Raw genomic sequence first — 55,224 nt, 5'->3', positions numbered from 1 at the left:
GCTGGACGTCGCATGGGTGGGCCAGGGCTACCGCCAAGCGCTCACAGGCTGCGAGGCAGCACACGGCGGTATTGAGCAATACTCCAACGCACGTGGCACCTCACTGATGGTGGAAGGCTGGGCGGGGTCCCAGCGCTGCGGCATGCAGTGGACGGGTGACCACTCAGGAAACCTCGACGCCGTCCGCTGGCAGGTCTCGGCCCTCACCGGCGCCGGCAACTCAGGTTTGGCATTCACCACGGGGGATGTTGACGGCATCTTTGGTGGCTCTGCTGAGTCCTATGTCCGCGACCTCCAGTGGAAGGCCTTCGCTCCGGCGCTCTACTCCATGTCCGGCTGGGCTGCTACTGACAAGCGCCCATGGCTCTACGGTGACGAGGCCACGGCCATCAACCGCCAGTACCTGCAGCTCCGCCAGCAACTCATGCCGTTCATCTACACGTTGGCCCAGGAATCCTCCACCACCGGCGTTTCGATGATGCGCTCCATGGCCCTCGAATTCCCCGACCAGCAGTGGTCTTACGGAGCTGAGGCGAACAACCAGTTCATGCTCGGCTCTGATTTCCTGGTGGCTCCGGTGTTTACCCAAACCGACGTCCGCAACGGAATCTTCCTGCCTGCAGGCCAACAGTGGGTGGACTACTGGACGGGCAAGCTCTACCAGGGCGGCCAGATCCTCAACGGTTACAACGCCCCGCTGGACAAGCTTCCGGTGTTCGTCCGCGCCGGCGCTGTCATCCCGCAGGGCCTCGTGGCCCGAAATGCCTCCTTGGTCCCCGAAGACTCCATGATCACTTTGGATGTCTACGCCCAGGGCCAGGACACCTTCACCCTCTATGAGGACGACAAAGTCACCCGTGAGTTCAAGGACGGAAAATCCTCCAGTCAGGTCTTCGCAGTGGATGCTCCGGGCAAGGGCAACAGCAGTGTGAAGGTCTCCATCGGTGAGCGGAAGGGCGATTACACCGGCAAGGCCGCAGCCCGCCCCTACGAACTGAAGGTCCACGCGGGAGCAGCCCCCAAGGATGTGAAAATCGGAGGGACCAAGCTCGCCCAACACACCACCCAGGCCGCCTACGCAGCAGCAACCACCGGCTGGTTCTTCGATGAAGCCAACAACGGCACCATCTGGGTAAAGACCGGCTCCATCGCCTCCAACCAATCGGCCACGGTGCAGCTTCAACAGGCCGGCCCGCTGGGAGGCAAGAGCCAGGAGGACACCGCAGCCGAGGTCCGGGTGACCACGGGCGGGCAAGTCTTCCAGGACCAGGAAACCACGGTCACCGCGGCATTCGTGAACACCGGTACCAAGGCCAAGACCAACGTGGTCCTTACCCCTGTTCTTCCCGAGGGATGGACAGTGGTTTCTTCCTCCGGAGCCACAGCGGCCAAGGTTGAAGGCGGCGCGGACACCACAGCCACGTTTGTCATCAAACCTGGCTCCAGCGCGAAGGCGGGTCAACAGACCGTGCGGGTTTCGGCGTCGTACTCTGCTTCCGGAAGCACGCAGACGGTGACCGGCGGAAACCAGATCTACGTCGCCTACGGTTCCCTGGCGGCGGCTTACAACACGGTTTCGGTCACCACCGTGGCGGGCAAGGCGCTTGGAAACTTCGACGGCGGAGGGGCCACCTTCGCTGCAGAGCAGCTGGCTGCCGCTACGGTTCCGGCCGGTGGTGTCCGCCCGGGTGGCACGGTCACAGTGGATGCAGGGAAACCGACGCAGGTTGATTACACGTGGCCGTCCGTGGGACCGGACGTGCCCAACTCGGTGGCTCTCTCAGCCCAGACCATTGCCGTCAAGGGCAAGGGCACCCACCTGGCCGTCCTCGGATCCGCTGCGGTAGGAAATGGCACCAGTCCTACTCTTACCCTGACATATGCCGATGGAAGCATAGAAAATCAGTCCATCTTCTTCCCCAACTGGTTGCAGCCCTCGGTGTTGAACGGGGCAGTCCTGGCCGTATCCGAGCAAGGCCGCAACAACGCCAACGGGCCGTCGCCGGAGTACACGCAGTACAAGTACCAGGCGTTCTCCAACACCGTCCGTTTGAACCCCACCAAGGAACTGGCGTCCGTCACCCTGCCGACTGACACCCGGGTAAAGTTCTTCGACTGGAAGGTGACCTCGCAGCCCTTGCCGGCCGTTCCGGTTGGCTCTGTGTATGCCTCCGAAACCCCATGGGTCCAGGCTCTGAACGGCTACGGAGTGATCGGAAAGAACGTGGCCAACAAAGACTCTGCATCGTCCCCGGACGTGCCGCTTGCCATCAATTACACGGACACGGCCACAGGGAAACAGCCCGTATTCACCAAGGGCCTGGGGGTCCACGCTGCCTCGAAGATCACGTACTACCTGGGCGGAAAGTGTTCGTCCTTCACCTCACAGGTGGGTCTCGAGAGCGGTTTTGGCGGCAACATCGTCTTCAAGGTCAATGCCGACGGTGTGAACAGGTACCAGTCGCGCACGTACACCCCCGGGTTCGCGCCGGAGTCAGTATCTGTTGACCTGACAGGTGCGGCTTATGTGGAACTGGTGGTTGACCCGTCCGGCTCCATCAACGGCGCACACGGCGTGTGGGGTGATGCCAAGTTCACCTGCGCTCCTTAGTTCGGTTTTCCAGGCAGCCGCCGCGTGCCCGACCCTTTCCGGGGATGGCAGGCGGCGGCTGTCCGCTTCCCGGGCACAACAAGAAACTGTCAGGGGAACGGGGCATAATGTCGCAAATGGGGAAACTGAAGATGCAGCAAGGTTTTGTTCTTGGTCTCGTGGCGTTGGTGATGGGTGGTTCACTGACCGCGTGCGATGACGGGCGATCGGGTGCGGAGGGCGCTGCCAAGCAGCTCGCTTCCTCCCTGGCAGCGCTCGACGTCGGTTCGCTCGCCGTAGACGGCAAGGACGCTGCCGCGGCCAACGATGAGCTGAAAGCCGTTTTCGCCGGCTTGGACGCCAACCCCTCGGTTGTCTCCGGGGAGGTAAAGCTCGACGGCGACACCGCCACCTTCCCGCTTAATTACAGCTGGAACATCGGCTCGGCCAAGTGGGAATACAGCTCCGAGGCCACCCTGAAGAAATCGGGTGACAAGTGGGCGGTCCAGTGGACTCCGTCCCTGCTGGCGCCGGAACTCTCCGATGGTGAGACTTTGTCCGTCACGACTGTTCCTGCCCAGCGCGGCCAGATCCTTGGAGCCGGCGACGCCCCGATTGTCCAGGACCGGCCCGTCTTCCGGGTGGGCATCGACAAAACCAAGGTAGCCGCCGAGCAGGCCGATGCCGCTGCCCGCGCCATGGCGGCGCTGCTGGGCTTGGATGCCGAAGAGTACGCCAAACAGGTTGCCGCCTCCGGACCGCAGGCCTTCGTGGAGGGACTGGTCCTCCGTGCCTACACCGCCGAGGTCACCGAGGCCAAGATCAAGGCCATCCCCGGTGGCGTGAGCATCCTGGACTCCATGGCCCTGGCCCCCACACGCACCTTCGCCCGGGCCCTGCTGGGCAGCGTGGGCCAGGCCAGCGCAGAACAGATCGAGAAATCCAACGGGGCCCTGCGTGCGGGAGACACCACAGGCACAGGTGGCCTGCAGCAGAAGTACGACTCCCTCCTGCGCGGCAAGGACGGCGTGGAAGTGGTGGCCACCCCCGCTGAAAAGGCCGAGGGCGAAACCCCAGGTCCCAAGGTGTTCTTCTCATCCCTTCCCGCTCCGGGAACCACCCTCAAAACCACCCTGGATTTGAAACTGCAGCAGCTGGCCGAGGAAACCTTGGCCGGGATAGAGCCGGCTTCCGCCATCGTGGCGCTCAGGCCGTCCACCGGTGCCGTGCTGGCCGCAGCATCCGGGCCTGGGAGCAACGGCTACAACACTGCCCTCCTGGGCCAGTACGCCCCCGGTTCCACCTTCAAGATTGTTGATTCCCTTGCCATGTTCCGCAACGGCGCCACCCCGGACTCAAAAGTGGAGTGCCCGTCAACGTTGACCGTGGACGGACGCACGTTCAAGAACGCCGAAGGCTACCCCGAGAGTTCGTTGGGCACTGTTGCCTTGCGGGATGCCTTTGCGCACTCCTGCAACACAGCTTTCATCAACGCCCGGGAAACGGTCAGCCAGGATCAACTTGAGTCCGCCGCCCAGGCTTTGGGGGTTGCGGTCGAAGCCCCCAAGCTCGGCGCAGACGCCTTCCTGGGTTCGGTTCCCGGGGCCGCTGAAGGAACTGAGCACGCCGCATCCATGATTGGTCAGGGCAAAGTCCTCTTCTCGCCGCTCTCGGCCGCTGTCATGGCGGCTTCCGTCGCCAACGGGGCTCCGGTTTCACCGCAGCTCGTGCTCAACGCCGATGCTGCCCAGGATCCCAGCGCCGCTTCGGACCCCGGCGCTACCGGCGCTACGACGGAAAGCGGCTCCGCCCCGCCGTCGTCCGACGCAGCAACATCCAGCGCAGCAGCATCCGGTGCAGCCTCCGCTGCGGCCTCGTCCGCTGCGGCAACCGCCGCGCCGGCGTCCACCAAGCCGATTACCAAGGAAGAAGCCGCCTCCCTGGCGGACATGATGCGTGCCGTGGTCACCTCCGGACATGCGGGCTTCCTGGCCCAGGTGCCCGGCGCACCCGTGGGCGCAAAGACGGGCACCGCAGAGTTCGGAAACGACAACCCGCCCAAGACCCACGCCTGGATTGTGGCGACCCACGGGGACCTGGCGGTCGCAGTGTTTGTTGAAGACGGCGGGCTGGGTGCCACCACCAGCGGCCCGTTGTTGAAATCGTTCCTGACCGCGGCGGGCTGAATCGGAGGCTGAACATGGCAGCGAATACCCAGTGTGTAGTGGCGGGCGGAGGGCCGGCCGGGATCGTACTGGGATTGCTGCTTGCCCGCGCCGGCGTGGAAGTCACCGTGCTGGAGAAACACGCTGACTTCCTGCGTGATTTCAGGGGCGATACTGTTCACGCCTCCACCGTCAGGCTCCTTGACGAGTTGGGTCTGGGCGAGGGCTTCCGTGCCCTTCCCCAAAGCAAGCTGGGCAATTTCCGCCTACCCGTCGGATCGGATGATTCGGTAGTCCTGGCTGATTTTGGGCGGCTCAAAGCCCCGTACAACTACGTCGCCATGGTGCCGCAATGGGACCTGTTGAACTTCCTGGTCGAAGCGGCACAGCAGGAACCCAACTTCACGTTGCTGATGAATACCGAGGTGACGGAACCGCTGACGGACACGGCAGGAGCGGTTGTTGGAGTTGCGTACGGAACACGCGATCCGCAGACGGGGGCGCTGACGGGACACGGTGAGCTGCGGGCGCCACTGACCGTTGCCTGCGATGGACGTGGTTCAGTCCTCCGCAGGAAGGCCGGCCTGGTTCCACAGGAGTTTCCCGTGCCCTTTGATACCTGGTGGTTCAGGATCCCCCGCACTCCCGGCGAGGACGAACCACTGGCTTCCATTGCCCCGCGTTTTGGCAGCTCAGACGTCCTGTTGAGCTTGACCCGCAAGGATTACCACCAGATCGCGTACTTGGCGGCCAAAGGCTCGGACCCCCAACTGCGGGCTGCAGGAATTGAGGCGTTCCGTGGCAAGGTAGCCGCTTTACGGCCGGACCTGGCCGACCGTGTGGAAGCCATCGAATCGCTGGACGATCTGCACCTGTTGGACGTGAAACTCAACCGGCTGTCCCGGTGGCACAAGCCCGGGCTGCTGCTCATAGGGGATGCAGCCCATGCGATGTCCCCTGCCGGTGGGGTGGGAATCAACCTTGCGGTGCAGGATGCAGTGGCGGCGGCGCGCCTGCTCGCAGGGCCGCTGCTGACCCAAACACTCGACGACGGCCACCTCGCCGCGGTCCAAAGGCGGCGCTGGCTTCCCACCGTCCTGATCCAATTCTTCCAGCGCGTGCTGCACCGTGTGGTGTTTGCACAGGTCATGGCCGGGAAACAACCCAAACCTCCCAGGCCGCTGGTCTTTGTTGTGCGGAAATTCCCCTGGTTCGGGAAGCTTCCTGCGCGAATGATCGCTTTCGGTCCACGGCCCGAACACGCGCCCGAGTTCGCCCGGAGGAAGCCCTAGCCGGACTGCCCGTTCCTCTCCTTGACCGAGGTCCGGCCCTGTTGCTCTCGCCGACAGCGGTCCGGCCCTGTTGCTCTCCGACCGAGGTCCGGCACCCCGTTATTTCCCCCGACAGCGGACGCCGTCGGGCGGTGCCGGCTGCCGCCGTCGAGCGTTAATACCTTGCCGTGGGAGGATTGAAACGTGGCCCATATTGACGTTTCCGGCATCGACTACTTCCTCTCCGACGGCACCCAGCTGCTCAACGGTGTGACCTTCAAGGTCCCCGACGGCACCAAGACCGCCTTGATCGGACCGAATGGAACCGGCAAGACCACCCTGTTCAAGATCATCTCCGGCGACCTCACTCCGGACGAGGGCGCAGTGGGCCGCTCCGGCAACATGGGGATCATGCGCCAGTTCGTAGGCCAGGTCCGTGACGAATCCACCGTGCGCGACCTCCTGGTTTCCACAGCCCAGGCCGGGCTGGCAGCTGCCGCCAAGGCGGTTGAAGACGCAGAGCTGGCCATGATGGAGCATGACGACGAGCCCACCCAGATGAAGTACGCCCAGGCGATCGTGGACTGGGGCGATGCCGGTGGGTACGACGTCGAGACCGTGTGGGACGAAGTTTGCATGGCCGCCCTGGGGATCTCCTTCGACAAAGCGCAATTCCGCCGCGCCTCCACGTTGTCCGGCGGCGAGCAGAAGCGCCTGGTGCTCGAAGCCCTGTTTGCCGGCCCGGACGAACTCCTGCTCCTGGACGAGCCGGACAACTACCTTGACGTTCCCGGTAAGCGGTGGCTTGAGGGCAAGCTCAACGAGTCCAAGAAGACTGTGCTGTTCATCAGCCACGACCGCGAATTGCTCAACAATGCCGCCGGTCGCATTGTCACCCTCGAACCCGGAATCAATGGTGCCGGTGCCTGGATCCATGGTGGCGGCTTCGGCTCGTACGTTGAGGCGCGCGCTGATCGGAACGCCCGGTTCGAGGAACTGCGCAAGCGTTGGGACGAGGAGCACGTAAAGCTCAAGGAACTCGTCAACATGTACAAGAACAAGGCTGCTTTCCGCTCCGACATGGCCAACCGGTACCAGGCTGCGCAGACGCGCCTGGCCAAGTTCCTTGAAGCGGGACCGCCCGAGGCCCTGCCCATCGAGCAGAACGTCAAGATGCGACTGAAGGGTGGGCGCACCGCGAAGCGGGCCGTCGTGGCCGAGAAGCTCGAATTGACCGGGCTCATGAAGCCGTTCTCCACGGAAATCTGGTTCGGGGACCGCGTGGGCGTGCTCGGCTCCAACGGTTCGGGCAAGAGCCACTTCCTGCGGCTGCTCGCTACCGGAGGCACGGATCCGGAGCGCGAGCACCTGCCGGTGTCCGACGTCGTCATCGCTGAAGTTCCGCACCAAGGCACCGTGAAACTGGGTGCACGTATCAGGCCCGGATTCTTCGCGCAGACCCATGTACGGCCGGACCTTCTGGGCCGAACGTTGCTGGAGATCCTGCACAGGGGCGACGAGCACCGTTCGGGCCTTCCCCGTGAGTCGGCTGCTGGTGCCCTGGATGGGTATGGGCTGGCCGGCCAGTCGGAGCAGAAGTACGAGTCCCTGTCCGGTGGTCAGCAGGCGCGGTTCCAGATCCTCCTGCTGCAGCTCTCCGGTGCCACTTTGTTGCTGTTGGATGAGCCTACGGACAACCTGGACCTGCACTCGGGAGAAGCCCTGGAACGGGCCATCGATGCTTTCGAGGGCACTGTCCTGGCCGTGACCCACGACCGCTGGTTCGCCAAGTCCTTTGACCGTTTCATGATCTTCGGGTCCGATGGCAAGGTCTACGAGTCCGAGGAACCTGTGTGGGACGAGAAGCGGGTGGAGCGCGCCCGCTGACGCTCTCGCACATCCCCTTGGTTTCCCGCGGACGCTCTTGCACTTGCTGCAAGAGCGTTTCGCTTTGAGCCCGGGGATGTGAGAGAGGATCGAATGCGCAAATGATCACTAGTGATGATTAAATGCGCAAAGCTTGCTACGGTTGAATAATGGGAACTGCTGACCGACACCGGCTCATTGGCGAGCTGCTGCGCACCCGCGAACAAGCCACCGTGGACGAACTGGTGGACGCCACGGGAGCCTCGGGAGCCACCATCCGCCGCGACCTTGAGATACTCGCAGCCAATGGAGTCCTCAAGCGCATCCACGGTGGTGCACGCAGCCTGGTGGCACGTGGAGACAACCCCGGTTACGGCCAGCGGGAACTGGAAGACCACGAAGCTAAAACCCGCATTGCCACCGCAGTTGACGGGCTCCTCAAAGACCGCGAACACGTGTGGCTGGACAGCGGATCCACCGCCACCGAGATTGCACGCGGGCTGGGCACGCGGGAACTCACCGTGATGCCCATGTCACTCCACGGTGTTGAAGCCCTCACGCACGCCAAGGACGGACGGGCGCCCCGGCTCATCCTTCCCGGCGGCAGCCTCATCCCCGGCGAGCAGTCTTTCCGGGGACCCATGACTGAAGCCAACATCCGCTCGCTCAGGTTCGACACCGCCGTCGTAACTCCCTGCGCACTCAACCTCAAGGACGGACTGCTGGCCCACGACCTCGATGATGCGGCGGTGAAACGCGCAGGGCTGGAATCCGCGGCCCGTGTCATCGTGGCGTCGGCAGGCAGCAAGTGGAATGCCAGCGCGGTGGCTTTGGTTGCAGCCATGGACGCCGTGGATGTCATTGTCACTGACCAAAAGCCGTCCCCCGAAGATCTTGTCCGGCTCAACAAACTCTCCGTGGAAGTTGTGATTGCATGACCACCAACACCAGAAGCACCACCAACGTCAATGCCGCTGCGGTGGCGACGTTCCTGATCTTCGGCATGAACGGGTTGGTCTTTGCCAGCTGGGCCGCGCGCATTCCTGCAGTGACGGAAGCGTTGAGCCTGACCTCCGGCCAGATGGGCACCCTGCTGCTGTGCACAGCGGTGGGGTCGCTGCTGGCGTTGCCTTCGGCGGGCTGGGTTGTGGGCAGGATCGGCACTGCGAATACCGTCCGTGTGGCCGGGATCGTTGCAGGAGCTGCAGGCGCAGCCATCGCTTTCTCCCTGATGGCCGCCTCTGTGCCCGCCACGGCTATCGCCTTGTTCTTCTTCGGCATCGGAATCGGGCTGTGGGACGTTGCGCAGAACATCGAAGGCGCCGACGTCGAGCACCGGCTCAAGCGAACCATCATGCCGCAGTTCCACGCGGCGTTCTCCGGGGGAGCCTTCCTCGGCGCCTTGATCGGCGCCGGCCTTTCACAGCTGGGCGTGGGCCTCCCTGAGCATTTGCTGGTCATCGCCGCCATCGCTGTCGCCCTTGCGCTGACGGTCCCCCGCTTCTTCCTGCCCCACGAGGCCGCAGAAGTACACGACGACGGCGCTCCGGTTGCGAAGGGACCCTCCGCTTGGCGCGATGGCAGGACCCTGTTGATCGGCGTCGTAGTACTTGGTGCCACCCTGACCGAAGGTGCGGGCAACGACTGGATCGCGAAGGCTGCGGTGGACGGACTGGGTGCTTCGGAATCTACCGGTGCGCTGTTGTTCGCCCTCTTCGTCCTGGCCATGACGATCATGCGGTTCCTTGGGGGCAAGGCGATTGACAGGTTCGGCCGCGTCACCGTCCTGCGGGCCAGCATGGCAGCGGCCGCAGCTGGCCTGGCGCTGTTTGTCTTCGCAGGAAACGTGGTTCTTGCCGGTATTGGTGCGGCTTTGTGGGGAGTCGGTGCCGCACTGGCCTTCCCCATGGGCATGTCGGCCGCTGCGGATGACCCCAAGCACGCCGCTGCGCGGGTGTCCGTGGTTTCCACCATCGGCTACATAGCTTTCCTGGCCGGCCCGCCTTTGTTGGGATACTTGGGCGACCACACAGGCATCCACCTGGCTCTCCTGGCCATCGGTGCGCCTATTCTGCTCGCTCTCCTGCTTGCAGGCGTCGCGAAGCCCCTGCCGCCCAAATAGTCCGGGGACCTCCCGTTTCATTCTCTTTGACGCATACGTTCCGGAAGCGCCACCAGAGGATCAGCACTACTCCACCGGCAAGACAGGCACCGCCGAGGACATCGCTGAGCCAATGTGCTGAGAGGTAGGTGCGGCTGATCATCATGGCTATGACTCCCAGGGCAGCCAGCAGCGTCATCCACCAGCGGCTGACCAGGATGGCCAGCACCATGAGGAGAGCCGTGGTGGCAGATACATGCCCGGAGGGGTATGAACCGGTATCCGTCAGGACTTTGGCACCCACTGGCCGTTCCCTGCCCACCACCACCTTGCCCAGCTGCGTGAGCGCCAGGGCCGTCACGCCTGAGACCAGGACGAAGGTGGCCGTAAGGGGTCGGCGCCAAACGAACAGTACTGCGGCCAACACCCCGTGGAGCACCAGCATGCCCGCGTACCCTACGCCGTTCAGGACTGCGTTCACGCCATCCCAGAAGGGTGAATGCAGAGTGAACGCAAAGGCCTGCCACGTGGTGTCAACGCTGTTGAACGCGGGCTCGCCCTGCCCCACCAGGAGCATGATGCCCGGGACTATGAAGGCGCACAGCAGGAGTACGCCGGGAACCACCAGTTGCCACCCGGGTTGTTGACGTGGACGCAGGACGCGGATCATCCATTCATCGTAGCCACGGCCAGGTGAAGTCGAGGGCAGCCCACCGCAGGGGTGCGCAGGCGTTACTGTGAAGTAATGCGAGGCTTCGTGGCCAAGGGCCCCAAACGAGTTGTGAAATTCGATCACTTCCTGGTCCGGGTTGTCTCCCGGCAACCCCAGGGTGACCATGACGTCTTTTTCCGGCGGCTCTCGGCAGCCGCCACCAAAGGAAAACTCTGGTTCGGTATTGCGGGGGTCATGGCCGCGTTCCCCGGTAAACCGCGCAGGGCAGCCCTTCACGGCGTGTTGGCCTTGGGTGTTGCTTCAGGGGTCACCAACGTCATCTTCAAGCGCGCACTCCCCCGACGGCGCCCGCTTCCTGAGCACCTGCCGCTGTTTCGTTTCGTGAACCCGCAGCCAACCAGCTCATCGATGCCCTCCGGGCACTCTGCTTCCGCGGTCGCCTTCGCTGTGGGGGCCGGCATCGTCTCCCCCGTCATCGGAGTTGCCCTGGCGCCCATTGCCGCCGGCGTGGCTTACTCGCGCGTGCATACGGGCGCACATTGGCCCTCGGATGTGGTGCTGGGTTCCGCCCTTGGGGCCGGCGCTGCTTGGGCAACCCGCAAGTGGTGGCCGGCGCGGCCCCCGGAACCGACTCCCCGGCGCACGCCGGTTGAGGCGCCGGCAATCCACGACGGCGAGGGGCTGAGTATCGGGGTCAACGTCATGGGTGGCTCCTACACGCCCGAGACCGGAGAACTGCTGAACGAAATATTCCCGAAAGCTTATATAAGGGAAATTTCTGAAGGCGAAGACATAGCTGCAGAGATGGAAGCCGCAGCCACGCGGCCCGGAACCGTCGCATTGGGCGTGTGGGGCGGCGACGGAACCGTTGGCACCGCGGCGGCTGCCGCCGTCGAGCATTCACTGCCGCTCCTGGTGCTGCCAGGCGGGACGCTCAACCACTTTGCCCGCGATATTGGCACCGGCTCGATCGATGACGCCATCGAGGCACTGACCAAGGGGAAGGCGGCCTCCGTTGACCTGGGGCATGTAGTGGTGCAGCGTGGCCTGCCTGAAACCCCCGAAACCACGGAGCTGGCAATGCTGAACACCGCCAGCGTGGGCGTGTATCCGAACCTGGTCAGGCGTCGGGAACGGCTCCAGCCGGCAATGGGCAAGCCGATGGCCAGTGTGGTGGCATCCTTGCGGACTTTCGGGGTGAATTCGCCCACCACGCTCATGGTGGATGGGGTAAAGCACAAGCTGTGGATCCTCTACATGGGCCGCGGAAGGTTCTACCCCAGCGACCACGCGCCGCTCCGCAGGCCTGTGCTGGATGACGGCGTCTTTGACCTGCGCATGATCACGGCGGATGAGCCCTTCGCCCGGGCACGGCTGTTGTGGGCTGTGGTGACAGGGACTGTGGCGGCGTCGCGGGTCACCCACCTGACGGAGGCCACCACCATCACCGTGGAAGCAATCGGGCAGCCCCTGGTCCTGGCGGTGGATGGCGAACCGAAGCCCGGAGTCCGCAGCGCCACGTTCACTGTGAAACCCCGTGAACTCCGCGTGTACTCGCCCCTTCCCGCCGGCTGAAGTCCTGCGGGTCATCCGCGAGGACTACCCTGACTGAACCCTGAATCATCCCTGAGACCGGCGATTTACGTCCTCCCGGTGAGTAGCGTGGTGAGTACATTCGAAACTCATCCGCACACTCATTGTGCTCCGAGGAGGGAACGCTTCCATGATCGAAGCAAAAGGCCTGACCAAGGTCTACGGCGAGAAGACCGCCGTCGGCGGTGTCAGTTTCACTGTCCAGGCCGGACGGGTGACGGGCTTCCTGGGTCCGAACGGTGCCGGTAAGTCCACCACCATGCGCATGATCATGGGGCTGGACACTCCGTCGTCGGGCTCTGTGACTGTGAACGGTGAACCGTTCGCCCAGCACAGGGCACCGCTGCGGGAGATCGGTGCCCTCCTGGACGCCAAGGCTGTCCACACGAGCCGCACCGCCTACAACCACCTGCTCGCCATGGCAGCGACGCACAGCATCCCCAAGAGCCGGGTACGCGAAGTCATCGAAATGACCGGCCTGGGGGACGTCGCCAAAAAGAAGGTCAAGGGCTTCTCGCTCGGAATGGGTCAGCGCCTCGGCATTGCCGCCGCACTGTTGGGCGATCCGCAGACCATCATCCTGGACGAGCCGGTCAACGGCTTGGATCCTGAAGGCGTGGTGTGGGTCCGCAACCTGGTGAAGTACCTGGCATCCGAAGGCCGCACGGTCTTCCTGTCCAGCCACCTCATGAGCGAGATGGCGCTCACTGCAGACCACCTGATCGTGATTGGCCGGGGCAAGATCATTGCAGACGCCCCGATCGCCGAAATCATCACCGGCAAAGGCCAGGCACGCACCCGTGTCCGTACCGACCAGCCGGAACGCCTCATGCAACTCCTGGCGGGAACCGGCGTTTCCGTGGAGGTCCATGAGCGCGAACTCCTTGAGGTGTCCGGACTGGATCCCCGCGGGATCGCCAGGACTGCCCTGGAGAACCAGGTCATGGTGTACGAGCTGACCCCGCTTCAGGCAAGCCTGGAAGAGGCGTACATGGAACTGACCAAGGACGAGGTGGAATACCACTCGCACATCACCACCGGGGCCTCGGTTCCCGCCCAGGCCGGAGGGAAATAGACATGAGCACCACAACCTTGGACCGCAGGTCCACCCGCAACGCCGTCGGTCCCGGACCGGCCTTCCACCGTGTGCTGAACTCGGAGTTCATCAAGTTCCGCACCCTGATGTCCACGCTGATCCTCCTGGCCTCGACTGCCTTGGTGATGGTGGGGTTCGCCGCGCTTTCGGCGTGGGGAACCGGACAGTTTGCCGAGCAGGTTGCCAGCGATCCCGAAGCAGCAGCCGCCATGGCCGCACAAGGCGGGGACCTCGCAGTCAGCATTCCCACCTCCGGCATCTCGTTTGCCCAGCTCATCCTCGGCTCTCTGGGCGTCCTGCTCATGAGCTCCGAATTCACCACCGGCATGGCACGCTCCACTTTTGCCGCCGTCCCGAAGCGGCTCTCCCCGTTCCTGGCCAAGCTCATTGTGGTGATGGTCAGCGCCTTCGCGCTGACAGCCGTGTCCATCTACATTGCGGGCCTGGTGTCCCTGCCGATCGTGGACAACTACAACCTCAAGCTGGACCTTGGCAGCTCGCAGTCCGTCAAGCTCCTCTTGGTCAACAGCCTCTATGTCGCAGCAGTGGCAGCAATCGGTATGGCGCTGGGAACCATCGTCCGGAACTCGGCCGGCGGCATCATGAGCCTGGTGGGACTGCTGTTCGTGGCCCCGATTGCCTTCCAGCTCATTCCCGGCGACTTCTTCAAGGAAGCCAACAAGTTCCTTCCCACCAGCACCATCAGTCCCATGACCGCCGTCGAACATGTTCCTGAGACGCTGGAAGCGTGGCAGGCCGCGCTGGTCCTGGGTGCCTGGGTTGTTGTACCGGTAGCCCTGGCCATGATCCTGCTGAAGAAGCGGGACGTCTAGGACGGGTTGCCGTCTAGGCTCGATCCATGACTGAAGCACCACAAGTGAAGGACGCGGCCACCGCTACGGTGGACGCGTCCTTCGCTGAAATCACCCAGCGCCGCAGGGGCCGCATCCGGCGCTACTTCTTTGAGCGGCCGCGCGCCATGGACGCCGTAGTGGTCCTCAGCTACGTGCTCCTGGCCCTGCCAACCATCATTACCTCCATCATTGAGGGCAAGTGGCTGGTAGTGGTGCTGCTGCTGATGATCGCGGCTGCGTTGACGTTCAGGCGACGATACCCACTGCAGGTGGTTGCCGCCGTCGTACTTCTCGAAGTTGCCGCCACCATCCTCAACCCGTGGGGTTCCAACGTCTCGGCCGGCTTGTGGTTCGCGTTGTATGCCGTGGCTTCCCTCCGGAAACGCAGCCTTGCTTTGGTGCTGTTTGTTGCCGCCAGCCTGCCGTTGAGCCTGCTGTACCTGTTTATGTGGACCAGTCCCAGCGGCATGGACAACCTGCAGGACGTCCCCGAGAACTTCCACCTGATCAACAACATCGCAACCGCGGTGACCATCATGTTGTCCAACCTGCTGGCCACCGGCATCGGCATTTCCGTGCGCCAGCGGCGGGAACATGAGGCCGAAATCGCTGCCTGGGCGGCCCGCACGACGCACCTGGGCAAGGTGACGGAGCGGAACAGGATCGCGCGGGAGATGCACGACGTCGTAGCCCATTCCCTGACCGTGATGATCAGCCTGTCCGATGGCGCTGCGGTGGTGGTCCGGAAGAATCCGGAGCGCGCAGGTGAGGTCCTTGGCGAACTGTCACGTACCGGCAGGGCTGCCTTGGCCGACATGCGCCGCGTGTTGGGCGTTCTCCGCGACGACTCCGGGCGCCCGGCACCGCTGACGCCCTTGGAATCCGGGCATAACCTCGCAAAGCTACTGGACGGCTTCCGGACTGCGGGCTTGCCGCTGCACTATGCGCACACAGGCCCTGGCCTCCCGGCGGATCCCGCCTTTGAACTCACCGTTTACCGCATTGTGCAGGAGTCACTGACGAACGTCCTGCGGTACGGCCGCTCGCTCAGCCGCGTTGACGTCCAGGTGGCGCGCGACGCCGATCTGGTCACCATTGACGTGCACGACGACGGCCGCGGAACCTTGGAGGGCGGCAGCGAACCCGTCGGGAGCCTGGGCACCGGCCAAGGCATTGCAGGGATGAATGAACGCGCAGGAATTTATGCTGGAATCGTTACTGCCGGCCCCAGTAAGAGGGGCGGCTGGGCAGTCCACGCCGAGCTCCGCTGGGCCGGCGACAAGGGGGAATCATGACAGAAGACATCATCAAAGTGCTGCTGGTGGACGATCAGCCACTGCTTCGCATGGGCTTCCGGCTCATCCTCGAAGGTGAGGACGACTTCCATGTGGTGGGTGAGGCGTCCGACGGCGCTGAAGCCGTACGCCAAGTGGAAGCCCTGGCGCCGGATGTAGTGCTGATGGATGTGCGGATGCCTGCCATGGACGGCATCGAGGCGACGCGTCGGATCTCGGACTCCGGTTCCGAGGCCAGGGTCATCATTCTCACCACTTTCGACCTCGATGAGTATGCCTTCACGGGCCTGCAGGCCGGCGCGTCCGCCTTCCTGCTCAAGGACGTTGCCCCGTCAGAGCTGGTCCACGCTGTGCGGCTCGTGGCCAGTGGTGACGCCGTGGTGGCTCCCCGGGTTACGCAGCGTCTCCTGGAAACGTACGTTCGTGGCGGAGCAGTACCAGGCCAGTCGCCGACGCCGCACCGGGATCCGTTGCTTGATGAGCTCACCCCACGCGAAACCGAAATTCTCACCACTATTGCCGAAGGCTTGTCCAACGCGGAGATTGCCCACAAGTTTTTCCTGTCCGAGGCGACAGTGAAGACCCACGTTCGCCGGATCCTGAGCAAGCTCCAGTTGCGGGACAGGGTGCAGGTTGTGGTCTACGCCTACGAGACCGGGCTGGTTGTGCCAAGCAACCCGGACTACTGAGCCTTCGCCGGGAAACCCCAACACCAACCGGCCGTCGATGTCCAATTGGTGGCAGGAAACGCCGCTGGGCTTGTGGACGTATCATTTCTTTCGCGGGCCTTTCGGTCGGGGCAGGAGCTTAGGGTTCCTGCAGGGTAGGTGGAAAGGGACACATGGAGCGGGCGGGTCTGGACGGCATCGATCAAAGAATCCTTGCGGAACTCACCAAGAACGCCCGTATCCCGCACGCCGAACTCGCCGGCAAGGTCCTCCTGTCCAGAAATGCGGTGAGGCAGCGGATTGACCGCATGGAACGGCAGGGGTATATCCAGGGCTACACGGTGGTGGCCGGAGTCGACGTCGAATCCCTGGTTTCCGCGTTCCTGATGATCTACCGCAAAGACCGTATGCGGGGTGCGGATGTCCTGAACGAACTCCGATCCATTCCGGAAGTGGTTCTGTGCGACGTCCTCAGCGGGGACTTTGACCTTATTGTGCGCGTCGAAGCACGTTCCCTGGGCCGCGTCCAGGAGATTTGGGAGCAGATCGCTGCCCTCCCCGGAGTGAGTGACACCGTGACGGCAATGACCTTGTCCAATGTGATCCGACGGGCTTCGCTGTAGGAGCTGCGTTTTTCGGGACCAGCAACCATGTAGGGGCGTTCTGCCCTGGAAACAGTCACATCGTCATGCCATGCGGGCAAAGCGTGCGTTATTTGCATTCATAAATGTTTTTAATGACTAAAGTCACATGATCTGTGTTACCTTCGTCACTACAGGCGCCCCCACGGCTCCCCGCCCCGGAAGTCACCGGCGTACCGTTCGCAGCTGTCACTCAACGGAGACAAGACATGGAATCTTCAACACCCCTGAAGCTGGACCATCCAGTTGATACCCCCTTGGCCACCGCGGAACCCGGGTTGCGCCGCTCCATGGGACCCCGCCACCTGATCATGATCGCGATGGGAGGAGTAATTGGCTCAGGTCTCTTCCTGAGTTCGGGGTACACCATCTCCCAGGCAGGCCCATTGGGAGCGGTGATCGCTTACCTGGTGGGTGCCTTCGTGGTCTATTTGGTGATGGCATGCCTTGGGGAGCTCGCCATTGCCTACCCCGTCTCCGGTGCTTTCCACATCTACGCTTCCCGTTCAATCGGTCCGGCAACGGGCTTCGCAACGGCGTGGCTGTACTGGCTCTGCTGGGCAGTAGCCATCGGATCGGAATTCACGGCCTCCGGCCTGCTCATGCAGCGCTGGTTCCCAGACGTCGAGGTCTGGGTATGGTGCCTCGTTTTCGCGGGCCTCCTCTTCGGTTTCAACGCTTTCTCCTCCAAGTTTTTCGGGGAATCCGAATTCTGGTTTTCGATCATCAAAGTGGGCGCGATCATCGCTCTTATCGTCTTCGGCGGGGCCGCGTTGTTTGGCTTCCATCCCCTGGCAGAGTCCGGTAACCACCCCTTCCTTTTCGAGAATTTCAGTACCCCGGGCGGGCTTTTCCCCAACGGTTTCGCCGGAGTGCTGGTCACCGCGCTGGCCGTCTTCTATGCCTTCTCCGGCTCGGAACTGATCGGCGTCGCCGCGGGGGAGACCAAGGACCCTGCAAAGAACATCCCCAAGGCCATGCGCAGCACGGTCATCCGGCTCCTGATCTTCTTTGTTGGAGCCATCGCCGTCATTGCTGCAACGGTCCCTTACGACCAGGTGGGCTTGGATGAAAGCCCGTTTGTGACGGTCTTTTCATCCGTAGGCATCCCGTTCGCGGCGGACATCATGAACTTCGTCATCATCACGGCGCTGCTTTCAGCGGGAAACAGCGGATTGTTCTCCTGTGCACGGATGCTCTACTCCCTGGCCGATGAAGGACATGGCCCCCGGGCACTGAAGAAGCTGACCCGGCGCGGAATACCCCTGGTTGCCCTTTCGGTCAGCATGGTGGGAGGACTGGCTTCACTGGTCAGCAGCGTGGCTGCACCGGAGACCGTCTACCTGGCCCTGGTGTCCATTGCCGGATTCGCGGTGGTGGGAGTCTGGATGTCCATCACAGCATCACACTTCTTCCACCGCAGGGCATTCATCCGTAATGGCGGGAAGGTGTCCGACTTGGCCTACAAAGCGCCGTTCTTCCCGGTACTGCCCATCCTGGCCTTCACCCTGTGCCTGGTGTCCCTGATCGGGATAGCGTTCGACCCTTCCCAAATTGCTGCTCTGTACTTTGGTGTTCCGTTCGTTGCCGCGTGCTACCTGTTCTTCCACTTCCGCTATGGTCCCAAGGCCAAGGCAAAGCGTTCTGCCTGATACGGGATCCGCCATGCGTCGCAGCCGGGCTTTGTGCCCGGCTGTGACGCCATTTCCGGGGGACAACAGTATGACTGCGAATAGGAAACTCTCTGTAGTGACCGACAACCTTGCCAGTTGGCTTGAGATTGACGGTGCTGCCTTCGACGCGAACGTCCGGTCCATGATCGCAATGCTCCAGGACCGGGCACTGTTGTGTGCCGTGATCAAATCCGACGCCTACGGGCACGGGGCGGACCTCCTGCTGCCGTTCCTGGTGGCGTCCGGCGTTCCGTACATAGGGGTAGGCACCAACACTGAAGCGGCACTTGCCCGGAAACACGGGTTCACCGGGAAGTTGCTGCGGGTCCGTGCCGCGGCGCCCCAGGAGATCCGGGCGGGCCTGCCCCACCACATTGAGGAACTCGTTGCCGATCCACAGAGTGCGTGGGAAATGAGCAGGATCGCAGCGGGGGAGGGGCGAAAGCTGCGCGTGCATCTGGATATCAATTCCTCAGGAATAAGCCGGCACAGCCTCGAGGTGTCCTCGCCTTCGGGACGTGCATGCGCTGCGGGAATCATCAGTCATCCGGAGTTGGAACTTGCCGGCATCATGACTCATTTTCCGCACGACAACGTAGGCCACGTGAAAGAAGCCTTGAGCCGCTTCAAGGCCGACTCGAACGCGATCCTCTACCAGGCCGGAATCTCCCGCCACAATGTCCTCCTGCATGCCGCCAACTCCTACACGGCACTGAACGTTCCGTCCGCTTGGTTGGACATGGTCCGGGCGGGTGCTGTGCTCTACGGCGATTCCGATCCCGGGCACTCCATGTTCCAACGCTGCATGAAGTTCAAAGCCCGGATCGGGTCCATCAACAGCTACCCGGCCGGCAGCAGTGTCGGATACGGGCTGACCCATACCCTTGCCACCGATTCACGCCTCGCCACAGTCACTGCGGGCTACGGTGACGGCTACCGACGCTCACTCGGACGGAGGGGGCATGTGCTGGTCCGTGGTCAACGGGTACCGGTAGTGGACATCGTCTCCATGAATTCGATGGTTGTGGATGTCTCTTCCGTCCGGGATATCAGCCCTGGTGACGAGGTAGTCCTCTTTGGTGGGCAGGATGGCGGGCAAATCACGGTGGGGGAGCTGGAGACGGCGAATGAGGCGATCCTCGCGGACCTCTACACGGTGTGGGCCAACGGTGCCCGTGTCCTTGCCGCGGACGTCAGCGTGTGAGAATGGCGTGAACGCTAGGTGGAAGGAGCGGATTTCGTGGAGGTGTCACCGGAGGCGTCATCCCTGGCCCAGGGTCTTCGCCTTGTCCGCATGGTCACGGACCGCGAAAAGCAGGGACGCCAACTGTTGGGTGTCTCCCAGCTCGCAGCTGGCTTGGACATGGAGCAAAGCCGGGTCTCCCGATTGGCCCAGGAGTTGTGTGACCTGGGGCTGCTGGAGCGGGTGGACCGCGGACCGTTCCGGACAGGACCACGCTTCTTCAGCCTTGCAGCGTCCCTCAACAGTACGTGGGTACAGCAATCCCGAGCCGAGCTTGAAGAGCTGGTTTCCGCGTTCGGCCTGCGGTCCAGGCTCTCAGTGCGGGAGGGTGTCCGCGTTCTCTTGCTGCGTTCGTCAACCAATAACTCGGTCCTGGGCGGATTCGCCAAGCCCGGCATGGTCACGCCCGTATGGTGCACGGGGTCCGGGCGGGCCTTGCTGTGGGACCATTCGCAAAAGGACATTGGTTCCCTGCTCAGGGATGTCAACTTCATTGGCGTAGGTGGACCCGCGGCGGCACACACAGCTCCCGAAGTGTCAGATTTGATGGAACGCGACAGGCCGGGAGGCTACGTCTTGGCTGCCGAAGAATTTGAACATGGAGTCTGGGAGCTCGCCGTTCCCGTTCGCGCTGGGGATGGCCGGATCATTGCTGCCCTGAGCGTGCTGGGCAGTCGGTCCGGCGTAGAATCCAATGCCCCGGAAATCGCCGCCGTGCTTCACGCCGGCGCCGAACGCCTTGGCACCCAGGGATCCAGCACCCAGGAGTCCGGCCATCCAAGAAACCCAAGCGCCTAAGACCCAAGCACCCAAAGCCCGGCCACCCAAGAAACCCAAGCGCCCAAACCCCCAGCCGCCCACCGGCGTCGGACGTTTAGGCCTCAACTCCGGGGGCAATCCCGCCCACCCGGGACTCAAGCCACGTCCGCCAGGAACCAAGCGCGACGGCGAAAGCTTCCCGTTGGGGCTCTACGCGCATCTTCGGCCCAACAATTTGCAGGGCTGCGGCGACATCGCCCTTGAAGTCCCGGATGGGCGCGGACAAAGAGTAGAGGCCGGGCTCGGCTTCTTCATCAACAATCGAGTACCCGCGGACGCGTGCCTTGCGGAGCCTATCCAGGAAGTCATCCACGGAGACCGGCGTATTGGGCCCGTGCTTCACGAACTCCACTGTGCCAAGGATCTTCCGGATTTCCGCCTCGGGGGCATCCCACAGAAGCGCCTGGCCGGCATCACTGCAGTAGGCGGGGTAGGGGCGGCCCAACCAGGAGCCCACAAGGTTTGCACTTTCAGGAACCTGCTCGCCAATGGTGACCGTACTGTTTCCGCTCAATACGCCAAGGAAGCAGGCCTCGTTGGTTTCCGTGGCCAAGCCCTCCAAGGCGGTGAGGCCATCGGTCTTCAAGCGTTGTTCGGTGACCAGTTGGGCATCCGTCAGGATGGACCAGTCCAGGCTGTACTCGCGTTGGTCCGAGCGGGTCAGGAAGCCCTCTTGCTGGGCACCCTTGAGGCTTCTGGACACCTGGCTGCGGTCTTTGCCAAGGTGGGCCGCGACGTCGGCCACCGTGCCGCCGTCGAAACCGTCCGCATGACGCGCCCCCACCGCAAGGAGGGCCATCATGCCGCGTCCCATGCTGGAGCTCTTTGACATGGATCGATTCTAGCTACCCCGGCCTGCCCAGGTGTCACAGCAGCGTGCCACGCCGTAAGGCCGCGCCATTAAGCGGCGGCCGGCAGCTAGTGGATAGCGAAGACCCTGGCGGGAAAACCGCTGCCCTCGAGCGGTTTGGCCCATGAAGCTACCAGGGCGGCGCCTGCTTCCGGGAGGTGGTCCATGGAGGCAAGGAGTTCAATTTGCCACTTATCCTGCGCCAGGACGTAGGTTTCCAGGCTGAAATCCTGCCGGGACGTAGCCATGCCGGGGTCGGTATCCGTCTGTTCGTGTCCTACCGCGCTGACTGACCGCTTTTCGATCAGGTACTCCAGGACCTCCCGCGACCACCCCGGGGTGTGGCTGATCCCGTCGTCATCGACGTTCGCCATGGCGGCGCTGTCCGGCCAGCGGTGGCTCCACCCCGTGCGCAGGGCAACAAATGATCCGGCGGGGATCTCTCCGTTCCGCGCTTCCCAGTTGTGGACGTCATCCAAGGTAGGAGTGGCATCCGGATCTACCGCGACGCGTTCGCTGATGTTCAGGACAACCAGTGGCAGGATCATGTCCTCCACCGGCAGCTGATCGAGGGTGCGGCCACCGCGGATAAAATGCGACGGCGGATCCACGTGGGTGCCCCACTGGCCCACGATCGAGTACCGGTGCGCCGTGAACCCGTCGCCCTTTTCCAGGTTGAAGAGGGCTTCCCTGGACTCGTCGGGGAAGGCCGGAAAGTGCGGCTGTCCGGGATGGAAGGCGTGGGTGAGGTCCGTGAAAGTCCTGTTGCGGAGCAGTGGTGCCAGTTCCTGCCAAAGGGGAGGGGTCATGATGCCACCCGCGTTTCGGCGTGGATTGCGGAGCTGCTGGAGACGCTGAGCGGCCCTGATACTTCGATGACCGGAACTTCCCAGGGGTGGATATCCACAATCCGTTGCACCAGCTCCTGGACGGTGCGGTGGTCCAGGGAATCGTCAAAGTAGGTGGTGAACACAAAGGTGGGTGAGATGGTTCGCTGTCCTACGGTTCCCAGTGTGGGCTTTGCGCCCTCGGCCACGGTGAAGCCCTCGAATCCCGCAGAGGACTCGAAGACGTGGTGGTAGTTGCCGAAGCCGCCCAGCTCGGGAGCGGTCTGAAGTTCGTTCAGCAGTGAGCTGATGCCCGCGTCGGACTCAAGGGCTGCAAGGTCGCCACTGGCAAGCTGCTTCATGGTCTCCACCGGTATGGGCCAATGGATCCGAAGCTTGCGCACTGGTTTCAGTTCAATATTCATGCGAGTGACCTTCCGTCATTATGTCCGTGGAGCCATCGTGCCACGATGTGACGGGCATTACAAGCATATGAAAATGTCTATGTTGCACGTTGCGCCAACTCTTCACAGGCTTGCCACAGTGGCACCATGTACAAGACACAGGCTGCACGGGTTTTATGGAGGCATGAATACTCCCCACCCGAACCACGACCGCGGGCTTGAGTTCGACCTCTCCACGCTCCTCAACCGGCGGCGCACTTTGGGTGTCCTCCTGGGCGCCGGCTCGGCAGCAGCCCTGGCTGCCTGCACCCCGGGTACCGGAGGCGGCGCCGCAACGCCGTCGAGCACCGGCAGTGCCGCCACAACAACGCAAAGTTCGACGGCGGCCGCGTCACCTTCCGCTACCAGCACCGTCACGCGGGCCTTCGCCGAATGTGGCGTGGAAATCCCCGAAGAGACGTTGGGACCGTACCCCGCCGACGGAAGCAATGGCCCCAATGTGCTCGAAGCTTCCGGGGTGGTCCGGAGGGACATCCGTTCCAGCTTCGGAACCTCCTCCGCCAAGGCCGAGGGCGTGCCCCTGACTGTAACCCTGACGCTCCTGGACAATGCCAACGGCTGCGCGCCCTTGGCCGGCGCTGCGGTATACGTCTGGCACTGCGACCGGAACGGAAAGTATTCGCTCTACGATCCAGGCCTGAAGAACGAGAACTTCCTAAGGGGAGTGCAGGAAGCCGATGCAAAGGGACAGTTGACCTTCAGCACCATCTACCCCGGTGCCTACACGGGACGATGGCCGCATATTCACTTTGAGGTATTTGAATCCATGGGCAACACCACCGCAGCAGGGCAAGTATTGGCTGTCTCGCAGATCGCCCTTGCGGAAAAGGCGTGCAAGGAGGTCTATGCAACCACCGGCTACGAGTCCAGCGCCCGGAACTTCCCCAGGACGACGCTGACGTCCGACAACGTCTTCGGCGATGACGGAGGTATATACCAATTGGCGACTATATCCGGCTCGGTTGCGGGCGGTTATACGGCCGCGCTGAACGTCACCGTGTAAGCCCCGCCGGCACCGGAAGCGGGGCTAGACTCGGGGTCATGCCTTCGAATGCCTCCACAGCAATTGACCATGTCCAGGACCTGGGTGCCTACGTTTCGGCATCACCGTCGAGCTTCCACGCAGTCCACGAAGCAGGGCGACGCCTGGACGCGGCCGGCTTCACGGCGCTGGATGAACTGGAGCCTTGGGATGGCGGGGCAGGTAGGTTCTACATCATTCGCGACGGCGCCCTGATCGCGTGGGTCACGCCGGAGAATGCGGGCCCCACCACGGCTTTCAATATCCTTGGCGCCCACACGGACTCACCGTCGTTCAAACTGAAGCCCAAGCCCACCACCGGCAAATTCGGTTGGCTGCAGGCCGGCGTCGAGGTTTACGGCGGTCCGCTGCTCAACTCCTGGCTGGACCGGGAACTGCAGTTGGCCGGAAGGTTGGTCATGCGTGACGGTACGCAGCATCTGACGGCCACGGGTCCCCTTCTTCGCTTCCCGCAATTGGCCATCCACCTGGACCGGGGGGTCAACGACAACGGGCTGCATTTGTCCAAGCAGCAGCACATGAACCCGATCTTCGGCCAGGGGGACCCTGCTGGTGAGGACCTCCTGGGATTGCTCGCGGATCGCGTTGAGGGCGCCACAGTGGATGCGGCTGCCATTGGCGGGTACGACGTCGTAGTGGCAGACACGCAGCCACCCGCGGTTTTCGGGGCCAACAGCGAGTTCTTCGCTTCAGGCCGAATGGACAACCTGTCCTCCACCCACGCCGGCTTGGTGGCATTGATCAGCCACGCTGCAACAGCTACGGAAGGGGGCCCGATCGCTGTTCTGGCCGCTTTCGATCATGAGGAGATCGGCTCCAACTCGCGTTCCGGTGCCTGCGGCCCCATCCTCGAAGACATCCTGGTCCGCATTTCGGACGGGCTCGGTGCCTCGGTGAGCCAGCGGCGGCAGGCCTTTGCGGCCTCGTTCTGCGTCTCGGCCGACGCGGGCCACGCCGTCCATCCCAACTATGCGGAAAAGCATGATCCTGCCAACAAGCCGGTGCTCAACGGTGGGCCGCTGCTGAAGATCAACGCCAACCAGCGCTATGCCACGGATGCTACGGGTGCTGCGTTCTGGGCCCGGCTGTGCGATGAGTCCGGTGTTCCATACCAGGAATATGTATCGAACAACGATCTCCCGTGCGGGTCCACCATTGGGCCCCTGACCGCTACGCGCCTTGGCATCCGGACGGTGGACGTGGGCATCCCCTTGCTGTCGATGCACTCTGCCCGCGAGCTGTGCGGCGTTGAGGATCCCCGGTATCTGGCGACTGCTGTTGAGCTGTTCTTCCGCACTTCGCTCTGACGGATAGCCTCAAACAGTTATTTCAGGGGTGTGACAAAAGTTTCGAATATGAAACAGGGGATGCCTCACGGTTTACATTTTGTGCACACACCCCTTTTTGGTGCTGTCAAAATGTTCAGCTGCACAGGCGTGGTGGTTGGGTAGCAGGCTAGCGTGAATGAGTCATGTGGCCCGTGGCACACCGCGCGGCCACCCCGCAAAAACCTAAAGGACGGCGCAGATCCATGCACGCTGACCAACAACTTTCAAAATCCCTGAAGCCCCGCCACCTCTCCATGATCGCCATTGCCGGCGTGATCGGCGCAGGACTGTTCGTTGGCTCGGGGGCCGCCATCCAGCAGGCCGGTCCCGGCATCCTCGTGGCCTACCTGGCTGCCGGCCTGGTGGTCATCCTGGTGATGCGGATGCTGGGCGAAATGGCTGCTGCCAACCCGGAGACCGGCTCGTTCTCCACATACGCTGACAAGGCCCTTGGCCGCTGGGCAGGGTTCAGTATTGGCTGGCTCTATGCCTGGTTCTGGATCATCGTCCTCGGCATCGAGGCAACGGCGGGCGCCGCCATCATGCACCGCTGGGTGCCCGGCGTGGACCAGTGGATCTGGGCGCTGGTTTTGATGGTGCTCCTGACATTGACCAACCTTGGCTCCGTGAAGTCCTACGGCGAGTTCGAGTTCTGGTTCGCGTCCATCAAGGTCGCTGCGATCGTCATATTCCTCCTTGCCGGCATCGCTGCCATCCTCGGCCTTATGCCGGGTGTTTCCGCGCCGGGCGTCGCCAACCTCCTGGACCAGGGCGGCTTCATGCCCAATGGTCCAGGCGCAGTCCTGGCGGGCATCCTCGTGGTGGTGTTCTCGTTCTTCGGCGCCGAAATCGCCACCATTGCCGCCGGCGAATCGGAGAACCCCGTAGACGCCGTGAAGAAGGCCGTGAAGTCCACCGTGTGGCGCATCCTGATCTTCTACATCGGCTCCATCGCCATTGTTGTCACGCTCCTGCCGTGGAACGACGCCTCCGTGGCCAAGAGCCCCTATGTTGCCGTGATCGAGCTCTACGGCATCCCGGGCGCAGGCACCATCATGGACATCGTGGTCCTCACCTCGGTGCTGTCCTGCCTCAACTCCGGCCTGTACACCGCCAGCCGCATGCTGTTCTCGCTCTCGCAACGTGGCGACGCTCCCAAGTCCTGGATGAAGATCTCCAAGCGTGGCGTGCCGGCAGCAGCAGTCCTGGCCTCCACCGTGGTGGGTTTCGTGACCGTTGGCCTGAACTACATCGCCCCGGACACAGTGTTCCTGTTCCTCGTGAACACCTCCGGAGCCATCGCACTCTTTGTGTGGCTGGTTATTGCGGCCTCGCAGCTCATCCTCCGCAAACGCATGGGTGCCGCGGCCAAGGACCTCGACCTCAAGATGTGGTTCTTCCCGTACCTCACGTGGATTGCAATCGGTGCCATCGTGGCGCTGATCATCGGCATGGTCATCATCGATTCCACCCGTGAATCGCTCTTCCTGTCGCTGGCACTGGCCGCGATCGTGGTGGGCATCGGTGTGTGGCGCTACCGCAAGCGCGGCGCCACTTCACCTGAGGCGACCACTGAAGAAGCCGAGCAGGCCAGCATCGGTGGGGGACCGGCGTCGTAAGCGTCTTTCAACAGCGGGGCAGCAACCGTCAACATTCGACGGCGGCTGCCCCGTTTCGCTTTAAGCTCCCGTTGAACGTCTTGGTTATTGGGCCAGGCCGATGACCAGGTTGATGGTCACTGCCAGGATGACGGTTCCAAACAAGTAGGAAAGAAGGCTGTGCTTGAGCGCTTCCAGCCGGATCGAGTGGTTTCCGAGATTGGTGTCGGAGACCTGGTAGGTCATACCCAGGCTGGTGGCCAGGTAGGCAAAATCCGTGTACTGCGGTGGCCGGTCCTGATTGAAGCTGATGCCGCCCACGGAACCCCCGGCATGGGCGTCCCTGCTGTAGTAGAGCTCTGCATAGCGGAGTGTGAACAGTGTCTGGACCAGCATCCAGGACAGGCCCACGCACCCCAAAGCCAAAGCTGCAGAGGCCAAACGTGAGCCCGTCCCCTGGGCATGGGAATCCACGATCACAGCTGCCACGGCGGCGAGGCTGGCCAGATTGGCGACGAGGATCAAAAGATCCGTAACTCCCCTGGAGGGGTCCTCGGAGGTTGCGTGCTGTTCCGTGCGGGACGGATCCAGCCGGGCGATGACAAGCCAAACCCAGGCAACGTAGACCAGTGCGGCCACGGCCCAACCAACTGCCGGAGCGTCCACCCAACTGCCCGAGAGGCCGGTGGCGGCAAAAGCCGCTGCGCCGGCCAGCACCATGACCACAAACCGCAGCCGGCTCCGCTTCACCCTGACATTGTCCATGTGCCCACCCTAGCCAGTTGGAGGTTGGGCTTCCTTGTGTCCGCTCCGTTTCTCGTCGGCCTGGAGGATTCCGTCGCGTACGCCGGAGCGGACCACGAAGTACAGGGAGTAGAGACCTATCGCGGCGAACACGACGGTCAGGAGCAGGGCGCTGATGGGTGTGGCATCCATGTGCACCACCCTAGCGATGAACCGCCCTGGCGAGGACGGCCTTGGTGAGCGCCGCCTTGGTGAGGACCGCCTCGGCGAGGGTGCTAGAGGCGACAGGAATCCACGGATCGGCTTCGTTCGTGTTATTGTCTTTGTCGCTGTCAAGGAGAAAATGGAACATTGTTTCTCCTGATCACCTTGCGCGGGTGGCGGAATGGCAGACGCGCTAGCTTGAGGTGCTAGTCCTCGAAAGGGGGTGGGGGTTCAAGTCCCCCTCCGCGCACAGAGAAACCCCCGGAAGGAAATCTTCCGGGGGTTTTGTCGTGTTCGGGCCGGTACCGTCGGTGCCGGGCCTAGGCGCCCGGGCGTGGTGCGAACATGATCACGCCTACGCCCGCAACACAGATGGCCGCGCCGATCACGTCCCAGCGGTCGGGACGGAAGCCGTCCATGAGGATTCCCCACGCGAGCGAGCCGACGATGAAGACGCCCCCATATGCTGCCAAAACCCTGCCGAAGTGGGCATCGGGTTGGAAGGCTGCGAAGAAACCGTAAATGCCAAGTGCCAGGACGCCCAGTCCAGCCCACCACCAGGCCTTGCCCTCACGGACGGCTTGCCAGATCAGCCAGGCACCGCCGATCTCTGCAACGGCGGCAAGAATGAAGAGAATGATGGACTTCAGGACGGTCATGGCTCCAGTATTCCCTGCTCCATACCCCCTCGTTATCCACATACGCCAAGTGCCCGGTTCCAGCCGCGGACACCCTCGAATAGCTTTGAGTGCAGGAGATGCACTAAGATATTGAAGTCTGTGTTACGCCCTCTTGCCGTGTCTTCGGTCGGGGAGCGCCAACGCAGCATCGCAAATGAACCTCCTGTTACGGAAATACCGTAACCGCTTAGCCCAAAGGAGGTGGGTTCACATATGCGTCCTTACGAATTGATGGTAATCATCGACCCCGAGGTCGAAGAACGTACCGTAGAGTCGTCGCTTCAGAAGTTCCTCAATGTCATCACCACCGATGGTGGAACCATCGAAAAGGTAGACATCTGGGGCCGTCGCCGTCTGGCGTACGACATCAAGAAGAAGTCCGAAGGTATCTACGCAGTGGTGAACTTCACCGCAGCACCGGCTACCGCCAAGGAACTTGATCGCCAGCTGTCTCTCAACGAGACGATCATGCGCACCAAGATCATCCGTCCTGAAGACCAGAAGGTTGTTGCTGAGTAATCAGCCCCTTTCAGATCTTTACCCCGCAGGAACGAACAAGGAGGAAGTAGATGGCAGGCGAAACCACTATTACGGTCATCGGTAATCTCACCAATGACCCGGAGCTGCGGTTCACCCCGTCTGGCTCGGCAGTAGCGAACTTCACCATCGCTTCTACTCCCCGGACCTTTGACCGCCAGTCCAATGAGTGGAAGGACGGGGAAACCCTGTTCCTCCGCGCATCTGTCTGGCGCGAAGCGGCCGAGAACGTAGCGGAGTCCCTCACAAAGGGAATGCGCGTCATCGTTTCCGGCCGTTTGAAGAGCCGTTCCTACGAAACAAAAGAAGGCGAAAAGCGCACCGTTATCGAGCTTGAGGTCGACGAAATCGGCCCCAGCCTGCGTTACGCAAACGCCAAGGTCAACCGTACCCAGCGCTCCGGCGGTGGGCAGGGCGGCTTTGGTGGCGGTAACGCCGGTGGCTTCGGAGGTGGCGCTCCTGGTGGAAACCAGGGCGGCGGCAACTCCGGTGGAACCTGGGGCGGCAACCAGCCCGCACAGCAGCAGGATGACCCCTGGGCTACGCCCGGTGTCAGCAACGCTGGCGGCTGGGGCAACGGCCCGGATTCCGAACCTCCCTTCTAAACACAACATTAAAGTCCGACGCCGGACGCTCACCGGAACTGCCGCAAGGCACCAAGGTGGCAACCGCCGTCGAACACCACCATCCCGTGGATCAATATCCACGGGCTCCATAGAAAAGGAGCTCCACGATGGCTAAGGCTGAACTCCGTAAGCCCAAACCAAAGTCCAACCCCTTGAAGGCCGCTGACATCACTGTCATCGACTACAAGGACGTAGCACTGCTGCGCAAGTTCATCTCCGACCGCGGAAAGATCCGCGCTCGTCGCGTCACTGGCGTTACCGTTCAGGAACAGCGCAAGATCGCCCAGGCAATCAAGAACGCCCGCGAAGTTGCTCTGCTGCCTTACTCCGGCGCTGGCCGCGGCTAAGGGAAGGGATTAACTAACATGGCAAAGCTCATTCTGACCCACGAAGTAACCGGTCTCGGTGCTGCTGGCGATGTCGTCGAGGTCAAGGACGGTTACGCACGTAACTTCCTGCTGCCCCGCGGTTTCGCCCTGACCTGGAGCAAGGGTGGCGAGAAGCAGGTTGAGTCCATCAAGGCTGCCCGCGCTGCTCGTGCCCACGCTTCTGTTGAAGCTGCACAGGCACAGGCCCAGGCTCTGTCCTCCAAGAAGGTCAAGCTCGAGGTGAAGGCCGGCGAGTCCGGTCGTCTCTTCGGCACCGTCAAGCCTGCTGATGTCGCTGCTGCTGTTGAGGCCGCTGGCCTCGGCGCCATCGACAAGCGCAACGTTGAACTGCCGAACCACATCAAGTCTGTCGGTTCGTACACGGCCAACGTTCGCCTGCACGAGGACGTTTCCGCTGTTATCGACCTTGAGGTCGTAGCCAGCAAGTAGTCTCAGACTGCAACTGAAGACCCCCGCTACCGGATTCCGGTGGTGGGGGTCTTTTTGCGGGAAATCATGGGGTGTGCAGCGACTCCATGACGTGCTTGTATCCCGTGCGGATCATCTGGGCGAGGACTTCGCGGTCGATGTCGTCCAGTTTGTTCACGTAAAGGCAGGCCGCGCCGGTCTTGTGTTTGCCAAGGTCGGGAAGCAGTCGGTCAGCATCCGGACCATAGGTCAGCCCGTACAGCGCCAGGTTGGCCTTGCGCGGCGAGAACCCGACGGCGGCCGAGTCGCCTTCGCGGCCGGTCCCGTATTTGTAGTGGTAGCTGCCGAAGCCCACAATGGTGGGCCCCCACATGACTGCCTCCTGACCGGTGATGGTGCGCATCATCCCGAGCAGCTCGAAGCCGTCCGCACGCCGCGTCGGGTGTTCCACTGCGGCCAGGAAATCTTCAGCGGACACGTCCGTGGGCTGGGTCTTGTTCTCTGCCATAGGGGTAGTTTCGCAGACGCAGGACAGGTTCGTCAGCAATACCTGGCTGCGCCGATGGTAGCCTTCACCGGTGACTTCACAAGCGCCGCGCACCCGCCCGTTCCACCAAGTGGATGTCTTTTCCGATCAGCCTTACCGGGGCAATCCGCTTGCGGTGGTGGTCGATGCCGAAGGCCTCAGCAGCGAGCAGATGCAGCACTTCGCCAACTGGACAAACCTCTCGGAGACCACGTTCCTCCTCCCTCCCACTGACCCCAGGGCGGACTACAAGGTACGGATCTTCACGGGCAGCGAGGAGTTCCCGTTTGCCGGGCACCCCACCCTTGGTTCGGCACACACGTGGCTGCAGGCCGGGGGCGTGCCAAAGACAGATGGCGTCCTTGTCCAGGAATGCGGCGCGGGTTTGGTCCGGGTGAAGCACGACGCCGGACGGTTGGCTTTCGCCGCGCCGCCGCTGACCCGCTTCGGCCCGGTTGATGACGACATCAAGACCCAGCTCGCGGCAGCCCTGCGTCTGCGCGAGGAAGAGTTGCTGGATGTGTCATGGCTTGTGAACGGGCCCACCTGGATTGGAGTGCTCCTCAGCTCGGCGGAACAGGTGCTGTCCATCGACCCCGACTTCGTTGCCATGGGTGACCTCAAAGTGGGAGTGATTGGTCCCTATCACCCCGGTTCCGCCGTCGACTTTGAAGTCCGCACGTTCATTCCGGGCGACGCCATGGTGGAAGACCCAGTGACCGGCAGTTTCAACGCCGGCGCGGCCCAATGGCTGATCGGAAGCGGCCGTGCGCCCGAGGAATACGTCGCTGCCCAAGGTACTGTGCTCGGCCGGGCAGGCAGGATTCACGTCAAGGCCGGGGACGGCGAAATCTGGGTGGGCGGGGCGTCGGCAACGTGCATCGAAGGGACCGCCCTGCTCTAGGCAAGTCCCTGTGCACTCAGGGCTGCTTTGGCCGCGCCAACACAACCATCAGGAAGATCCCTGCACTGAATGCGGCCTGCACCATCAGTACGGACCACGGGACGTACCCCAGGTAAAGGGCCACCAGCAATGGAATTGTCGCCAGGATGGTTACATCCAGTCCGCGGAGCAGGGACCCCAACTGGGCGCGTGGTACAGGGCCAAAGGGGGTTTCAACCGGCGGAGCTGTCCAGTCCGGCGGGGTCCTGGCGGCCGCCCGGAGAGTGCCCGCACCCATGCCCACGCCCGCAAGGCCGCCAACACCGACCAACCACGGATCCGCAGCGCCCAAAAGAACCAACAGCCCGCTGAGCGTCGCCATCCACGCGGCCATGGCCAGGCACGGCATCAGGGCGCGGCTGGTCTTCACCAGTGCCGGATGCAAGGGCAGCAGGGCATCGAGCTCAGGAACCAGCGCGGTCTTGCGGACCACGGTTCCCATGCCGGACGCAGTGGCGCATCCCGCGATCACGATCACCGCAAGCTGCGCGAACTCGGGCAGGCCGCCTTCTACGAGGAGGATCGCCACGCAGGCCGCAAGCCATAGGCCGGCTGGGATCAGCGGGGGATTCAGGCGGAGGAAGGCAACGGCGTCAGCACGGATCAGCGAGCCCAGTGGACCACGCGCCGGCCGGGCGTAGAAGCGGCCGGCCCTGCCGCCGTCGACCCTTTGACGGCCGCCACCCAAGGCCCGAAGTACCTCGTTGGAGTCCATCAGGAACAGCGACGCGCCGGCGTGGCCGGCCACGGCACCACCGCGAACCAGCTCTTCACCCCGCACCTTACCGGCGCGGGGCGCCACCAGCGCCAGTAGTCCGACGGCGGCAGCGGCTACCAGCGCCGCCGGCCAAGGCGATCCGGACAGTGACGGCAGGACTGCGCAGGCGAGGAGGGCCGCCGTCGTCGCAGCTTTACCTGCGCGCGGTCCCAACCAGCCCAGTTGCTGCACTGCCGCCATCGCCATGGCAACAGCAGCGGCGCCGCCAAAGGAAAGTGCAGCGAGAAGATGTTCACTGGGGGTGCGGTCAACGGCGGTCACCAGGCTGAAGGGCAAGTAGACGATGCCCGAACCTGCCGCCGTAAGCGTGACCTTGCGGAGGAACGACGGCAGGACCATGGGCCGGCGGTCCACCGGCAGCGACAGCCACCAGGTACTTTCTGGCCCATTTGCCGTTATGGGCCCAAGCTTTCGCGCCAGGTTGCTGATGACCATGAGGACCGCGAAAGTTACTGAAGTCCACAACACGGTTTCCGGAAGAACCAACCACCGTTCGTCGATGATGCTGTTGGTTGTGGACGCCCTGTCCGCAATCTCGTTGCGCAGCGCCAGAACGAACGAGGCCGCGATGGTGAGGGCGACGCCGATCCCCAGCCCCCAGCTGTAGGCGTCCACAATACGGTCACCCCAGGAGGTCCGGCTGCGTTTGTAGCGTCGGGCGGATCGGCGCGTGAACCGGACAAGATCTGCGGCCAGCTTCCTGTTTTGCCTCGACGGTTCAAGGTCGAGCATGTCAGGAGCCGGCAATGATCGAGGCCCCCTGTTCCGGATCGAATTCCCGGACTTCCTCGTCAATGACCAAGCATGTGGACGCCGTGGCCAGGAGCAATTGGGGATCGTGGGTAACCAAAACCACCGCACCACCGTTCTTGGCATGGGCTGTGATGCGCTGGCCCAGCGCAATCCTCATGCGCGGATCGAGCCGTTGCTCGGGCTCGTCAAGAACCAGGAGCGACGACGGGCGGATCAGTCCGGCTGCCAGCAACAGCCGGCGCCGCTGACCGGAAGAAAGAGCATCAGGTATTGCGTGGGACCTGCCTGTGAGTCCGAAGAACGCCAGCTCTTCCTCCACCCGCTCTTCAGGGGCGTCCAGGGAATGGCCGCGGGCAATGAGGAGCAGATGTTCCCGGACGGTGAGGGAGGGGAAGAAGAGGTCGTCGTCAAACACCGCGGAGACCTGCCGGCGGAAGGGGACAGCGTCCGGGTCGATGAGGAGGCCGTGGACTTTCACTTCGCCGGCCAGGGACGCCTGCCGTCCAACGAGGGTGCGTGCCACCGTGGACTTTCCTGCGCCGTTGTCGCCCACGATCCCCAGCACTTCACCAGCGTCGACAGACGCAGTAACTTCGCCGCATACCGGGGCTCCGGCATAACCGACCAACAGGCCTTCGGCCTCCAAAACTGTCCCCATGCCTCAACCCTACCCGCGGATTGGCGGGTGCCTGCCGGACCGTTTAGCGTGGCCATGGCAGATACACACCGGAGGCACTGATGCGTGATTTTGAGAGCTTGGTAGCTGAGGCTGAGGAAGCCGACGTGAACGGCTGGGGATTCGGCTGGCTGGAGGGACGGGCCACCGAGGAACGGCCGCCCTGGGGATTCGCGAAGCTCTTGGCGGGCCGCCTTGCTGCTGTGCGCAGTGCCCTCGACCTGGACACAGGGGGCGGGGAGGTCCTCTCCGAAGCTGCCCGGTTTCCGGAGGTCATGGCTGCCACCGAGGGCTGGCCGCCCAACGCGCAAAAGGCCCGTGAATTGCTGGGTCCGCGCAGGGTGGAGATCGTGGAAACAACGGCAGGTTCCGGGCTGCCTTTCCCGGACGGGTCTTTTGAATTGGTGACGGCGCGTCATCCCGTCAGCCCGGACTGGGCAGAAATCCACCGCGTTCTTGCCCCCGGCGGCCACTATTTCGCGCAGCATGTGGGGCCGGCGTCGGCCTTTGAGCTGATTGAACATTTTCTCGGCCCCCTGCCGGAAGAGCGGAAGGGCCGTGATCCACACTCCGAGGCAGCTGCCGCGGAAGCTGCGGGCCTGACAATTACCGGCCTCCAAACAGCCAGGAGCCGCATGAAGTTTTTCGACGTAGGCGCCGTGGTGTGGATCCTGCGCAAATGTGTGTGGTGGGTTCCCGGCTTTACACCGGAGGGCTACGAGGAAAAGCTCAGGGAGCTGGACCGCCGGATGCGGGCGGGACAGCCGTTTGTTGCCCACTCAACGCGGCACCTGATCGAGGCAGGCAAACTTACAGCAGCGCCCGGGCATCAAGGTCTTCCATTGCCCAGCTGAGGATCTTCAGCTCGAAAGGATCGCGCTCCTGGATCCCAAAAATATAGGCATCGAAATCCCAGAGCCGGGCATTCCCGCCATTCGCCCAGTACCAGGCCCAGAGATCGTCCAGGGTGATCTCATGCTCAAGGACCAGCGTGCGTGCAGTCTGGCGTGAGTCGTCCATGGGTTGTCCCCGCTGCTGACACAGCACCACACCGTATCAGGCTGATTGAGTCGGATCTCCGCTTCTGGAAACCCTTTCTCATGTTTTCACGTTCATGGGCCATCCGGAACCCCCACTGGATTACGAATAGTATGGGAACTTCCGAGGAAAACTACCGCCTGAAAAGGGACCTCGCAATGAATCAGGAGCGCACTGTGGATTCTGCCCGGACCTTTGAGTCGATCGTCATCATCTTTAACCCCAACAGCACCGGGGACGCGCCCGAGTTGGCGCAGCAGCTGCATGACCGCCTGAAGGAACTCCTCACGTACCAGCCTGAGATCACGCTCCAGCCCACCGAGCACGCCGGGCATGCCGTGGACCTGGCCCGTGAAGCTGCCTCAAAGGGCGGCGACGTCCTGGTGGTTTCCGTCAGTGGCGATGGCGGCTACAACGAGGTGGTCAACGGTGTGATGCAGGCCGGGAACCCGAAGGCAGTGTGCGCCGTCAGGGCTGCGGGTAACGCCAATGACCACAGCAGGATCATTGCCACCAAGCCGTTGGAAGAGGCAATTGCGGAGGGGCGGGTCCATAACATCGACCTCCTCCGGATCCACACGGGACAAAAAGAGAATGAGCCGCTCCAGTATGCGCATTCGTACATCGGTTTCGGCCTTACTCCGGTGGTGGCCACTGAGCTTGAAAAGGGCAGCAAGGGTGCTCTGAAGGAAATGGTCACGGTGATCCAGACCTTTTCCAAGTTCGAGCCCTTCGGCATCCGTATGGCTGACGGGAAGCGCAGGAAGTTCGACAGCCTGGTCTTCGCCAATATCAATGAAATGGCCAAGTACGCCACGTTGAGTGAGGCGGAGAACCACCCTTCGGACGGCAAGTTCGAGGTCATCGTTTTCCCGCACATGCCAAAATGGCGGACGCTGCTGACGGCATTGAAGGCCACCACGCAGGGCCTGGGTGACCAGCCGAGCGTGAGCCGCTACGAATTCACCACGCTCAAGCCGCTCCCGTACCAGATGGACGGCGAAGTGAAGAGCGTCGAGGCCAACGTCAAGGTCATTGTGGAGTGCGCTCCGGGGGCCCTGGCCACGCTCGGTTAGCCCGCCTGCAGGAGCGCATCGCTGTGTCCCTGCGGGGTGCTAACCTGCGGGGCGCAGCGCCTAACCTGCAGGGACGCAGGCGGCCGTAACGAAGTCGTAGATTCGGCCACGCAGGTCATTGGACGCCGGGATTTTCAGCACGCCTTTCCTGTCTCCCACCGTGACCCGCAGCGGTAGGAGTGTCCCCACTTTGTCCTCGGCAACAGCGTGCGGATCGCAACGTGCAGGGCGAATGGTCAACGGGATTTCCTGAGGCGCCCCGCCCACGGTCACGTTGACGGGCCACGGAGCTTCGGGGGATTGCGCCAGCAGGGTGGTTTCGTCGATCGACTCAATAGTGATGCGTTCCGCGCCTTTTCCCGCTGTGGACGGTGCCGTTGGCGTAATGACAAGGCGTACGACGGCGGTGCGGCCGTCCGCTGCCACCTCCAGTTCGGGGTCCAGGACAATGCCCGCGACGGCGGCCGCCTCCGATGCGAGGCACAGCTCGCCGGCATTTCTGGAAAGGACGCCGAAAGGATCCGAAGCGCTGGTGTCTTCCTCCACAGACGCCTTGTCCGGTGCTGAGTAGGTTACCTGGGCTCTGAGTTCAGCGGACGTGCTTTCAGATGCTTCGCAGGTGGCCGCGGGCAATACTGCCGGAAGACTTTTAGGCTGATGGGGCGGCAACTCAAGGCTGCCCGCAGACGGTTCCCAGGAGATGTCACCGTTAAAGAGCGTGGATCTCAGCTGGGCGCGTGTCACGGTCAGGGGCAGATCCGTGGTGTTGGTGAGCTGCAGCAGGATGGCCTGCTTGCCGTATTGGTCCCTGGATTGATTGACCTCAACGGTGATGGGGCCATGGTTTGTGCCCGTGGTCTCTGCGCTCGAACCATCGGTGCTCGAACCGCCGGGACCTGGCCCGCTGGAACTTGAACCGCCGGAACCTGGTCCTGCGGGATCGCAGGCGGCCAAAAGCGGTACGGCCACGGCGAATACCATACCCACCGTAATCGAACGCCACGTCATGCGATCAGTGTAGGGCGCAGGTCAACATCAAGGGCTGGAACAGCTATTTTCCGCTGCCCAGCCCCTCTATTACTTCGACAGTGGGGACGAGTACTGCAGGTAGATCCGGAATTCCTTGCCGCCGGCGTTGGCGATCCCGGTGCAGGTCTTTCGCAGGGTCCACAAGTTCAGGGGGCCGCAGCGTTCAGAGGTCAGGCCCATTTCGGCTCCCAGCGATTGGGCGGTGTGTGGCGGTTGGACGTCCACAACCATTTCGCGCGAACAGCCTCCTGATCCACATTCCAGGGAAATTACTCCTGCTTTGCTGGGTGCGGGAACCGCGGGGAATCCTGCGTCGGATGGGACGCCGCCTTCATCTATTGCCGTCCAGAGAATGGAGCAAAGCCAGGCAATGAACACAACTCCAACCAACAGCACGGAGATGCATCCAGCGCGTGGCCGCGCATGGGAGTGAAACTGTTTTGCCATTGATTCCCCCAAATTCAAGATGCCAGCCTACAGGGTCACCTGATGATTCGTTCGGCCCGGTACGATGACCGCACGCATTGATTAATTCCATGAAACAGAGATGGGGCACCACTGATGTCATTCCAGGCTTACCTCGATGCCATTGAAGACAAAACCGGGCTCACTCCGCGGGAATTGGTGGGGATCGCCGAATCCAAAGGATTCAATGATCCTTCCGTGAAAGCCGGGACCATCCTTGAATGGCTCAAAGCTGACTACGACCTCGGGCGGGGACACGGAATGGCCTTGGTTCACGTCATCAAGAAGGGGCCACAGATCGACGGCAAGCATGTGGGATCGGACGGAACGCACCGCGACGAGTCGGACATGCTCTGGTTGGACGGCAAGGCCACCAATCCGGGCTCCTGACAGCCGGCGGCCTATGGCGGGCAAACAATAAGCATGCTTAGCTTAACGTCATCGCCGCGGCTACACCTGCTCAGAGAGGAACACCATGTCCACCGTGACGCAGCTGTTCACGTCCCCCGCCACTGACGTCTGGAAGGTCATCGAAGACGGCTGGCTCTATTCAGGCTGGGTGGTGGGTGCCTCAAGGATCCGCGCCGTTGACGATCACTGGCCGCAGGTAGGTTCCAAGCTGCACCACTCAGTGGGGTCGTGGCCCTTCCTGCTCGACGACAGCAGCAGGGTGACCGGCATGGATCCGGGCAAGTCGCTGGAACTTGTGGCCAGGGGCTGGCCCTTGGGCGAGGCCAAAGTGCTGATCACCATGGAAGACCTTGGGGGTAACCAGTGCAGGGTCTCCATTGAAGAGGACGCCGTGCGTGGTCCTGGAAAAGTGATACCCAAGGCCCTGCGGGACCCGGTGATAGCTGTGCGCAACCGCGAGACACTGAGGCGTTTGGCACTGATGGCTGCGGGTGGAGCAGGCAGGAAGAACTAGGAAACAGCATTAGGGCGCAGGCTGGACAGGGGCAGGAGCCACCCAGTCAAAAGCGTCTGCCTTCGAACGCGCGCCCTGGGCCGCCTTGGAACGGTTCGGTTCACCAAGTTCGGCCAGCAATTTCTCGGACAGCGCCACGAGCTCTCCGAAAATCCCGGGAGTAAGCCACTCCGGACGGGTTGCGAAGAGAATGTCCTCGCTGGAGGTATTGCCGCTGGCGCCGGGGGCGAACGGGCAACCACCCAATCCGCCAAGGGCGCCGTCCACCATGGCGGCGCCGGCTTGAATGGCCGCGAGGGTGTTCGCCACCCCCAGGCCCCAGGTGTCGTGCCCGTGATAGACGATCCGGCGCTCAGGGGACTCGTCGCGCACGCGGGTAATAAGGCGGGAAACCTGCGCAGGGACGGCCTGGCCCAGGGTGTCGCAGATGACGATGTCCGCGGTGCCTGCAGCACGGGGATCGTTGGCAATGGAAAGGATGCGTTCCTCGGGGACGTATCCCTCAAAAGGGCAGGTGAACGAGGTCGCAATGCACAACTGGATCCGCCCGTTCACGGCACGGGAGTATTCCACAGCTTCAGGCAGCGCGGCCAGGCTCTCATCCGTGGTGCGCCCGATGTTCGCCGTGTTGTGCGAATCCGAGGCAGACAAGCAGTACTGGAAATTACGGGCACCAGCCGCTGACGCCTTGGCTACGTGTCCGGGTGTGGCTACCCAGATCCAACACTTTTCCAGTTCCTCCGGCGTGAGGGCCCGGACTACGTCCAGGGTGTTGGCCATGGTGGGGACCAGGTCTGCGCGGGCCATGGAGCCCAGCTCGATGGCGGGCACTCCCAGCCGCAGCAGTTCCCGTACGGTCTGGATCTTCTGTTCGGTGGGCAGGAGCTTGCCGGTGAGCTGGAGTCCGTCGCGCAGCGTGACGTCACGCAGGATCACGTTGCCCAGCGTTGAGGCCAGGGGGCTTTCGTACGGGTTCATGGGTGGAGGGCCTCCTTGTGGCCGGTAGCGGCCTTGATCTGTGCGGCATCCATGTTCAGGAGCCCACCAAGGATCTCCTGGGTATTTTCACCCAGGTCGGGTCCCAGGTTCCGGATGGGCAGGGACTGGTTGCCAATGACCGGAACAATGCCGGGAAAGCCGACGTCGGGGAGGACTTCCTCGCCGGTAGAGACGTCGAACTTCTGGATCATGTTCCGGGCAGCGTACTGGTTGTCCGTGCTGATATCGGCCGCCGTGTAGATGGGCCCGGCTGGAACCCCTGCAGCCTCAAGCGCCGCGAGAGCCTCGGCAGCGGAGAGCCCAGCGGTCCATTCTCCGATCGCCTGATCCAGTTCTTCGCGTTGCGCCCAGCGCCCGGCATTCGATTGCAGGGAAGGGTCCTCCGCCAGGTCCGGGCGCCCAATGGTCTGCATGTACCGCTGAAAGATCGAGTCGCCGTTGCCGGCCACCACAATACTGGAACCGTCCTTGCACAGGTATGCGTTGGACGGCGCAATCCCCTCCATTCGGCCACCCACGCGTTGCCGGTCCACGCCGTACGCCTGATAGTCCGGGATCAGCGATTCCATCATGGAGAACATGGCCTCGTTCAGCGCGACGTCGATAATCCGCTCGGTGAGGGGGACAGCGCCTGCTGAGTCCCGGCGTCGTGCTTCACGCTGGTACAGGCTCATCACGGAACCGAAGGCGGCATACAGTCCCGCGATCGAGTCGCCAATGGAAACGCCTACCCGGACAGGAGCACGGTCCGGGTCACCCACGAGATTGCGGAACCCGCCGTACGCTTCGGCGACGGCGGCGAAGCCGGGCCGCTCCGACAGCGGTCCGGTCTGCCCAAAGGCTGAGATGCGGGTGATGATCAGGTCCGGATTCGCTTGGTTGAGGACGTCCGGTCCCAGGCCCCACTTTTCCAAGGTGCCTGGCCTGAAGTTCTCCAGCAGGATGTCGCACTTGGCAACGAGTTCGAGCACCGCCTTCCTGCCCGCATCGGTGCGAAGGTCCAGGACCACGGACTTCTTGTTGCGGTTCAGCGTCCGGTAGAGCATGGACGTGGTGCCTTTGTGCAGGCGCCAGTTGCGCAGCTCGTCGCCGCTCCCGGGCCGCTCCACCTTGATGACCTCGGCCCCGAAATCGGCCAGCAGGCGTCCTGCCGTGGGTGCCGCGATGTAGTTGCCGAGTTCCAGGACCCGGACACCGTCCAGAGGGGCGATTGCTGGCTGTGTCATGGTCTGCTTTCGTAGGTGCCGTTCAGGCGTCGGTGGCCAGATTCCACTCTATGAGCTGGCCCTCATAGTGCAAGCAATTCCGCTGATTAGACTGGGCCGATGTCCTTCACGATCCGACCCGCCCTGCCCGCTGACGTGGCGGGCATACTGGCTGTGGAGCTGGACGCGGGTCGTATTTCCGCAACCGGATCGGGGCCGTTCGCCGCGAATATGACCGCTGGTATGGTGGACCCCGCCCGTCTGGTCCTAGTGGCCGAAGCGCAGGATGACACGACGGCGGCTGGAGGTTCCGGCGTCGTGGGCTGGGCGAAAACGCACTACTGGGACCATGGCGACGGCCCGGCACCAGCTGGGCACTATTTGGGTGGCGTCACGGTCCGACCCGGGTTCCGGCGGCGGGGAGTGGCTGTGGAGCTGACCCAGGCCCGCCTTGAGTGGGTGTGGGAGCGGGCTGAGGGTGCCTGGTACGTGGTCAATGCGCGCAACGAGGCCTCGTTGGCTTTGCACCGGCGGTGGGGGTTTACCGAGGTTGCCCGCGGTGCCGCATTCCACACGGTAAAGTTCGACGGCGGCGAAGGCGTCCTGCTGCGGGCGGCGCGACCGTCGGACTGACGTCGGCAAACGCCTTGGCGGCCGTAGCATGGTCCACAGGTGCACCGACCGGGGGAGTGTGTGATGGGACCGTTGGAATCAATCCAAGCCAGCACGGGTAAAAACCAACCAGCAGGCGCGGGTCGGTTGTCGCGGCCGGGGCGAAAACGGTCCTTCCGGCTGAAGAAGCTGGACATCGCGATCGTGCTGGTACTGATCGTCCTGCTGGTGTTGTCGGCGACGCCATGGCCATCGGCCATGCTGATCCGGAGCGTCTTTGAGCGCGGGGCACAGGCAACCATCGATGAAATGACACCGTACATCCCTGATACCCCGCTGCAGACCCAGCCCGGAGTGGTCTACAAGCCCGGTTCAACCTTTGACGTCTTCAGTCCCGAGGGAACCACGGCGCCCCTTCCCACGGTGGTGTGGATTCACGGAGGAGCATGGATTTCCGGTGCGCAACGGGACGTGAATCCGTACCTCCAAATCATCGCTGCCGAGGGATACACCACTATTGGCATGAGTTACCCCATCGCGCCCGAAGCCACGTACCCCACTGCCGTGCGTGACATCAACGAGGCCTTGGCCTACATCAAGGCCCATGCAGCCGAACTGAATGTGGACACCAGCAGGATTGTCCTGGCCGGCGACTCTGCCGGTGCCCAGCTCGCCAGCCAGATGACCACCCTGACCGTAAACCCGGAGTATGCCAACCTGATGGGGATCGAGCCGGCCCTCCAGAAGTCGGAGTTGGCGGCCACCATCCTGCATTGCGGTGTCTATGACCTCCGGGCCATGGCAGACCTCAGCGGGATCGTTGCCTGGGGTTTCAAGACGTCCTTGTGGGCGTACACGGGCACCAAGGATTGGTCCGCCACCTATGCCGGGGCCACCATGTCCACCATTGACTTCGTCACGGACGATTTCCCGCCCACTTTCATCAGTGGTGGGAACGGTGACGGACTCACCTGGCTGCAGTCGGTTCCCTACAGCAACCGCCTCAAGGATGCCGGCGTTCAGGTGACCGAGCTGTTCTGGCCCGCCACCCACGAGCCCGAACTGCCGCACGAGTACCAGTTCCACTTGAACTTTGACGAGGCCCGCGAGGCGCGGGACAGGACGTTTGCTTTCCTCTCCACACACGCCCCGCGGCGCTAAAACTTCAGCGTCCCACATGCGGAAGGCTCAAAGTATCTCCATGATGGAACTATTATTGGAGTATGACTTCCTCTCCTGACGCCATTCAAGCCACTCGCAGGCCCGTTCTTTACTGGGCGTCCGGAGTGTGCGCGGCGGCTCTGGTCCTTGTTCCCCTGTGGATGCTGATCGGGAATCCCGCCGTTCTGCGCGGCCACCCGTTGATGCCCGCGCTGTTGGTGACTGCCGCCGTCGTCGGCCTTCTTTGGGCTGTCCTGTTGTGGCGGCGCCGCCGCGTTTCCCTGAAGCGTTCTGCATGGCGGGCCGTCGGGGCGTGGGCAGGGCGCGTGGCGGTGCTCGCGCTGGTGGCCATGCTGGTGTGGCTGAACCCTTTCGCGTACCAGCCGCCGGCCGCAGCCGGGGCAGCGGCCGGCGTCTCTATGGCTGAGGAGCCGACGGCGATCGTCCTGGCGCCCGAAGGTGGACAGGCCACCAAGGGCCTCGTCTTCTACCCGGGCGCCCGGGTTGAAGCCAGGGCCTACGTGGATATTCTCAAGCCCGCAGCGGATGCAGGAGTGTTGGTGGTGATTTTGAAGACACCCCTTAATCTCAGTTTGCTGGACGGCAACCAAGCCAGTGGTGCGATGGCGGCGCATCCGGAGATTTCCACGTGGACGGTAGGCGGCCATTCGTTGGGCGGCGTCAGTGCGAGCTCGTTCGCGCTGGGCAACCAGGACGTTAACGGCCTGCTGCTCTACGCCTCCTATCCGCTGGATTCCATGCGCGACCGCGCCGGGCTGAAGGTGCTGTCCATCTCCGGCTCGAAGGACGGACTCAGCACGCCGGAAAAGATCAATGCTTCCCGCGAACTGCTGCCCTTGGATTCCACGTTCGTGGAGGTCCAGGGCGGTAACCACGCGTTCTTCGGCAGCTATGGGCCCCAGCCCGGCGACCGCGACCCTTCTGTGGATCGCGAGGATGCGCAAGGGCAGATTTCCGCGGCCACGGTGGCGTTCCTGACCGAACTGAAGGGGAGATAGGGGTTCAGGGAATACTTCAGGGCAGCCCCCTGTTCATTGATTTAGATGCAAACGCATGTAAACTGGATGAACAAGCAACAGGAGAATGCCATGGAAACCCGCCGCATCACCGTACTTTCCGCCGGACTCGGTGTCCCGTCGTCGAGCCGCCTGCTGGCCGACCAACTGGCCGCCTCCGCCGAGCGACAGCTGCGTGCGGCAGGCTACGACGCCACGATCGACATCATCGAACTGCGCGACCTCGCGGTGGACATCGCCAACAACTTTGTGACCGGCTATGCCGCGCCCCGTCTGGCTGAGGTGATTGCCGGCGTCGACCAGTCCGACGCCATCATCGCCGTGAGTCCTGTCTTCAGCGCCTCCTACAGCGGACTCTTCAAGTCGTTCATCGACGTCCTTGATCCGAAGTCCCTGGACGGCAAAGCCGTTCTCCTCGGCGCTACAGGCGGCACGGACCGCCACCAGATGGTGCTCGATTACGCCATGCGGCCGCTGTTCACCTACCTCCGCACCAGGATTGCGGCGACCGGCGTCTTCGCGGGGCCGCAGGACTGGGGAAACACCGACGACGGCGGCTCGCCCCTCTCGGCGCGCGTGGACAGGGCTGCGGGTGAGCTGGTGCAACTGCTCAGTGGCCCCCAGCCAAACCGCAAGAATGATGCCCTTGAGTCATTGCCGTTTGAGCAGCTGCTGGCAGGGATCTCAGCGGGCCGTTAGACCTGTCCGGGAAGCAGTCACGGAAGAGGCTGCCTGGGGGAGTTCCGGTCCTTGGCTGGCCTGAACTATTTGGCACGGTTGATCGTTGGGGCAGACATGAAATGTCCTGTGGATTCCATTGACCTGGTGATGAGCGAACGAAGCGGCGTGGAGATCGACTACTGCCCGCAATGCAGGGGTGTATGGCTGGACCGTGGCGAGTTGGACAAGATCATTGACCGCGTCGCCGCGGAAACAGGCCCTGCGGCCGCCCGTCCTGCAGCTGCACCGGCCCAGCCCCCTATTGCGCCGCCGCCCCTTTACAACCCGTTCGAATCCCGTCCCCAGCAGCCGCGCTATGACGACAGGGACAGGCGTGACTACGACCGTCGGGATGGGGACAGGCGTGATGGCTACGACCGCGATGGATATGGCCGCAAGCGCAAGAAGAAGGAAGGCTTCCTCGGGGACCTGTTCGACTTCTAGGGCTTCCTAGTCGTCCAACAGTTCAATAAACTCGCGGGCCTGCTTGATGGTGATGTCCGAGTGGCGTGTCAGCGCGATGGCAGCGCCCTCGACATCGCCGCTTTTGGCGAGCGTGCGGATTCTTCCGTAGATCTCGTCATTGAGCATGTTGCTGCTCACTTCCCGGGTCACCTCGCCTTTGCTGACGATGGCCCGGTACCGGTACGGGAAACGCTCCGGCTCGTCATCGTCCTCGGCCAGCAGGTCCTTGGCGGGGACCTCGGGCGTGAACGGCTGCGGGTGCGCTGCGAGGGCACCTACGGCATCGCGCGATGCTCGCAGGCCTTCTCCGGTGGACTGGAGGTATAGCTTGATGGCTGCCATGCCTTGGCCCCGCGCAATCAGGGAGTACAGCTGCCGGTGCTGCTCCTGGTTCAGCTTGGCGGCAGATTCCCTGGCAAGCTCCACGGGATCCGTAGGGATGTTGGCCGCTGCTGCGTCCGCCTTGGATTCGGCGGAACGCTTGGTGAACGAGCGAATGAGCAGGAGCACGCCCGCAATGACCGCAACGAGGATCAGGAGCGGGATGAGGATGGAATCCATGGCGTTGTCAGAGCCGATCTACGTAGTTCTTGGCGGTAAGCAGGTCTGAGTGGGTGGCTTGGCGCAGAACCTTGATGGCCTCGATCTTTTTCCCGCTGCGAACCAGGTTTTGGAGCTCGAAAGCAAGCTGTGGGTTCAGCTGGCCATTGGGAAGGACGGCGGGCTGGTGTCCGGCCTGCCCCGCCGATGCTGACCTCCCGGCCTGGGCTTGGATGGCGGTCCTGGCGTTCTCTGCCTGTTCCCGGTGGCTTGCCTCGTTCTGGCTCGGCTTGGTGGTGGCCTCGATGCGGGCCCGCAAAGCCAGTGCTTCCTGGACTTGGGACGCTTGGTGCGCAGCCGAGCGGGCTGCCAGTTCCCGCTGATACCTCTCGGCGTCAGAGACGCCGGTATCGCGCGGTTTGAAGGCCGCCGTGAGCGCCCACAGCAGGCCGACGAGGACTAGAAGCGGAAGGGCAATCGTCAACACATCACCAAAGTTCATCCCCATGCCTAGAGCTTATGCCAGAAGTTGGTTATCCACAGCACATTCCATGAACGGCATAAGCTTCCGAGAGAGTCGTGTCAAATTCAAGCGACTTTGTAAGATGCATCACATTTGAGGCATGTTTGGTGTGTTTTTTGCGCCCCTCCATGCGTGGTTGGACGCGGGGTCTGTGGATTAATCAGCGGCAAATCTTTCTTGAGTCCACAGCTTGTGAAGTGCGTTTCCGCAGGTCAGAGGCTGTTTTCCTGCAAAAGAATTTCTCTATCCACAGGGTAACGCACAGTCTGTGCACAACGTGGGGCTTGTATTCCACAGGTTTTCCACAGGGGGTGTCAGGCACCTGCTGTAACGTGTCTGGAGTGTCCATTTTGGACCTGGATATCCCCTGTTGAGTTTCCCCGGACCCTGAAATAGCCACTTCTGGCGGCAGGTGGGAGATATCAGCTGTGGATAACTTGTGGATACGCTATTTTGTCCGCCCTGTCTGGCATCGTCAGAGACACCAGGCGGACCTCGTAGCCACACACTGCGCTTTACGGGCCGCCAGGGAGTAGATCTCTGCAGCGGTACACAAATGGAGGACGGCTTTGTCAGTTACGCACTTGGACTCAATCGAGGGCACACGCGCTTCGGACTCGAGCCGGAAACCTCCCCAGGACATTCCTGCCGAGCAATCTGTGCTCGGCGGCATGATGCTGTCCAAGGACGCAATCGCGGATGTGGTCGAAATTGTCCGCGGCCACGACTTTTACCGTCCGGCGCACGAGACCATCTATGAGTCCATCATCGACCTCTATGGTCGTGGTGAACCTGCCGACGCCGTCACCGTCTCGGATGAACTGACCAAGCGCGGGGAAATCAACAGGATCGGTGGTCCTGCCTACCTTCACGAGCTCATTCAGACCGTGCCCACGGCAGCCAACGCCGGGTACTACGCCGAGATCGTTGCCGAGCGCGCAGTCCTCCGCCGCCTCGTTAATGCCGGCACCAAAATCGTCCAGATGGGTTACGGCCAGGACGGCGAAGTGGAAGACCTGGTCAACCAGGCCCAGGCCGAGGTCTACGCGGTGGCGGAAAAGCGTACCGCCGAGGACTACGTGGCGTTGAAGGACGTCATGGAATCCACCGTGGACGAGATCGAAGCCTCCGGCCACCGCGGCGAAGGCATGACCGGCGTCCCTACCGGCTTCTACGAGTTGGATGAACTGACGCACGGACTCCACCCCGGCCAGATGATCGTTATTGCAGCACGTCCCGCCGTGGGTAAGTCCACGTTCGCGCTGGACTTCGCCCGTTCCGCCGCCATCAAGAACAACCTGGCTACAGTCATGTTCTCCTTGGAAATGGGCCGGAACGAGATCGCCATGCGCCTTCTCTCTGCGGAAGCCACGATTGGCCTGCAGGACCTCCGCAAGGGCACCATCAAGGACGAGCAATGGTCCAAGATCGCCACCACCATGGGCCGCATGAACGATGCTCCATTGTTCATTGACGACAGCCCCAACATGTCCCTCATGGAGATCCGGGCAAAATGCCGCCGCCTGAAGCAGCAGCACGACCTCAAACTGGTCATCCTGGACTACCTCCAGCTCATGAGCTCCGGCAAAAAGGTGGAATCCCGCCAGCAGGAAGTTTCCGAGTTCTCGCGTGCGCTTAAGTTGCTCGCCAAGGAGCTCCAGGTTCCCGTCATCGCCCTCTCGCAGCTGAACCGTGGTTCCGAGCAGCGTCAGGACAAGCGCCCCATGGTGTCCGACCTCCGTGAATCCGGCTCGATCGAGCAGGACGCCGACATGGTTATCCTGCTGCACCGTGAGGATGTCTATGACAAGGAATCGCCGCGCGCCGGTGAAGCGGACATCCTCATCGCCAAGCACCGTAACGGTCCCACCAAGGACATTGTGGTTGCGTTCCAGGGCCACTACTCGCGTTTTGCCAATATGGCAGGCGACTCAGGCGCCGGTGGCGGCGGCTTCTAGCCCTCAAACGGCGCAGTCCAGGGCAGCCAAGCCGGGCCAGTAGTCTAAGTGAGTCCGTGTCTGCGGGCGTATCACTAAGAATTATTGGGGAAACACATGAAGAAAAATTCGCTGCTCGGATTCGGGGCATCGGCACTGGTAATTATGGCTCTCACGGCCTGTGGTGGTGGGACGGCGGCCCCACAAGGATCAACGTCCGCCCCGGCAAGTGAGGCTGCTGCTCCGGCGCCGACGCCCGTGAAGCAGTACACCAAGGAAGAGCTCATCGGATTGGTCGGGCAGGTCAAGCTCGCCGATGGCACCACCCCCGCCGTCCTCTCCGGCGACGAGCTGCTGGCGCAGTATGACTCGGTGGTCAAGGGATTCGCGGGAGCCACCATTGAACCCGCCGCCTGCAAGGATCCATTCCTGCTCGGGGCGCCGCGCACCATCGATGGTTCCGCGGTGGCCGGCACCACCCGCACCAAGGCCAACGGTTTCATCAGCAGTGTCTCAATGACCTCCGGCGTCGATGCCGCCCGCCTCCGTGACGACTTGGAGAAGAGCAAATCCCAGGCGGAGGAGTGCAAAAAGGTCTCGTACTCCGCTGAAGGGCAGACGCTCACTACCTCTACCGAGAAGGTTGAAGGCATGGGCAAAGTTCCCGGAACAGCGGGTTACAAGACCGTCATGGCCCTTCCTGACGGAAGGGTGGGTGCAATCTACATTGCCCATGCGGTCAAAGATGGTGTCCTGATCTCCGCCACGGCGTCCGCCAGCGAGGGTGTGGACGGCGGGCCGGAAGCGGCCGGTGCCCTTATGGATCAGGCAGCCGCGCTGATCAAGTAGGTCTTACGCCTCGAGGGCCGCGCAGGAGGATTTCTTACCGCCTGCGCGGCTTTTTTCCATGCTCAGGAGGTTTTCAGCAGCCCTCGAAGTCGCTGAGGACCTTCACTTTCGCAGCTGACCCGGACGAAGGGTCGAAGACGTAGCCGATCCACTCCCTGGCCAACCGGCGGGCCAACTCCACGCCCACAACCCGCTGGCCCATGGTGAGGACCTGGCAGTCATTGGACAAGATGGAGCGTTCAACGGAGAACGAATCGTGAGCGGCTGTGGCCCTGATACCGGGAACCTTGTTGGCAGCAATTGCAACCCCGATTCCCGTGCCGCAGAACAGGATGGCCCGGTCGGCCTTGCCGTCGCGGATCATTTCACCGGCCGCGATGCCAACGTAGGGGTACGGCCTGGTGAAGTCCTCATCGGCCCGGTTTACTCCGATATCGATCACTTCAGTGATCCGGGAGTCAGCCTCAAGGTCGGCCAGGATCCTGTCTTTGTAGTCAACGCCGGCTTCGTCGGCGCCCACAACGATGCGCATAAGTTCTCCTAGGTGGTTGCTGCAACGGGGGCTGCAACGGGAACGGCAGTGAAGTGAGGACCGACGGCGGCAAACACCATGGCGAGCGATGTCGCCCCGGGATCCGGGGTACCGAGGCTCTTCTCCGCCAGCGGCCGGGCACGGCCCTTCAAGGGGCGAAGTTCCGCAGTGGACGCAGCGGCCCGGGTGGCGTCGGCCGCAGCGGCGGACCAGGCTTGCTCCAGGTGGGTGCCGGCGCTGATTCGCTCTTCAAGGGAGGAGGCAAAGGGCAGCAAAGCGTCCATCATGGTCTTGTCGCCAAGCTCCGCCTTTCCGAGGCTTGCGATGCGGTCGGCGAAGGCCCGGACAGCCTAGGCGAGGACATCCGGCGTCGGGATTTCCGCATCTCCCAACCGCTCACCAAAGGCGCGCAATCCCGCGCCCCACAGCACGCCTGACGTTCCTCCGGCTTTGTCGGCCCACGCGTCTCCGGCAGCGGCCAGCAGCGAGCCGGCTCCGGCGCCGCGCTCAGAAGCAACTGCTGCTGCGTCCAGGGCTGCGGCCGAGCCACGGACCATCCCGCGGCCGTGGTCGCCGTCGCCTGCTATTGCGTCCATGTCGCCCAGCATCGCTTCGGAGATGCGCAACAGGGCTGCAGTAGTGTCCAAGGCATGCAAGCAGTGCGCGGCGTATGAGCGCGACTCCTCTGTTGAGGAGTAGTCGGCGGTGGTCGCAGCATCCAGTTCGGCGTCTGCAGCAACTGCGGAAGGAACCTCGAACCCCAGGGCACCCCTGCGGTAGGCCGGAGTCAGCGCCGGAGCGGTCCAGTACTGCTCGAGTTCCTCATCCAACCACGTCAGTGTCAGCGAGGCGCCAGCCATGTCCAGGCTGGTCACCAGCTCGCCAACCTCCGGCATCACCAGGGTGTAGCCGGCTTCGCGAAGCAGCGGAGCCACGGTTCGCCAGAGGACAAAAAGTTCCTCGTGCTTGGTGGAACCCAGGCCATTGAGGATCACAGCCAGGCGGCGTGAACCGTCCGGGGGCGCTTCAGCCAGCACGCGCCGCACCAGTTCCCGGCCGAGCTCGACGGCGGATGGCAGCTCGGTATCGAACAGTCCAGGCTCGCCGTGGATGCCAAGTCCCAGGCCCATCTGCCCCTCGGGAAGGCGGAACAAGGGCTGGTCGGCACCGGGGAAGGTGCAGCCGCTGAAGGCTGTGCCGATGGTCCTGGTGAGGCTGTTGGCCTTTCGACCCAAACGAACCACAGACTCAAGGTCAAGCCCGGCTTCGGCCGCTGCACCCATGACTTTGAAGACTACGAAGTCACCGGCAATACCGCGACGCTTCTCTGACTCTGCGGGGGATGCGCTGGCGATGTCATCAGTCACCAGAACGTTTTCCGTCGGGATCCCCTCGGCGTTCAGGCGTTCGCCCGCCATGCCGAAATTCATCACGTCACCGGCATAGTTCCCGTAGGTGAACACCACACCGGCTCCGGAGTTGGCCGCTTGGGCCACTGAGTAGGCCTGCTGGGCTGACGGGGAGGTGAAGATGTTGCCCACCACGGCGCCGTCAGCGAAGCCCGGGCCGATGATGCCGGCGAAGGCCGGGTAGTGTCCGGATCCGCCGCCGGTGATAACGGCGACCTTGGGCGCTGACGGGCGGTGCCGGCGTACCGCGCCGCCCGGAACGTGCCGGACAAGGTCCGAGTGGGCATCGCAGAAGCCGGCCAAGGCCTCGTCCGCAAAATCAGCTGGATCGTTGAAGATTCTGGTCATTGGGGCTCCTGGTGCTGGTGCGGGCGACGAGAGTCAGTGGATGTGGCTGCCGCCGTTGATGTCGATGGTGGTGCCGGTCAGGTAAGCCGAGTCTTCGGAGGAGAGGAAAGTGATGACTGCTGCTACTTCCTCGGTGGTGGCGTTGCGGCCCAGCGGGATGCCGGCGTTGATGGCGGCTTCCTGCTCCTCGGTGCTGCCCACGCGGATGTTGGTGTCCACGGCCCCGGGGGTGATGGCGTTTACGGTCACACCGGTCTCGCCGATTTCGCGGGCCAGTGCCTTGGTGAAGCCCAGGATGGCGGCCTTCGCAGCGGAGTAGGGCACCTTGCCGAAGACGCCGCCGCCGCGTTGGGCCGAGACCGAGGACATGTTCACAATGCGGCCCCAACCGTTGGCGATCATGTCCGGCAGGAAGGCCTTGGTGACGAGGTAGGTTCCGGTGGCGTTGACGTCCATGACCTTGTGCCACAGTTCGAGGGTGGTTTCCAGGAATGGGACGGGGGAGGTGATGCCGGCGATGTTGGCCAGTGCTCCGACGGGAGGGAGGTTGTCTGCGGCAACTTCGGCGGCGACGGCGGCTTGGGCTGCAATGACGGAGGCTTCGTTGGCAACGTCGATCTCGTAGCCGAACGCCGGAACGTTGAACTCGTTGGCAATCTCGGCGGCAACCTTGGCAGACTTCTCGCCGTCCAGGTCCAGGATGACGATGCCCCAGCCCTGGTTGGCGTAGCGGCGGGCGGTGGTGAGGCCAATGCCGCGATCGGAGGTAGCTCCGGTGAGGACGGCGGTGCGCTGGATGGTGGTCATGGTGCTCCTTGAATATGAGGTGGCGGGTTTAGATGAGGTCTGTGATGAAGCTGGCTGCCTTGGCGGCGGCCGCCGGGCGTTCGTCGTGGGTGACGTCCCGGGTTTCGAGTTCCAGGGAGAAGTGGCCTGTGTAGCCGACGTTCCCCAGTGCTGCCAGGCCTGCAGCGAAGTCTGCGTTGCCGTTGCCGATGCTGAGGTTGATGTTGCCGGGTTCGGTTTCCGTGGCCGGAACTGCGTCCCGGAGATGGACGTGCTTCACCAGTGGGGCGAAGCGGTCCACGAAGTCCACGGGGTCGCCACCGGAAGCAACGATGTGGCTGAAGTCCATGACGATTCCGACGCCGGAACCGGCCAGGCGGTCGGCCAGCAGCTGTGCCCGTTCCGTGTTCCAACACAGCCGGTAGTAGTGCAGGGATTCGGTCCAGAGCTCGACGCCGAACTCTGCTGAACGGGAAGAGGCATGGATCAGCTGCTCCGCCACGAGGTCGATGTCTTCTTCCAGGCTGCGCACGGGATCGTGGTCGATTGCCCCGCAGGGCAGTACCAGCGCTTTCGCCCCGGTCTTGGCGGCCAGGGCGAGCAGCATCCCAAGGTGCCGTTCGCGCGCTTCCCGGGCACCGGCGTCGAGCGTTTCATTGAGGTCCCCGATATCGCCGTTCACCGAACGGACGCGCAGTCCTGAGCTATTGACGACGGCGGCAACGGCCTCGACTGCCGCAGCGTCCAGTACATACGGCACATGGTCGCAGACGCCCGGAAGTGCGCCGAGGTCGATTTCTTCGAAGCCGAGGCTGCGCATCGTGTGCAGGGCACTTGCCAGATCCTGGTGGCGGAAGCTGATGGACGAACAGCCAAGTCGTTGATGAAACATCGTCGTTGATCCTCAAATTTGGGCCCTCGCCAGAGAGGGACCTTAGTGATGGACACCACGTTACTTCCGTTAACTGTCAACAGTCAACCTTCTAAGTTGACTGTTGACATTGCTGGTGTCGTCGGTCACAGTTGTCGTATTATGTTGACTGTCGACAGTGGGGTTGCCGAAGAAGCACCACACTCTTGAAAGGGAAAGACACACATGAGCAATGAAGCTCTGACCATGCGTGGTCCGGTTCATGGAACCAAGGAAGCAAAGCGCGTCGCCGTCGGTTCCGGCGTTGGCGCAGTCATCGAAACCTACGACTTCATCGGTTTCGGCACCGCCGCTGCACTGTACTTCGGTACGGCATTCTTCCCGGGCGCCGACCCGGTGACAGGCACACTGGCCTCCTTCGCGACCCTCGGCGTCGGCTTCGCTGCCCGTCCCCTTGGCGGCATCATCGGTGGGCACCTCGGCGATAAGCTCGGCCGCAAGCCGGTCCTGGTGGCCTCACTTATTCTCATGGGCCTGGCCACCTTCGCGATCGGCCTGTTGCCTACCTACCAGCAAGTGGGCCTCCTGGCCCCCGCACTGCTGGTACTGGTCCGCGTCATTCAGGGCCTGGCCTTCGGAGCCGAATGGGGCGGTGCCATCCTCATGAGCTACGAGCACGCACCATGGCGGAAGAAGGGCCAGTTCACGGGAATCGTGCAGGCCGGCTTCCCGGTTGGCCTGCTGCTCGCAAACCTGGTCTTCCTCAGCAGCGTTGGACTCGGCAGCGAGTGGGCATGGCGTGTCCCGTTCCTCGCCAGCATCATCCTGGTGGCTGTTGGACTGATCATCCGTTCCAAGGTTCCGGAGTCCCCGGTATTCGAGGACGTCAAGAGCAAGGGCGACATCGTGAAGTCCCCCATTGTGGAGGTCATCAAGACCGACTGGCGCAACATCGTCCGCGGCATCGGACTGCGCATTGCTGAAACGGCCGGCTACGCGGTCTCCGTGACCTACATGATCTCCTACCTCCACACCAACAAGCTGGCGGACAAGACCGAGACGCTTGTGGCCCTCTGCATCGCGGCCGGCATCGGAATCTTCGCCACCTACTTCTGGGGCAAGCTCACGGACCGCGTTGGTCGCCGGCCCGTCTACATCTGGTCCACGGCCTTCGCAGTATTGTTCGGTATCCCGATGTTCATGCTGGTCAACACCGGCCTGTTCTTCCTGATCATCGCCACGATCGTGATCGCCTACGCCGTGTGCCAGAACTCCCTTGCCGGCGCGCAGGGTGCCTGGTTCCCCGAACTGTTCCAGGCCAAGACCCGCTCCTCCGGCGCCTCGCTGTCCTACCAGATCTCCGCCATGGTCTCCGGCTTCACGCCTTTCATCACCACGCTGCTGTTCGTCAGCATGGGCTGGATGGGCCCGGCACTGCTCTTCAGCGTCTACGCAGCAATCGGCCTGTGGGCAGCGCTGATCACCAGGGAAACCTGGGGCAAGCGCGAGCGTGCACTCGCCGAAGAAGCCGCCAGCAAAACTCCCCAGACGGTAAACGCCTAAAGCACCAATCGACGTCGGGCGCGTTCTCCCCATCGGTACGCGCCCGGCTCCGGAAGGAAACCCAATGACTCTCTCATCAGTCGAAGCGGCTACGGCTGCAGCAAACCCAGAACCCGAGCGCGTGGACCGTATCCGCGCCGCCGCCTACCGCATCCGGCACCACGCCCTGAACATGGGCGAGGTCCAAGGCCAGGGGTATGTTGGCCAGGCGCTGGGTGCAGCCGACATGCTCGCCGCGGTCTACGCTGACCAGCTGACGTACCGCGCCGAAGACCCGCACTGGGAGGGCCGCGACAGGTTCCTGCTTTCCACCGGGCATTACGCAATCGGGCACTACGCCGCGCTGGCCGAAGCCGGAATCGTTCCCGTGGCCGAGCTCGAAACCTACGGATCCGACGACTCCCGCCTGCCGATGTCCGGGATGTCCACCTACACGCCCGGCATGGAAATCTCCGGCGGTTCGCTGGGGCACGGGCTGACGGTCGCCGTCGGAATGGCGCTTGGCCTGCGGCTCCAGAGCTCGGGATCCCGCGTGATCAACTTTCTCTCCGACGGTGAGCTGGACGAAGGTTCCACCTGGGAAGCGGCCATGGGTGCGCACCACCACCAACTCGGAAACCTGACCGCCATGGTGGACATCAACGCGCTCCAGGCCGATGGCGCCACTGACACCGTGCTCCGCACCGAACCAGTGACGGAAAAGTGGGAATCGTTCGGGTGGTACACCCAGCGTGTGGACGGGAACGACGTCGGTGCGCTGCTGGCCGCGTTCGACAACATCGCTGCCGTCGCGGCTCCGGTCGGGCGGCCCTCGGTGATCCTCTGCGATACCAAGGTGGGACGCGGCGTGCCGCTGCTGGAGACCCGCGAAAAGGCGCACTTCATGCGCATCGAAGAGCACGAGTGGCAGATCTGCCGCGAACAGCTGACCGCAGGATACGAAGGGACGGCCGCCCGATGAGCGCCACCACTGAAGCCCCCGACACCACCGCCACCGTGAAGCCCAAGCTGAAGACTTCCGCCATGATCGCGTCCTTCGCGGACCCCGGGCAGAAGACCACGTCAGCACCGTTCGGCCATGCCTTGGTCAAAGCCGCAGAGGCTGATCCGCGGATTGTGGGCCTGACCGCGGACCTGGGCAAGTACACGGACATGCATATCTTCGCCAATGCCTTCCCTGAACGCTTCTTCCAAATGGGCATGGCTGAGCAGC

The 55,224-nt window shown here is 62.9% G+C and carries 58 protein-coding genes, 1 tRNA gene and 1 pseudogene (2 of these 60 only partly in view); 38 read left to right on the top strand and 22 right to left on the bottom strand.

All coding sequences use genetic code 11. From position 1 onward, the window contains the following. The 6 genes from LDN85_RS21780 to LDN85_RS21755 all read left to right on the top strand — a co-directional run. A protein-coding gene (locus LDN85_RS21780) for an NPCBM/NEW2 domain-containing protein (RefSeq protein ID WP_223944263.1) crosses the window boundary here: on the top strand, nt 1-2,611 show its 3' portion. The gene continues 1,238 nt to the left of window position 1, outside the view; only the last 2,611 of its 3,849 coding nucleotides appear in the window; its start codon lies off the left edge, out of view; its stop codon occupies nt 2,609-2,611. A gap of 107 nt (nt 2,612-2,718) precedes the next feature. Then, nucleotides 2,719-4,776, top strand: coding sequence for a penicillin-binding transpeptidase domain-containing protein (locus LDN85_RS21775; protein ID WP_223944262.1), 2,058 nt, complete (start codon nt 2,719-2,721; stop codon nt 4,774-4,776). Between the two features lie 14 nt (nt 4,777-4,790). Beyond that, nucleotides 4,791-6,047, top strand: a complete 1,257-nt coding sequence (locus tag LDN85_RS21770; protein ID WP_223944261.1) for an FAD-dependent oxidoreductase — start codon at nt 4,791-4,793, stop codon at nt 6,045-6,047. A 183-nt stretch (nt 6,048-6,230) separates the two neighbouring features. Further along, entirely contained in the window at nt 6,231-7,913 is a 1,683-nt protein-coding gene (locus LDN85_RS21765) for an ATP-binding cassette domain-containing protein (RefSeq protein ID WP_026541039.1), read from the top strand. A gap of 149 nt (nt 7,914-8,062) precedes the next feature. Continuing rightward, entirely contained in the window at nt 8,063-8,830 is a 768-nt protein-coding gene (locus LDN85_RS21760; protein ID WP_026541040.1) for a DeoR/GlpR family DNA-binding transcription regulator, read from the top strand. Further along, nucleotides 8,827-10,014, top strand: coding sequence for an MFS transporter (locus LDN85_RS21755; RefSeq protein WP_026541041.1), 1,188 nt, complete (start codon nt 8,827-8,829; stop codon nt 10,012-10,014). The genes LDN85_RS21760 and LDN85_RS21755 overlap by 4 nt, the downstream gene beginning before the upstream one ends. Here the strand turns inward: LDN85_RS21755 and LDN85_RS21750 are convergent. Then, nucleotides 9,959-10,663: a phosphatase PAP2 family protein gene (locus LDN85_RS21750; protein WP_223944260.1), complete on the bottom strand. Its 705-nt coding sequence runs from the start codon at nt 10,661-10,663 to the stop codon at nt 9,959-9,961. The genes LDN85_RS21755 and LDN85_RS21750 overlap by 56 nt on opposite strands. A gap of 75 nt (nt 10,664-10,738) precedes the next feature. Between LDN85_RS21750 and LDN85_RS21745 the strand changes: the two genes are divergently transcribed. The 9 genes from LDN85_RS21745 (at nt 10,739) to LDN85_RS21705 (ending at nt 20,527) form a co-directional block, all read left to right on the top strand. After that, entirely contained in the window at nt 10,739-12,241 is a 1,503-nt protein-coding gene (locus LDN85_RS21745) for a bifunctional phosphatase PAP2/diacylglycerol kinase family protein (protein ID WP_223944259.1), read from the top strand. A gap of 148 nt (nt 12,242-12,389) precedes the next feature. Further along, nucleotides 12,390-13,334 (top strand): ATP-binding cassette domain-containing protein, encoded by a 945-nt coding sequence (locus LDN85_RS21740; RefSeq protein WP_026541044.1) that lies wholly within the window; start codon nt 12,390-12,392, stop codon nt 13,332-13,334. Between the two features lie 2 nt (nt 13,335-13,336). After that, on the top strand, nt 13,337-14,188 hold the full coding sequence (locus LDN85_RS21735) for an ABC transporter permease (RefSeq protein ID WP_026541045.1): 852 nt from the start codon (nt 13,337-13,339) through the stop codon (nt 14,186-14,188). Nucleotides 14,189-14,214: 26 nt separating this feature from the next. After that, nucleotides 14,215-15,504, top strand: coding sequence for a histidine kinase (locus LDN85_RS21730; RefSeq protein ID WP_026541046.1), 1,290 nt, complete (start codon nt 14,215-14,217; stop codon nt 15,502-15,504). After that, nucleotides 15,501-16,193: a response regulator transcription factor gene (locus LDN85_RS21725; protein WP_026541047.1), complete on the top strand. Its 693-nt coding sequence runs from the start codon at nt 15,501-15,503 to the stop codon at nt 16,191-16,193. The genes LDN85_RS21730 and LDN85_RS21725 overlap by 4 nt, the downstream gene beginning before the upstream one ends. A gap of 152 nt (nt 16,194-16,345) precedes the next feature. Then, nucleotides 16,346-16,795, top strand: coding sequence for an Lrp/AsnC family transcriptional regulator (locus tag LDN85_RS21720; RefSeq protein ID WP_223944258.1), 450 nt, complete (start codon nt 16,346-16,348; stop codon nt 16,793-16,795). 227 nt (nt 16,796-17,022) lie between these two features. Continuing rightward, on the top strand, nt 17,023-18,465 hold the full coding sequence (locus LDN85_RS21715; protein ID WP_026541049.1) for an amino acid permease: 1,443 nt from the start codon (nt 17,023-17,025) through the stop codon (nt 18,463-18,465). Nucleotides 18,466-18,562: 97 nt separating this feature from the next. Next, complete coding sequence (gene alr / locus LDN85_RS21710; protein ID WP_035760800.1) at nt 18,563-19,690, top strand: alanine racemase; 1,128 nt, start codon at nt 18,563-18,565, stop codon at nt 19,688-19,690. 36 nt (nt 19,691-19,726) lie between these two features. Continuing rightward, entirely contained in the window at nt 19,727-20,527 is an 801-nt protein-coding gene (locus LDN85_RS21705; RefSeq protein ID WP_026541050.1) for an IclR family transcriptional regulator C-terminal domain-containing protein, read from the top strand. A 76-nt stretch (nt 20,528-20,603) separates the two neighbouring features. Here the strand turns inward: LDN85_RS21705 and LDN85_RS21700 are convergent, their stop codons facing one another. The 3 genes from LDN85_RS21700 to LDN85_RS21690 form a co-directional block, all read right to left on the bottom strand. Continuing rightward, nucleotides 20,604-21,380 (bottom strand): IclR family transcriptional regulator, encoded by a 777-nt coding sequence (locus tag LDN85_RS21700; RefSeq protein WP_026541051.1) that lies wholly within the window; start codon nt 21,378-21,380, stop codon nt 20,604-20,606. An 86-nt stretch (nt 21,381-21,466) separates the two neighbouring features. Continuing rightward, the gene (locus LDN85_RS21695) at nt 21,467-22,207 is read right to left on the bottom strand and encodes a cyclase family protein (protein WP_026541052.1); all 741 of its coding nucleotides are present in this window, start codon (nt 22,205-22,207) and stop codon (nt 21,467-21,469) included. Continuing rightward, nucleotides 22,204-22,650, bottom strand: a complete 447-nt coding sequence (locus tag LDN85_RS21690; RefSeq protein WP_026541053.1) for a hypothetical protein — start codon at nt 22,648-22,650, stop codon at nt 22,204-22,206. Before LDN85_RS21690 ends, LDN85_RS21695 begins: the two co-directional genes overlap by 4 nt. Nucleotides 22,651-22,813: 163 nt before the next feature. Here LDN85_RS21690 and LDN85_RS21685 point away from each other — a divergent pair, with 163 nt between their 5' ends. From LDN85_RS21685 to LDN85_RS21675, 3 genes are all read left to right on the top strand, one after another. After that, nucleotides 22,814-23,692 (top strand): intradiol ring-cleavage dioxygenase, encoded by an 879-nt coding sequence (locus LDN85_RS21685; protein ID WP_026541054.1) that lies wholly within the window; start codon nt 22,814-22,816, stop codon nt 23,690-23,692. Nucleotides 23,693-23,730: 38 nt separating this feature from the next. Beyond that, nucleotides 23,731-25,038, top strand: a complete 1,308-nt coding sequence (locus tag LDN85_RS21680; RefSeq protein WP_026541055.1) for a M18 family aminopeptidase — start codon at nt 23,731-23,733, stop codon at nt 25,036-25,038. A gap of 224 nt (nt 25,039-25,262) precedes the next feature. Beyond that, a complete protein-coding gene (locus LDN85_RS21675) occupies nt 25,263-26,678 on the top strand; it encodes an amino acid permease (protein WP_026541056.1) in 1,416 nt (471 codons plus the stop codon). A gap of 84 nt (nt 26,679-26,762) precedes the next feature. Here LDN85_RS21675 and LDN85_RS21670 read toward each other — a convergent pair whose 3' ends face one another. Genes LDN85_RS21670 through LDN85_RS21660 form a run of 3 tightly spaced genes read right to left on the bottom strand, consistent with a single transcriptional unit; the run spans nt 26,763 to nt 27,753 of the window. Further along, entirely contained in the window at nt 26,763-27,422 is a 660-nt protein-coding gene (locus LDN85_RS21670) for a DUF1345 domain-containing protein (protein WP_035760801.1), read from the bottom strand. 9 nt (nt 27,423-27,431) lie between these two features. Continuing rightward, nucleotides 27,432-27,593, bottom strand: coding sequence for a hypothetical protein (locus LDN85_RS21665; RefSeq protein WP_175493495.1), 162 nt, complete (start codon nt 27,591-27,593; stop codon nt 27,432-27,434). A 10-nt stretch (nt 27,594-27,603) separates the two neighbouring features. Continuing rightward, nucleotides 27,604-27,753 (bottom strand): hypothetical protein, encoded by a 150-nt coding sequence (locus LDN85_RS21660; protein WP_223944257.1) that lies wholly within the window; start codon nt 27,751-27,753, stop codon nt 27,604-27,606. A gap of 19 nt (nt 27,754-27,772) precedes the next feature. Between LDN85_RS21660 and LDN85_RS21655 the strand changes: the two genes are divergently transcribed. Continuing rightward, a tRNA-Leu gene (locus LDN85_RS21655) sits at nt 27,773-27,855 on the top strand. Nucleotides 27,856-27,925: 70 nt separating this feature from the next. On the opposite strand, the gene LDN85_RS21650 is transcribed toward LDN85_RS21655, so the two are convergent. After that, complete coding sequence (locus LDN85_RS21650; protein ID WP_026541058.1) at nt 27,926-28,264, bottom strand: YnfA family protein; 339 nt, start codon at nt 28,262-28,264, stop codon at nt 27,926-27,928. A gap of 234 nt (nt 28,265-28,498) precedes the next feature. Between LDN85_RS21650 and rpsF the strand changes: the two genes are divergently transcribed. The 4 genes from rpsF (at nt 28,499) to rplI (ending at nt 30,266) form a co-directional block, all read left to right on the top strand. Beyond that, nucleotides 28,499-28,804, top strand: coding sequence for a 30S ribosomal protein S6 (gene rpsF, locus LDN85_RS21645; protein WP_011776755.1), 306 nt, complete (start codon nt 28,499-28,501; stop codon nt 28,802-28,804). Nucleotides 28,805-28,854: 50 nt separating this feature from the next. Then, nucleotides 28,855-29,427: a single-stranded DNA-binding protein gene (locus LDN85_RS21640; protein ID WP_223944256.1), complete on the top strand. Its 573-nt coding sequence runs from the start codon at nt 28,855-28,857 to the stop codon at nt 29,425-29,427. A gap of 128 nt (nt 29,428-29,555) precedes the next feature. Then, the gene (gene rpsR, locus LDN85_RS21635) at nt 29,556-29,795 is read left to right on the top strand and encodes a 30S ribosomal protein S18 (protein WP_003800144.1); all 240 of its coding nucleotides are present in this window, start codon (nt 29,556-29,558) and stop codon (nt 29,793-29,795) included. Nucleotides 29,796-29,813: 18 nt separating this feature from the next. Beyond that, on the top strand, nt 29,814-30,266 hold the full coding sequence (gene rplI / locus LDN85_RS21630; protein ID WP_024818808.1) for a 50S ribosomal protein L9: 453 nt from the start codon (nt 29,814-29,816) through the stop codon (nt 30,264-30,266). A 64-nt stretch (nt 30,267-30,330) separates the two neighbouring features. Here the strand turns inward: rplI and LDN85_RS21625 are convergent, their stop codons facing one another. Beyond that, complete coding sequence (locus LDN85_RS21625) at nt 30,331-30,753, bottom strand: DUF1801 domain-containing protein (protein WP_026541059.1); 423 nt, start codon at nt 30,751-30,753, stop codon at nt 30,331-30,333. 70 nt (nt 30,754-30,823) lie between these two features. Between LDN85_RS21625 and LDN85_RS21620 the strand changes: the two genes are divergently transcribed. Then, nucleotides 30,824-31,675: a PhzF family phenazine biosynthesis protein gene (locus LDN85_RS21620; protein ID WP_223944255.1), complete on the top strand. Its 852-nt coding sequence runs from the start codon at nt 30,824-30,826 to the stop codon at nt 31,673-31,675. A 16-nt stretch (nt 31,676-31,691) separates the two neighbouring features. Here LDN85_RS21620 and LDN85_RS21615 read toward each other — a convergent pair whose 3' ends face one another. Both LDN85_RS21615 and LDN85_RS21610 read right to left on the bottom strand, forming a co-directional pair. Continuing rightward, on the bottom strand, nt 31,692-33,224 hold the full coding sequence (locus LDN85_RS21615) for a DUF6297 family protein (protein ID WP_223944254.1): 1,533 nt from the start codon (nt 33,222-33,224) through the stop codon (nt 31,692-31,694). A 1-nt stretch (nt 33,225) separates the two neighbouring features. Continuing rightward, complete coding sequence (locus LDN85_RS21610; protein ID WP_026547767.1) at nt 33,226-33,903, bottom strand: ABC transporter ATP-binding protein; 678 nt, start codon at nt 33,901-33,903, stop codon at nt 33,226-33,228. A gap of 80 nt (nt 33,904-33,983) precedes the next feature. On the opposite strand from LDN85_RS21610, the gene LDN85_RS21605 reads away from it, so the two are divergent. After that, the gene (locus tag LDN85_RS21605) at nt 33,984-34,775 is read left to right on the top strand and encodes a class I SAM-dependent methyltransferase (protein ID WP_223944253.1); all 792 of its coding nucleotides are present in this window, start codon (nt 33,984-33,986) and stop codon (nt 34,773-34,775) included. Here LDN85_RS21605 and LDN85_RS21600 read toward each other — a convergent pair. Continuing rightward, nucleotides 34,732-34,941, bottom strand: coding sequence for a hypothetical protein (locus LDN85_RS21600; RefSeq protein ID WP_035760803.1), 210 nt, complete (start codon nt 34,939-34,941; stop codon nt 34,732-34,734). The two genes, LDN85_RS21605 and LDN85_RS21600, sit on opposite strands and share 44 nt — an antisense overlap. A 194-nt stretch (nt 34,942-35,135) precedes the next feature. Between LDN85_RS21600 and LDN85_RS21595 the strand changes: the two genes are divergently transcribed. Then, complete coding sequence (locus LDN85_RS21595) at nt 35,136-36,035, top strand: diacylglycerol kinase family protein (protein ID WP_346347070.1); 900 nt, start codon at nt 35,136-35,138, stop codon at nt 36,033-36,035. Nucleotides 36,036-36,095: 60 nt separating this feature from the next. Here LDN85_RS21595 and LDN85_RS21590 read toward each other — a convergent pair whose 3' ends face one another. Both LDN85_RS21590 and LDN85_RS21585 read right to left on the bottom strand, forming a co-directional pair. Beyond that, nucleotides 36,096-37,043 carry a hypothetical protein gene (locus LDN85_RS21590; RefSeq protein ID WP_223944251.1) on the bottom strand — a complete coding sequence of 316 codons (948 nt, stop codon included), beginning with the start codon at nt 37,041-37,043 and terminating at the stop codon, nt 36,096-36,098. A 69-nt stretch (nt 37,044-37,112) separates the two neighbouring features. Beyond that, the gene (locus LDN85_RS21585) at nt 37,113-37,511 is read right to left on the bottom strand and encodes a hypothetical protein (protein ID WP_223944250.1); all 399 of its coding nucleotides are present in this window, start codon (nt 37,509-37,511) and stop codon (nt 37,113-37,115) included. Nucleotides 37,512-37,625: 114 nt separating this feature from the next. On the opposite strand from LDN85_RS21585, the gene LDN85_RS21580 reads away from it, so the two are divergent. Both LDN85_RS21580 and LDN85_RS21575 read left to right on the top strand, forming a co-directional pair. Continuing rightward, on the top strand, nt 37,626-37,919 hold the full coding sequence (locus LDN85_RS21580; protein ID WP_026541067.1) for a DUF4287 domain-containing protein: 294 nt from the start codon (nt 37,626-37,628) through the stop codon (nt 37,917-37,919). Between the two features lie 85 nt (nt 37,920-38,004). After that, nucleotides 38,005-38,454 (top strand): SRPBCC family protein, encoded by a 450-nt coding sequence (locus LDN85_RS21575; RefSeq protein ID WP_026541068.1) that lies wholly within the window; start codon nt 38,005-38,007, stop codon nt 38,452-38,454. A gap of 9 nt (nt 38,455-38,463) precedes the next feature. Here the strand turns inward: LDN85_RS21575 and LDN85_RS21570 are convergent, their stop codons facing one another. Continuing rightward, nucleotides 38,464-39,432: a hydroxymethylglutaryl-CoA lyase gene (locus tag LDN85_RS21570; protein ID WP_035760804.1), complete on the bottom strand. Its 969-nt coding sequence runs from the start codon at nt 39,430-39,432 to the stop codon at nt 38,464-38,466. Then, nucleotides 39,429-40,679 carry a CaiB/BaiF CoA-transferase family protein gene (locus tag LDN85_RS21565; protein ID WP_026541070.1) on the bottom strand — a complete coding sequence of 417 codons (1,251 nt, stop codon included), beginning with the start codon at nt 40,677-40,679 and terminating at the stop codon, nt 39,429-39,431. Before LDN85_RS21565 ends, LDN85_RS21570 begins: the two co-directional genes overlap by 4 nt. A 99-nt stretch (nt 40,680-40,778) precedes the next feature. Between LDN85_RS21565 and LDN85_RS21560 the strand changes: the two genes are divergently transcribed. The 5 genes from LDN85_RS21560 to LDN85_RS21540 all read left to right on the top strand — a co-directional run bounded on the left by LDN85_RS21560 (nt 40,779) and on the right by LDN85_RS21540 (nt 44,632). Further along, nucleotides 40,779-41,291, top strand: coding sequence for a GNAT family N-acetyltransferase (locus LDN85_RS21560; RefSeq protein ID WP_026541071.1), 513 nt, complete (start codon nt 40,779-40,781; stop codon nt 41,289-41,291). Nucleotides 41,292-41,354: 63 nt separating this feature from the next. Beyond that, nucleotides 41,355-42,431 carry an alpha/beta hydrolase gene (locus tag LDN85_RS21555; protein WP_026541072.1) on the top strand — a complete coding sequence of 359 codons (1,077 nt, stop codon included), beginning with the start codon at nt 41,355-41,357 and terminating at the stop codon, nt 42,429-42,431. A gap of 62 nt (nt 42,432-42,493) precedes the next feature. Then, complete coding sequence (locus LDN85_RS21550; protein ID WP_026541073.1) at nt 42,494-43,450, top strand: alpha/beta hydrolase; 957 nt, start codon at nt 42,494-42,496, stop codon at nt 43,448-43,450. A 90-nt stretch (nt 43,451-43,540) separates the two neighbouring features. Further along, the gene (locus tag LDN85_RS21545) at nt 43,541-44,167 is read left to right on the top strand and encodes an FMN reductase (protein ID WP_026541074.1); all 627 of its coding nucleotides are present in this window, start codon (nt 43,541-43,543) and stop codon (nt 44,165-44,167) included. A gap of 108 nt (nt 44,168-44,275) precedes the next feature. Continuing rightward, nucleotides 44,276-44,632, top strand: coding sequence for a zf-TFIIB domain-containing protein (locus LDN85_RS21540; protein ID WP_026541075.1), 357 nt, complete (start codon nt 44,276-44,278; stop codon nt 44,630-44,632). Between the two features lie 6 nt (nt 44,633-44,638). Here LDN85_RS21540 and LDN85_RS21535 read toward each other — a convergent pair whose 3' ends face one another. Together LDN85_RS21535 and LDN85_RS21530 are read right to left on the bottom strand one after the other, a co-directional pair. Beyond that, nucleotides 44,639-45,214: a hypothetical protein gene (locus LDN85_RS21535; RefSeq protein WP_026541076.1), complete on the bottom strand. Its 576-nt coding sequence runs from the start codon at nt 45,212-45,214 to the stop codon at nt 44,639-44,641. A 7-nt stretch (nt 45,215-45,221) separates the two neighbouring features. Continuing rightward, nucleotides 45,222-45,695: a hypothetical protein gene (locus tag LDN85_RS21530; protein WP_026541077.1), complete on the bottom strand. Its 474-nt coding sequence runs from the start codon at nt 45,693-45,695 to the stop codon at nt 45,222-45,224. Between the two features lie 590 nt (nt 45,696-46,285). On the opposite strand from LDN85_RS21530, the gene dnaB reads away from it, so the two are divergent. Next, nucleotides 46,286-47,674, top strand: a complete 1,389-nt coding sequence (gene dnaB / locus LDN85_RS21525; RefSeq protein ID WP_026541078.1) for a replicative DNA helicase — start codon at nt 46,286-46,288, stop codon at nt 47,672-47,674. A 96-nt stretch (nt 47,675-47,770) separates the two neighbouring features. Continuing rightward, nucleotides 47,771-48,502 (top strand): hypothetical protein, encoded by a 732-nt coding sequence (locus LDN85_RS21520; RefSeq protein WP_026541079.1) that lies wholly within the window; start codon nt 47,771-47,773, stop codon nt 48,500-48,502. A 73-nt stretch (nt 48,503-48,575) separates the two neighbouring features. Here the strand turns inward: LDN85_RS21520 and LDN85_RS21515 are convergent, their stop codons facing one another. The 4 genes and pseudogenes from LDN85_RS21515 to LDN85_RS21500 all read right to left on the bottom strand — a co-directional run bounded on the left by LDN85_RS21515 (nt 48,576) and on the right by LDN85_RS21500 (nt 52,469). After that, nucleotides 48,576-49,034 carry a ribose-5-phosphate isomerase gene (locus tag LDN85_RS21515; protein WP_223944249.1) on the bottom strand — a complete coding sequence of 153 codons (459 nt, stop codon included), beginning with the start codon at nt 49,032-49,034 and terminating at the stop codon, nt 48,576-48,578. An 8-nt stretch (nt 49,035-49,042) separates the two neighbouring features. Further along, nucleotides 49,043-50,791 (bottom strand): annotated as a pseudogene (locus LDN85_RS21510) (dihydroxyacetone kinase family protein). A gap of 33 nt (nt 50,792-50,824) precedes the next feature. Then, nucleotides 50,825-51,598 (bottom strand): SDR family NAD(P)-dependent oxidoreductase, encoded by a 774-nt coding sequence (locus LDN85_RS21505; RefSeq protein WP_026541082.1) that lies wholly within the window; start codon nt 51,596-51,598, stop codon nt 50,825-50,827. A 28-nt stretch (nt 51,599-51,626) separates the two neighbouring features. After that, entirely contained in the window at nt 51,627-52,469 is an 843-nt protein-coding gene (locus tag LDN85_RS21500; RefSeq protein ID WP_026541083.1) for a sugar phosphate isomerase/epimerase, read from the bottom strand. Nucleotides 52,470-52,673: 204 nt separating this feature from the next. Between LDN85_RS21500 and LDN85_RS21495 the strand changes: the two genes are divergently transcribed. The 3 genes from LDN85_RS21495 to LDN85_RS21485 all read left to right on the top strand — a co-directional run. Then, the gene (locus LDN85_RS21495; protein ID WP_026541084.1) at nt 52,674-54,011 is read left to right on the top strand and encodes an MFS transporter; all 1,338 of its coding nucleotides are present in this window, start codon (nt 52,674-52,676) and stop codon (nt 54,009-54,011) included. Between the two features lie 64 nt (nt 54,012-54,075). Continuing rightward, entirely contained in the window at nt 54,076-54,972 is an 897-nt protein-coding gene (locus LDN85_RS21490) for a transketolase (protein WP_026541085.1), read from the top strand. Continuing rightward, on the top strand, nt 54,969-55,224 hold the 5' portion of the coding sequence (locus tag LDN85_RS21485) for a transketolase C-terminal domain-containing protein (protein WP_026541086.1). Its footprint extends 764 nt past the window's final position; the window shows 256 of its 1,020 coding nt (coding positions 1-256); it begins with the start codon at nt 54,969-54,971; its stop codon lies beyond the right edge, outside the window. The genes LDN85_RS21490 and LDN85_RS21485 overlap by 4 nt, the downstream gene beginning before the upstream one ends.

Source organism: Arthrobacter sp. StoSoilB20 (assembly GCF_019977295.1).
In the GTDB taxonomy this organism is placed as follows: Bacteria; Actinomycetota; Actinomycetes; order Actinomycetales; family Micrococcaceae; genus Arthrobacter; species Arthrobacter nicotinovorans_A.
Note: the sequence above shows the minus strand (reverse complement) of the source record. Positions and strands in the feature narration are given on the sequence as shown.

Coding starts and splice junctions, on each gene's coding strand:
- LDN85_RS21775 (WP_223944262.1), top strand. CDS start 2,719: ATGTCGCAAATGGGGAAACTGAAGATGCAGCAAGGTTTTGTTCTTGGT.
- LDN85_RS21770 (WP_223944261.1), top strand. CDS start 4,791: ATGGCAGCGAATACCCAGTGTGTAGTGGCGGGCGGAGGGCCGGCCGGG.
- LDN85_RS21760 (WP_026541040.1), top strand. CDS start 8,063: ATGGGAACTGCTGACCGACACCGGCTCATTGGCGAGCTGCTGCGCACC.
- LDN85_RS21755 (WP_026541041.1), top strand. CDS start 8,827: ATGACCACCAACACCAGAAGCACCACCAACGTCAATGCCGCTGCGGTG.
- LDN85_RS21750 (WP_223944260.1), bottom strand. CDS start 10,663: ATGATCCGCGTCCTGCGTCCACGTCAACAACCCGGGTGGCAACTGGTG.
- LDN85_RS21745 (WP_223944259.1), top strand. CDS start 10,739: ATGCGAGGCTTCGTGGCCAAGGGCCCCAAACGAGTTGTGAAATTCGAT.
- LDN85_RS21740 (WP_026541044.1), top strand. CDS start 12,390: ATGATCGAAGCAAAAGGCCTGACCAAGGTCTACGGCGAGAAGACCGCC.
- LDN85_RS21735 (WP_026541045.1), top strand. CDS start 13,337: ATGAGCACCACAACCTTGGACCGCAGGTCCACCCGCAACGCCGTCGGT.
- LDN85_RS21730 (WP_026541046.1), top strand. CDS start 14,215: ATGACTGAAGCACCACAAGTGAAGGACGCGGCCACCGCTACGGTGGAC.
- LDN85_RS21725 (WP_026541047.1), top strand. CDS start 15,501: ATGACAGAAGACATCATCAAAGTGCTGCTGGTGGACGATCAGCCACTG.
- LDN85_RS21720 (WP_223944258.1), top strand. CDS start 16,346: ATGGAGCGGGCGGGTCTGGACGGCATCGATCAAAGAATCCTTGCGGAA.
- LDN85_RS21715 (WP_026541049.1), top strand. CDS start 17,023: ATGGAATCTTCAACACCCCTGAAGCTGGACCATCCAGTTGATACCCCC.
- LDN85_RS21700 (WP_026541051.1), bottom strand. CDS start 21,380: ATGTCAAAGAGCTCCAGCATGGGACGCGGCATGATGGCCCTCCTTGCG.
- LDN85_RS21695 (WP_026541052.1), bottom strand. CDS start 22,207: ATGACCCCTCCCCTTTGGCAGGAACTGGCACCACTGCTCCGCAACAGG.
- LDN85_RS21690 (WP_026541053.1), bottom strand. CDS start 22,650: ATGAATATTGAACTGAAACCAGTGCGCAAGCTTCGGATCCATTGGCCC.
- LDN85_RS21685 (WP_026541054.1), top strand. CDS start 22,814: ATGAATACTCCCCACCCGAACCACGACCGCGGGCTTGAGTTCGACCTC.
- LDN85_RS21680 (WP_026541055.1), top strand. CDS start 23,731: ATGCCTTCGAATGCCTCCACAGCAATTGACCATGTCCAGGACCTGGGT.
- LDN85_RS21675 (WP_026541056.1), top strand. CDS start 25,263: ATGCACGCTGACCAACAACTTTCAAAATCCCTGAAGCCCCGCCACCTC.
- LDN85_RS21670 (WP_035760801.1), bottom strand. CDS start 27,422: ATGGACAATGTCAGGGTGAAGCGGAGCCGGCTGCGGTTTGTGGTCATG.
- LDN85_RS21665 (WP_175493495.1), bottom strand. CDS start 27,593: ATGGATGCCACACCCATCAGCGCCCTGCTCCTGACCGTCGTGTTCGCC.
- LDN85_RS21660 (WP_223944257.1), bottom strand. CDS start 27,753: ATGTTCCATTTTCTCCTTGACAGCGACAAAGACAATAACACGAACGAA.
- LDN85_RS21650 (WP_026541058.1), bottom strand. CDS start 28,264: ATGACCGTCCTGAAGTCCATCATTCTCTTCATTCTTGCCGCCGTTGCA.
- rpsF (WP_011776755.1), top strand. CDS start 28,499: ATGCGTCCTTACGAATTGATGGTAATCATCGACCCCGAGGTCGAAGAA.
- LDN85_RS21640 (WP_223944256.1), top strand. CDS start 28,855: ATGGCAGGCGAAACCACTATTACGGTCATCGGTAATCTCACCAATGAC.
- rpsR (WP_003800144.1), top strand. CDS start 29,556: ATGGCTAAGGCTGAACTCCGTAAGCCCAAACCAAAGTCCAACCCCTTG.
- rplI (WP_024818808.1), top strand. CDS start 29,814: ATGGCAAAGCTCATTCTGACCCACGAAGTAACCGGTCTCGGTGCTGCT.
- LDN85_RS21625 (WP_026541059.1), bottom strand. CDS start 30,753: ATGGCAGAGAACAAGACCCAGCCCACGGACGTGTCCGCTGAAGATTTC.
- LDN85_RS21615 (WP_223944254.1), bottom strand. CDS start 33,224: ATGCTCGACCTTGAACCGTCGAGGCAAAACAGGAAGCTGGCCGCAGAT.
- LDN85_RS21610 (WP_026547767.1), bottom strand. CDS start 33,903: ATGGGGACAGTTTTGGAGGCCGAAGGCCTGTTGGTCGGTTATGCCGGA.
- LDN85_RS21605 (WP_223944253.1), top strand. CDS start 33,984: ATGCGTGATTTTGAGAGCTTGGTAGCTGAGGCTGAGGAAGCCGACGTG.
- LDN85_RS21600 (WP_035760803.1), bottom strand. CDS start 34,941: ATGGACGACTCACGCCAGACTGCACGCACGCTGGTCCTTGAGCATGAG.
- LDN85_RS21590 (WP_223944251.1), bottom strand. CDS start 37,043: ATGACGTGGCGTTCGATTACGGTGGGTATGGTATTCGCCGTGGCCGTA.
- LDN85_RS21585 (WP_223944250.1), bottom strand. CDS start 37,511: ATGGCAAAACAGTTTCACTCCCATGCGCGGCCACGCGCTGGATGCATC.
- LDN85_RS21580 (WP_026541067.1), top strand. CDS start 37,626: ATGTCATTCCAGGCTTACCTCGATGCCATTGAAGACAAAACCGGGCTC.
- LDN85_RS21575 (WP_026541068.1), top strand. CDS start 38,005: ATGTCCACCGTGACGCAGCTGTTCACGTCCCCCGCCACTGACGTCTGG.
- LDN85_RS21570 (WP_035760804.1), bottom strand. CDS start 39,432: ATGAACCCGTACGAAAGCCCCCTGGCCTCAACGCTGGGCAACGTGATC.
- LDN85_RS21565 (WP_026541070.1), bottom strand. CDS start 40,679: ATGACACAGCCAGCAATCGCCCCTCTGGACGGTGTCCGGGTCCTGGAA.
- LDN85_RS21560 (WP_026541071.1), top strand. CDS start 40,779: ATGTCCTTCACGATCCGACCCGCCCTGCCCGCTGACGTGGCGGGCATA.
- LDN85_RS21555 (WP_026541072.1), top strand. CDS start 41,355: ATGGGACCGTTGGAATCAATCCAAGCCAGCACGGGTAAAAACCAACCA.
- LDN85_RS21550 (WP_026541073.1), top strand. CDS start 42,494: ATGACTTCCTCTCCTGACGCCATTCAAGCCACTCGCAGGCCCGTTCTT.
- LDN85_RS21545 (WP_026541074.1), top strand. CDS start 43,541: ATGGAAACCCGCCGCATCACCGTACTTTCCGCCGGACTCGGTGTCCCG.
- LDN85_RS21535 (WP_026541076.1), bottom strand. CDS start 45,214: ATGGATTCCATCCTCATCCCGCTCCTGATCCTCGTTGCGGTCATTGCG.
- LDN85_RS21530 (WP_026541077.1), bottom strand. CDS start 45,695: ATGAACTTTGGTGATGTGTTGACGATTGCCCTTCCGCTTCTAGTCCTC.
- LDN85_RS21520 (WP_026541079.1), top strand. CDS start 47,771: ATGAAGAAAAATTCGCTGCTCGGATTCGGGGCATCGGCACTGGTAATT.
- LDN85_RS21515 (WP_223944249.1), bottom strand. CDS start 49,034: ATGCGCATCGTTGTGGGCGCCGACGAAGCCGGCGTTGACTACAAAGAC.
- LDN85_RS21505 (WP_026541082.1), bottom strand. CDS start 51,598: ATGACCACCATCCAGCGCACCGCCGTCCTCACCGGAGCTACCTCCGAT.
- LDN85_RS21500 (WP_026541083.1), bottom strand. CDS start 52,469: ATGTTTCATCAACGACTTGGCTGTTCGTCCATCAGCTTCCGCCACCAG.
- LDN85_RS21495 (WP_026541084.1), top strand. CDS start 52,674: ATGAGCAATGAAGCTCTGACCATGCGTGGTCCGGTTCATGGAACCAAG.
- LDN85_RS21490 (WP_026541085.1), top strand. CDS start 54,076: ATGACTCTCTCATCAGTCGAAGCGGCTACGGCTGCAGCAAACCCAGAA.